This is a genomic window from Stenotrophomonas aracearum (genome assembly GCF_031834615.1).
Classification (GTDB): domain Bacteria; phylum Pseudomonadota; class Gammaproteobacteria; order Xanthomonadales; family Xanthomonadaceae; genus Stenotrophomonas; species Stenotrophomonas aracearum.
On sequence record NZ_CP115543.1, the window covers coordinates 3,577,330 to 3,633,665 of the forward strand.

At 67.4% G+C, this 56,336-nt stretch carries 50 protein-coding genes and 1 pseudogene (1 of these 51 running past the window's edge); 15 read left to right on the forward strand and 36 right to left on the reverse strand.

The features are described 5' to 3' along the window. The 7 genes from gnd to PDM28_RS16145 all read right to left on the reverse strand — a co-directional run. On the reverse strand, positions 1-892 hold the 5' portion of the coding sequence (gene gnd, locus PDM28_RS16115; protein ID WP_311182831.1) for a phosphogluconate dehydrogenase (NAD(+)-dependent, decarboxylating). 14 nt of this gene lie to the left of the window's left edge; 892 of the gene's 906 nt are visible here — the first part of the coding sequence; its start codon is at positions 890-892; the stop codon falls past the left edge of the window. 3 nt (positions 893-895) lie between these two features. Next, positions 896-2,152 (reverse strand): hypothetical protein, encoded by a 1,257-nt coding sequence (locus PDM28_RS16120; RefSeq protein WP_425507609.1) that lies wholly within the window; start codon positions 2,150-2,152, stop codon positions 896-898. Positions 2,153-2,163: 11 nt separating this feature from the next. Next, positions 2,164-2,901 (reverse strand): DUF2242 domain-containing protein, encoded by a 738-nt coding sequence (locus PDM28_RS16125; protein WP_311182832.1) that lies wholly within the window; start codon positions 2,899-2,901, stop codon positions 2,164-2,166. Between the two features lie 125 nt (positions 2,902-3,026). Continuing rightward, positions 3,027-5,204: a carboxy terminal-processing peptidase gene (locus tag PDM28_RS16130; RefSeq protein WP_102945430.1), complete on the reverse strand. Its 2,178-nt coding sequence runs from the start codon at positions 5,202-5,204 to the stop codon at positions 3,027-3,029. Positions 5,205-5,472: 268 nt separating this feature from the next. Beyond that, on the reverse strand, positions 5,473-6,483 hold the full coding sequence (gene lipA / locus PDM28_RS16135) for a lipoyl synthase (protein ID WP_311182833.1): 1,011 nt from the start codon (positions 6,481-6,483) through the stop codon (positions 5,473-5,475). Continuing rightward, complete coding sequence (lipB, locus tag PDM28_RS16140; protein ID WP_102945034.1) at positions 6,476-7,186, reverse strand: lipoyl(octanoyl) transferase LipB; 711 nt, start codon at positions 7,184-7,186, stop codon at positions 6,476-6,478. Before lipB ends, lipA begins: the two co-directional genes overlap by 8 nt. Further along, positions 7,174-7,452: a DUF493 family protein gene (locus PDM28_RS16145; protein WP_311182834.1), complete on the reverse strand. Its 279-nt coding sequence runs from the start codon at positions 7,450-7,452 to the stop codon at positions 7,174-7,176. The genes lipB and PDM28_RS16145 overlap by 13 nt, the downstream gene beginning before the upstream one ends. Before the next feature lie 190 nt (positions 7,453-7,642). On the opposite strand from PDM28_RS16145, the gene PDM28_RS16150 reads away from it, so the two are divergent. Then, entirely contained in the window at positions 7,643-8,707 is a 1,065-nt protein-coding gene (locus PDM28_RS16150; RefSeq protein WP_102945032.1) for a lipid A deacylase LpxR family protein, read from the forward strand. A gap of 94 nt (positions 8,708-8,801) precedes the next feature. Here PDM28_RS16150 and PDM28_RS16155 read toward each other — a convergent pair whose 3' ends face one another. From PDM28_RS16155 to PDM28_RS16190, 8 genes and pseudogenes are all read right to left on the reverse strand, one after another. Further along, positions 8,802-10,019 (reverse strand): D-alanyl-D-alanine carboxypeptidase family protein, encoded by a 1,218-nt coding sequence (locus tag PDM28_RS16155; RefSeq protein ID WP_102945031.1) that lies wholly within the window; start codon positions 10,017-10,019, stop codon positions 8,802-8,804. A 101-nt stretch (positions 10,020-10,120) separates the two neighbouring features. Next, positions 10,121-11,371, reverse strand: a complete 1,251-nt coding sequence (locus PDM28_RS16160; RefSeq protein WP_311182835.1) for a septal ring lytic transglycosylase RlpA family protein — start codon at positions 11,369-11,371, stop codon at positions 10,121-10,123. After that, a complete protein-coding gene (mltB, locus tag PDM28_RS16165; RefSeq protein ID WP_311182836.1) occupies positions 11,368-12,513 on the reverse strand; it encodes a lytic murein transglycosylase B in 1,146 nt (381 codons plus the stop codon). The genes PDM28_RS16160 and mltB overlap by 4 nt, the downstream gene beginning before the upstream one ends. A gap of 511 nt (positions 12,514-13,024) precedes the next feature. Continuing rightward, complete coding sequence (rodA, locus tag PDM28_RS16170; protein WP_102947248.1) at positions 13,025-14,137, reverse strand: rod shape-determining protein RodA; 1,113 nt, start codon at positions 14,135-14,137, stop codon at positions 13,025-13,027. Continuing rightward, positions 14,134-16,197, reverse strand: coding sequence for a penicillin-binding protein 2 (gene mrdA / locus PDM28_RS16175; protein WP_311182837.1), 2,064 nt, complete (start codon positions 16,195-16,197; stop codon positions 14,134-14,136). The genes rodA and mrdA overlap by 4 nt, the downstream gene beginning before the upstream one ends. Before the next feature lies 1 nt (position 16,198). Beyond that, the gene (mreD, locus tag PDM28_RS16180; protein WP_070208914.1) at positions 16,199-16,684 is read right to left on the reverse strand and encodes a rod shape-determining protein MreD; all 486 of its coding nucleotides are present in this window, start codon (positions 16,682-16,684) and stop codon (positions 16,199-16,201) included. Further along, positions 16,684-17,676, reverse strand: a pseudogene (gene mreC, locus PDM28_RS16185) (rod shape-determining protein MreC); the annotation flags it as partial. The gene mreD and the pseudogene mreC, both read right to left, overlap by 1 nt. 132 nt (positions 17,677-17,808) lie before the next feature. Continuing rightward, complete coding sequence (locus tag PDM28_RS16190) at positions 17,809-18,855, reverse strand: rod shape-determining protein (RefSeq protein ID WP_102947251.1); 1,047 nt, start codon at positions 18,853-18,855, stop codon at positions 17,809-17,811. 274 nt (positions 18,856-19,129) lie between these two features. Here PDM28_RS16190 and PDM28_RS16195 point away from each other — a divergent pair, with 274 nt between their 5' ends. Beyond that, on the forward strand, positions 19,130-20,068 hold the full coding sequence (locus PDM28_RS16195) for a carbohydrate kinase family protein (protein ID WP_311182839.1): 939 nt from the start codon (positions 19,130-19,132) through the stop codon (positions 20,066-20,068). Positions 20,069-20,211: 143 nt separating this feature from the next. Here PDM28_RS16195 and PDM28_RS16200 read toward each other — a convergent pair whose 3' ends face one another. The 3 genes from PDM28_RS16200 to ubiE form a co-directional block, all read right to left on the reverse strand. Further along, positions 20,212-20,943 carry a hypothetical protein gene (locus tag PDM28_RS16200; RefSeq protein WP_311182840.1) on the reverse strand — a complete coding sequence of 244 codons (732 nt, stop codon included), beginning with the start codon at positions 20,941-20,943 and terminating at the stop codon, positions 20,212-20,214. A gap of 91 nt (positions 20,944-21,034) precedes the next feature. Further along, positions 21,035-22,966 carry a M1 family metallopeptidase gene (locus tag PDM28_RS16205; RefSeq protein WP_311182841.1) on the reverse strand — a complete coding sequence of 644 codons (1,932 nt, stop codon included), beginning with the start codon at positions 22,964-22,966 and terminating at the stop codon, positions 21,035-21,037. Between the two features lie 63 nt (positions 22,967-23,029). Then, positions 23,030-23,791, reverse strand: coding sequence for a bifunctional demethylmenaquinone methyltransferase/2-methoxy-6-polyprenyl-1,4-benzoquinol methylase UbiE (gene ubiE, locus PDM28_RS16210; RefSeq protein WP_311182842.1), 762 nt, complete (start codon positions 23,789-23,791; stop codon positions 23,030-23,032). 71 nt (positions 23,792-23,862) lie between these two features. On the opposite strand from ubiE, the gene PDM28_RS16215 reads away from it, so the two are divergent. The 3 genes from PDM28_RS16215 (at position 23,863) to PDM28_RS16225 (ending at position 25,312) form a co-directional block, all read left to right on the forward strand. Then, the gene (locus PDM28_RS16215) at positions 23,863-24,315 is read left to right on the forward strand and encodes a nucleoside deaminase (RefSeq protein WP_070209147.1); all 453 of its coding nucleotides are present in this window, start codon (positions 23,863-23,865) and stop codon (positions 24,313-24,315) included. Positions 24,316-24,513: 198 nt separating this feature from the next. Next, entirely contained in the window at positions 24,514-24,846 is a 333-nt protein-coding gene (locus PDM28_RS16220) for a hypothetical protein (RefSeq protein ID WP_102947256.1), read from the forward strand. A gap of 70 nt (positions 24,847-24,916) precedes the next feature. Further along, the gene (locus PDM28_RS16225; RefSeq protein ID WP_311182843.1) at positions 24,917-25,312 is read left to right on the forward strand and encodes a low affinity iron permease family protein; all 396 of its coding nucleotides are present in this window, start codon (positions 24,917-24,919) and stop codon (positions 25,310-25,312) included. A gap of 2 nt (positions 25,313-25,314) precedes the next feature. Here PDM28_RS16225 and PDM28_RS16230 read toward each other — a convergent pair whose 3' ends face one another. From PDM28_RS16230 to smeD, 3 genes are read right to left on the reverse strand one after another with little or no spacing between them, the layout of a single operon-like run. Further along, entirely contained in the window at positions 25,315-26,715 is a 1,401-nt protein-coding gene (locus PDM28_RS16230; protein ID WP_311182844.1) for an efflux transporter outer membrane subunit, read from the reverse strand. Then, complete coding sequence (gene smeE, locus PDM28_RS16235; RefSeq protein ID WP_311182845.1) at positions 26,712-29,846, reverse strand: multidrug efflux RND transporter permease subunit SmeE; 3,135 nt, start codon at positions 29,844-29,846, stop codon at positions 26,712-26,714. Before smeE ends, PDM28_RS16230 begins: the two co-directional genes overlap by 4 nt. Before the next feature lie 12 nt (positions 29,847-29,858). After that, positions 29,859-31,034, reverse strand: a complete 1,176-nt coding sequence (smeD, locus tag PDM28_RS16240; protein ID WP_311182846.1) for a multidrug efflux RND transporter periplasmic adaptor subunit SmeD — start codon at positions 31,032-31,034, stop codon at positions 29,859-29,861. Positions 31,035-31,197: 163 nt separating this feature from the next. On the opposite strand from smeD, the gene PDM28_RS16245 reads away from it, so the two are divergent. Further along, positions 31,198-31,866: a TetR family transcriptional regulator gene (locus PDM28_RS16245; protein WP_311182847.1), complete on the forward strand. Its 669-nt coding sequence runs from the start codon at positions 31,198-31,200 to the stop codon at positions 31,864-31,866. Between the two features lie 186 nt (positions 31,867-32,052). On the opposite strand, the gene hslU is transcribed toward PDM28_RS16245, so the two are convergent. The 7 genes from hslU to PDM28_RS16280 form a co-directional block, all read right to left on the reverse strand. Beyond that, positions 32,053-33,429 carry an ATP-dependent protease ATPase subunit HslU gene (gene hslU, locus PDM28_RS16250; protein ID WP_070209154.1) on the reverse strand — a complete coding sequence of 459 codons (1,377 nt, stop codon included), beginning with the start codon at positions 33,427-33,429 and terminating at the stop codon, positions 32,053-32,055. A 2-nt stretch (positions 33,430-33,431) separates the two neighbouring features. Further along, positions 33,432-33,983, reverse strand: coding sequence for an ATP-dependent protease subunit HslV (hslV, locus tag PDM28_RS16255; protein ID WP_311182848.1), 552 nt, complete (start codon positions 33,981-33,983; stop codon positions 33,432-33,434). Positions 33,984-34,057: 74 nt separating this feature from the next. Next, positions 34,058-34,951: a tyrosine recombinase XerC gene (xerC, locus tag PDM28_RS16260; protein ID WP_311182849.1), complete on the reverse strand. Its 894-nt coding sequence runs from the start codon at positions 34,949-34,951 to the stop codon at positions 34,058-34,060. A 22-nt stretch (positions 34,952-34,973) separates the two neighbouring features. Continuing rightward, complete coding sequence (locus PDM28_RS16265; RefSeq protein WP_311182850.1) at positions 34,974-35,651, reverse strand: DUF484 family protein; 678 nt, start codon at positions 35,649-35,651, stop codon at positions 34,974-34,976. Next, complete coding sequence (gene dapF, locus PDM28_RS16270) at positions 35,648-36,499, reverse strand: diaminopimelate epimerase (RefSeq protein ID WP_311182851.1); 852 nt, start codon at positions 36,497-36,499, stop codon at positions 35,648-35,650. The genes PDM28_RS16265 and dapF overlap by 4 nt, the downstream gene beginning before the upstream one ends. Continuing rightward, entirely contained in the window at positions 36,492-36,743 is a 252-nt protein-coding gene (lptM, locus tag PDM28_RS16275; protein WP_311182852.1) for an LPS translocon maturation chaperone LptM, read from the reverse strand. Before lptM ends, dapF begins: the two co-directional genes overlap by 8 nt. 25 nt (positions 36,744-36,768) lie before the next feature. Further along, positions 36,769-38,850 (reverse strand): S9 family peptidase, encoded by a 2,082-nt coding sequence (locus PDM28_RS16280; protein WP_425507675.1) that lies wholly within the window; start codon positions 38,848-38,850, stop codon positions 36,769-36,771. Positions 38,851-38,963: 113 nt separating this feature from the next. Here PDM28_RS16280 and PDM28_RS16285 point away from each other — a divergent pair, with 113 nt between their 5' ends. Then, entirely contained in the window at positions 38,964-40,148 is a 1,185-nt protein-coding gene (locus PDM28_RS16285; protein ID WP_172448196.1) for a pyridoxal phosphate-dependent aminotransferase, read from the forward strand. A gap of 136 nt (positions 40,149-40,284) precedes the next feature. Here PDM28_RS16285 and PDM28_RS16290 read toward each other — a convergent pair whose 3' ends face one another. Further along, positions 40,285-42,378 carry a prolyl oligopeptidase family serine peptidase gene (locus PDM28_RS16290; protein WP_311182854.1) on the reverse strand — a complete coding sequence of 698 codons (2,094 nt, stop codon included), beginning with the start codon at positions 42,376-42,378 and terminating at the stop codon, positions 40,285-40,287. 34 nt (positions 42,379-42,412) lie between these two features. Then, a complete protein-coding gene (locus PDM28_RS16295) occupies positions 42,413-42,769 on the reverse strand; it encodes a hypothetical protein (protein ID WP_102947269.1) in 357 nt (118 codons plus the stop codon). A gap of 138 nt (positions 42,770-42,907) precedes the next feature. Between PDM28_RS16295 and PDM28_RS16300 the strand changes: the two genes are divergently transcribed. Beyond that, a complete protein-coding gene (locus PDM28_RS16300) occupies positions 42,908-43,510 on the forward strand; it encodes a lipocalin family protein (protein ID WP_102947270.1) in 603 nt (200 codons plus the stop codon). Positions 43,511-43,582: 72 nt separating this feature from the next. Here PDM28_RS16300 and PDM28_RS16305 read toward each other — a convergent pair whose 3' ends face one another. From PDM28_RS16305 to PDM28_RS16315, 3 genes are all read right to left on the reverse strand, one after another. Continuing rightward, positions 43,583-44,272, reverse strand: a complete 690-nt coding sequence (locus PDM28_RS16305; RefSeq protein ID WP_102947271.1) for a methionine ABC transporter permease — start codon at positions 44,270-44,272, stop codon at positions 43,583-43,585. After that, on the reverse strand, positions 44,269-45,276 hold the full coding sequence (locus tag PDM28_RS16310) for a methionine ABC transporter ATP-binding protein (RefSeq protein ID WP_311184717.1): 1,008 nt from the start codon (positions 45,274-45,276) through the stop codon (positions 44,269-44,271). Before PDM28_RS16310 ends, PDM28_RS16305 begins: the two co-directional genes overlap by 4 nt. 132 nt (positions 45,277-45,408) lie before the next feature. Then, positions 45,409-46,305 carry a DMT family transporter gene (locus PDM28_RS16315; RefSeq protein ID WP_102947272.1) on the reverse strand — a complete coding sequence of 299 codons (897 nt, stop codon included), beginning with the start codon at positions 46,303-46,305 and terminating at the stop codon, positions 45,409-45,411. A 78-nt stretch (positions 46,306-46,383) separates the two neighbouring features. On the opposite strand from PDM28_RS16315, the gene PDM28_RS16320 reads away from it, so the two are divergent. The 3 genes from PDM28_RS16320 to PDM28_RS16330 are packed head-to-tail and all read left to right on the forward strand — an operon-like array spanning position 46,384 to position 48,252. Beyond that, positions 46,384-46,866, forward strand: a complete 483-nt coding sequence (locus PDM28_RS16320; protein ID WP_311182855.1) for a YajQ family cyclic di-GMP-binding protein — start codon at positions 46,384-46,386, stop codon at positions 46,864-46,866. 7 nt (positions 46,867-46,873) lie between these two features. Continuing rightward, complete coding sequence (locus tag PDM28_RS16325; protein ID WP_070208013.1) at positions 46,874-47,461, forward strand: DUF1415 domain-containing protein; 588 nt, start codon at positions 46,874-46,876, stop codon at positions 47,459-47,461. Then, a complete protein-coding gene (locus PDM28_RS16330; protein WP_311182856.1) occupies positions 47,452-48,252 on the forward strand; it encodes an SDR family oxidoreductase in 801 nt (266 codons plus the stop codon). Before PDM28_RS16325 ends, PDM28_RS16330 begins: the two co-directional genes overlap by 10 nt. An 87-nt stretch (positions 48,253-48,339) precedes the next feature. On the opposite strand, the gene PDM28_RS16335 is transcribed toward PDM28_RS16330, so the two are convergent. After that, entirely contained in the window at positions 48,340-50,376 is a 2,037-nt protein-coding gene (locus PDM28_RS16335; RefSeq protein ID WP_311182857.1) for a M3 family metallopeptidase, read from the reverse strand. 91 nt (positions 50,377-50,467) lie between these two features. Beyond that, positions 50,468-51,580 carry a PLP-dependent cysteine synthase family protein gene (locus tag PDM28_RS16340; RefSeq protein ID WP_102947275.1) on the reverse strand — a complete coding sequence of 371 codons (1,113 nt, stop codon included), beginning with the start codon at positions 51,578-51,580 and terminating at the stop codon, positions 50,468-50,470. 102 nt (positions 51,581-51,682) lie between these two features. Between PDM28_RS16340 and gloA the strand changes: the two genes are divergently transcribed. The 4 genes from gloA to PDM28_RS16360 all read left to right on the forward strand — a co-directional run bounded on the left by gloA (position 51,683) and on the right by PDM28_RS16360 (position 55,560). Beyond that, complete coding sequence (gloA, locus tag PDM28_RS16345) at positions 51,683-52,210, forward strand: lactoylglutathione lyase (RefSeq protein WP_311182858.1); 528 nt, start codon at positions 51,683-51,685, stop codon at positions 52,208-52,210. A 102-nt stretch (positions 52,211-52,312) separates the two neighbouring features. Further along, positions 52,313-52,741 carry a VOC family protein gene (locus tag PDM28_RS16350; RefSeq protein ID WP_102947277.1) on the forward strand — a complete coding sequence of 143 codons (429 nt, stop codon included), beginning with the start codon at positions 52,313-52,315 and terminating at the stop codon, positions 52,739-52,741. 76 nt (positions 52,742-52,817) lie between these two features. Beyond that, a complete protein-coding gene (locus tag PDM28_RS16355) occupies positions 52,818-54,119 on the forward strand; it encodes a putative DNA modification/repair radical SAM protein (RefSeq protein ID WP_102947278.1) in 1,302 nt (433 codons plus the stop codon). A gap of 1 nt (position 54,120) precedes the next feature. After that, positions 54,121-55,560 (forward strand): UdgX family uracil-DNA binding protein, encoded by a 1,440-nt coding sequence (locus PDM28_RS16360; protein WP_311182859.1) that lies wholly within the window; start codon positions 54,121-54,123, stop codon positions 55,558-55,560. 65 nt (positions 55,561-55,625) lie between these two features. On the opposite strand, the gene PDM28_RS16365 is transcribed toward PDM28_RS16360, so the two are convergent. Then, positions 55,626-56,057, reverse strand: a complete 432-nt coding sequence (locus tag PDM28_RS16365; RefSeq protein ID WP_102947280.1) for a CBS domain-containing protein — start codon at positions 56,055-56,057, stop codon at positions 55,626-55,628. Positions 56,058-56,336 lie beyond the last annotated feature (279 nt).

Below are 56,336 nucleotides of genomic sequence, written 5' to 3' on the forward strand. Positions count from 1 at the left end.
TCGCGTGGCCGCCGAACTGGTTGCGCAAGGCGGAGAGCATGCGGTCGCTGAAGGAATTCTTTTCGCGCGAGCGCAGGCGTTCCAGCAGCGACAGGGTAATCACCGGCGCCGACACATCCAGGTCGATCGCTTCGGCCACGGTCCAGCGGCCTTCGCCGGAATCGGGCACGAACGGGGCGATGCCGTCCAGCTGCGGGTTGCGCTGCAACGCGTCGGCACTCAGGTCGAGCAGCCACGAGCGCACCACGCTGCCGTGCTGCCACGCCTTCGCAACCTCGCCCAGGTCCAGGTTGAACTCGGTCTTGCGCTGCATCAGCGCGAAGCCTTCGGCATAGGCCTGCATCATTCCGTATTCGATGCCGTTGTGGACCATCTTGCAGAAGTGCCCTGCCCCGCTCGGCCCCACGTGCGCCCAGCCGCTGTCTTCGGCCGGCGCCAGGGTGCGGAAGATCGCACCAATGCGCTGCACTGCTTCGGCGTCACCGCCGATCATCAGGCTGTAGCCTTCCTGCAGGCCCCACACGCCGCCGCTGGTGCCGCAGTCGATGTAGGTCACGTCTTCTTCCAGCAGCTGCGCGGACCGGCGCATCGAATCCTTGTAGTACGAATTGCCGCCGTCGATCACCACGTCGCCTTCGGACAGGTGCGGCGACAGCGAGGCCAACGTCTGGTCGACCACCTCACCGGCCGGCACCATCAGCCACACCACGCGCGGTACCGACATCGTCGCCAGCGCGTCGGCGACGGTCGCACTCACCTCGAAGCCGCGCTCGGCGGCGCTGGCGCGTGCGGCCTCGCCCGGGTCCACGCCGATCACGCGGTGGCCGCCGCGATGCAGCCGCTCGGCCATGTTGGCGCCCATGCGCCCCAGTCCAATCATTGCAATTTCCATGACTCACCTCTGCTCGGGTTGCGAATCTTTCGATGCTGCCGCGCACTGCTGGAGTTGGGTATCCACCCAGCGGCGGTACAGCGTGGTATGCAGGTTGTGCAGGCCCAGCTCGAACGCGAACGGCGTGCGCGGATTGCGGTCGAGCAGGCGTGCCACGTGATAGCCCACCGGACGTATACCGCGCGGGTGCACATAAATCACGAACCCCTGGTAGAACGGATCGTCCAGCAGGGCGTCCAGTTCAGCCAGCACCGGCTGCTGCCGCGCCGGCAGCGACGCACGCAGGTCCGGGTCGCGCTCGAACAGCAGCCGCTCGAAGCGCCGCGGCCCCGGCCCGGGAATCTGGCTGGCCAGCTCCCAGATGCGGCGATTGATGCGGTCGTAGTGGGCGAAGCCGCCGTGCGTGCGCAGCGCCTCGCCCGCCGCCGCGCTCACCTCCACCACCACGAAGTTCTCTGCCTGGTTGTTGATGTCATCCAGGAACTGGCGGTCGAACACGTGCTCGATGAAACCCGGCGTGCCGACGAACGCCTGGCGACCCCTGCGCGAGGTACGCACGGCCTTGCCGTCGGCGAAGAATTCCCCGGCGTGCTTGCCGAGGAGGATGCTGTCGGTGTCGTGCAGGGTCAGGAAGGTGCCGATGGAGAGCTCGGCCGGGCTGAACGCCGCATCGAAGCCGGCGTCGCCGTACAGCTCGCGCTGGGTGGCCAGCTGTGCGACCTGGCGGCCCACCCCGCACTCGCTGCGCACCCGGCCGTCGTAGAACGCCTGCAGGGCCGTGCTGTTGCGGCCGGCCGGCTGGTAGCCGCGGCCGAGGCTGCGGAAACCTTCCCAGCCCTGCGCGGCGGCGCCGCCAGGGCCGAAGCCGATCCAGCCCAGCTGCAGTCCGGAAAAGCGATAGCCCGGATTGTCCTGCAGCCGGGTGGCGGCGCGCCGGGTCGCGTTGCCCAGTTCGAAGGTGTACGCACAGACCGTCGCCGGATCGTCCAGCAGGGTGCGCAGGAAGGGCGCCCGCTGAGCGGCTGACCAGGTACGCGGCATCTCCACGCGCAGGTCTCCGGCCGCCTGCGCATCGCGCAGCGTGTCGCGGTCGCAGACCGGGCCACCGTGCACGCGCGGCGCATCGATATCGGCCTGGGCCAGCTGCCAGCCCAGGCGTTCAAGCAGAGACTGCACGCAGTCGGTCGGCGCGGCGATCGTTGCGCCAGACAGCGACAACGCCACGGCAAGCGCCAGCACCGGAAGTCGCGGACGCGCCACCCCGGCCCCGATCAGTTCAGCGGCGTGGGCGTGTCAGCGGGCGGCGTTGGAACGTCAGCAGCTTCGGCAGCGTGATCCACTGCAGGCACCGCCTCGGCCGGAGCAGGTTCCGGCAACGTCGCGGTTGGCATGGCTGCGGGCGCAGCCGCAGGGGGCAGCGGCGCCGCCGGACGTGGTTCCGGAACCGGCGTCTGCGGGGCCGGCACCGGCGGTACAGGTTCGGGGGTGCCGGCCTTGGCCGCCGGCAGGTACTGCTGCAGGCGGGCAAAGAAGCGGCGGTAGAAGTCGGCGTCCTGCACGGTGCTGCTGGCCACCTTCACCAAAGAGTCGTCATTGCTGCCGAACGGCAGCGACACCGAGCCCAGCGCGCCGACGCCGACACTGGCCGAGGTCGGGCTCTTCTTCAACGCATAGCGGTCCTGCACCGCGCTGATGAACACCAGCGCCTCGTCGCCGCGCGCCGCGCAGGAAATGCGCAGCACCAGCTGCTCGTGCGCGTCGTCGCGCGGCTGGAAGTTCTTGTTGCCTTCCACCGCATCGGCATCGGCGCGGGCGATCGCGTAGCCCTGGCTGAGCAGGGTGCGCCGCGCCGCCTCGCAGGCCTGGGCCGGGGTACCCGGCACGGTGCGCGAATAGGTATCGCCCGAGTCGAAGGATTCGCGCAACAGCGTGCTGTCGGCCGCCTTGCCGCCGCAGGCGGACAGGGTCAGGGCCAGCAAACCGGCCGGGAGAGCATGGGACAGCCGCATGGGCGCTCCTGCAGGAGGGTCAGCCTCGAAGCATAGGCCCAGCAGCGTATGCGCGGGGTCTAAACGCGAAAGGCCGGCGTCTCCGCCGGCCTCTCGTTTCAGGGGGATTCACCCGATTCCGGCGATCAGTCCGCCCAGCGGCCGGCCGCGGTCGACTGCGGCAGCACCTGGGCCGACAGCGGACGGTCCTCGGCCAGCAGGTTCACCGCGTCGGCCAGGATCGCCGCCGACTCACGCAGCAGCGGATCCGGACGCTTCTCGGCGGCCTTCTCGCGCGCGGCGTCCTTCACGATGTCGCGCTCGTTGCCGGTCAGGCCATCGTCGTTGCTGTCGTCGGCCAGCGGGTCCAGGTCCAGGCCGAGTTCCTTGCGGGTGGCCTGACGCTGCTTGCGCTGGGTTTCCTGGCGCTCACGCTCGGCACGGCGCTCGCCTTCATTGAGCGAGATGTACTTCTTGGCGGCCTCGGTGCGGAACTGCTCCACGTCCTCGTTCCACCACTGGAATTCCTTGTCGGTGGCGATGCGCGCGGCGTGGCGGGTTTCCAGCTTGGGCAGCAGCGGACCGAAGTTGCCGTACTGGGTATGCGGCACGGCGGCGATGCGGGTCCACGGCAGCGCATTGTCGTAGGTGCTTTCGCCGTACTCGCTGGCGTCGACGCTGGCCGGGAAGGCCAGGTCGGGCACCACGCCCTTGTGCTGGGTGCTGCTGCCGCTGACGCGGAAGAACTGCGCGATGGTCAGCTTGACCTGGCCGAAGCGCTGCGCCTCACCGCTCGGCCAGCGGTCCAGGTCGACGATGTTCTGCACGGTGCCCTTGCCGAAGGTGGTTTCACCAATGACCAGGCCGCGGCCGTAGTCCTGGATCGCACCGGCAAAGATTTCCGAGGCCGACGCCGAGCCGCGGTTGATCAGCACCGCCAGCGGGCCGTCCCAAGCCACCGCTTCGCTGCGGTCGTTGTTGACCGTGACCCGGCCACCGGACTCGCGCACCTGCACCACCGGGCCCTGCTCGATGAACAGGCCGGTGAGCTCGATGGCTTCGTCCAGCGAACCGCCGCCGTTGTTGCGCAGGTCCAGCACCACGCCGTCCAGCTTGTCGTTCTTGAAGCCAGCCAGCAGCTTGGCCACGTCGCGGGTGGCCGACGCATAGTCGGTCGCGTTGCGGCGGCGGCCTTCGAAATCCTGGTAGAAGGTCGGCAGCTTGATCACGCCTACGCGGCGCTCAGGCTCACCGTCCTTGGCCGGAATGGTCAGGGTTTCGCCCTTGGCGGCCTGCTCGGCCAGGCGCACCTTCTGCCGGGTCAGCACCAGCATGTGCGGCTTGCCGTCCACGCCTTCCTCGGCCGGAATGAATTCCAGCCGCACCTGGGTGTCCTTCTTGCCGCGGATCTTGGCCACCACGTCGTCGATGCGCCAGCCGATCACGTCTTCGACCGGACCCGACTTGCCTTGGCCGACGCCGACGATGCGGTCGCCCGGCTTCAGCGTGCCGTTCACCGCGGCCGGACCACCGGCGATGATCTCGCGGATCACCACCATGTCATCCTGGCGCTGCAGCTGCGCACCGATGCCTTCCAGCGACAGCGACATCGCCTGGTTGAAATTCTCCGCCGTGCGCGGGGTGAAGTAATCGGTATGCGGATCGACCGCGCTGGTATAGGCGTTGAGGAAGAACTGGAACACGTCCTCGCCCTTCAGCTCGTTGACCGACTTCTCCAGCTGCGCATAGCGCTTGTCGAGCGTCTTGCGGATATCGGCCGGCTGCTTGCCGGCCAGCTTCAGCCGCAGCCAGTCGTTCTTCACCGACTTGCGCCACAGGTCATCCAGCTCGGCGCTGCTCGCCGCCCACGGCACGTCCTTGCGGTCGTACTCGAAGCGCTCGTCGCTGCTGAAGTCGAAATCCTGCTTGAGCAGCTTGCGCGCATAGCCGACCCGCTCGCCCACGCGCTGCTTGTACACCGCAAACACCTGGAACGCCGGCTCCAGCTCACCGCCGCGGATCGCCGAGGAAATGTTGGCCTCGAACGGCGCGAACTTCGTTATATCCGCCTGGGTGAAGAACTGCTTGCTGCCGTCCAGCGACTCCAGGTAGCGCTTGAACACGTCCTTGGAGGTCGCCGCGTCCAGCGCGCGCGGCCGGTACGCATAGCGGCTGTCCGAAAGCAGGCCGTAGACCAGCTTGGAGGTCGTCACCTGGTCGGCGGTCGCCGCCGACGGCAGGGCCGGCGAATCGGCATAGGCAGACAGTGCCAGGGGGGCGCTCAGCGCCAGGGCCATCAGGAATGCGGGGGCTTTGAATTTCATCGACTTGCTCATGGCACCTTGCCAGGGGAGAGACTGCGTGCGGATCTGACCACACGACAGTGCCGAAAGTTGCGGGGTTTGTCATCCACGGCGCCGGAACGCGCATTTCCAGCCTAAACCGGGCGCTGTATGAAGTCGTGAATCCAGTGGATATCCATTGAAACCGGGGGTTTCCAGCGAAACCCCACCGGTGCCTGAACCCGTTGCGGGTCGGCGGGCATTCAGCCCCGTGCACGCTGCGCGGCCGGCCAACGGCCGGCACGGGGGGTCAGGCGACCCCTGCGCCCTTGGCCTGTACGTCGGCGTGGTACGAAGAGCGCACCATCGGGCCGGAGGCCACGTGGCTGAAGCCCAGCGCGTAGCCGTAGTCTTCCAGCGCCTTGTACTCGTCCGGGGTCCAGTAACGCAGCACCGGATGGTGGTGCGCGGTCGGCTGCAGGTACTGGCCGATCGTGATCATGTCCACGTCGTGCGCGCGCAGGTCGCGCATGGTCGCCCGCACCTGGTCCATGTCCTCGCCCAAGCCGAGCATGATCCCCGACTTGGTCGCGATCGACGGGTGCTGCGCCTTGAAGTTCTTCAGCAGGGTCAGCGACCACTGGTAATCCGCGCCCGGCCGCACGTTGCGGTACAGGTCCGGCACGGTTTCGATGTTGTGGTTGAACACGTCCGGCGGGTTGGTCGCCAGGATGTCCAGCGCCCGCTCCATGCGGCCCTTGCCACGGAAGTCCGGGGTCAGCACCTCGATCCGGGTGTTGGGGGACTTCGCGCGGATGGCACCGATGCAGTCGGCGAAATGCTGCGCACCGCCGTCGCGCAGATCATCGCGATCAACGCTGGTCACCACCACGTACTTCAGGCCCATGTCCGCCACGGTCTGCGCCAGGCTGGCCGGCTCGGCCGCGTCCGGCGGCTTCGGCCGGCCATGCGCCACGTCGCAGAACGAACAGCGCCGCGTGCAGACCTCGCCCAGGATCATGAACGTGGCCGTGCCGTGGCTGAAGCACTCGTGGATGTTCGGGCAGCTGGCCTCTTCGCAGACCGTCACCAGGCGGTTCTCGCGCAGCTTGGCCTTCAGGGTCTGCACCGCATTGCCCGACGGGATCCGGACCCGGATCCACGACGGCTTGCGCAGCACCGGCGCGTCGGCGAACTGCACCGGCGAGCGGCCGATCTTGTCACCGCCCAGCTGTTTGACCCCCGCCTGCAACGGCGCGGCGGACGGCGTGTCGCCCTGCACGACCTGCAGGGGAATGATGCGAGCGGTGGTTTCAGTCATGGTCAGTCAGATCGGGCAGGTCCGCGGCAGGCTGGAGGTCCAGGCCGAACTGGCGGGCCAGGTGGCCCAGCAGTACCGGCGTGACGGCCGCCATGCCAGACGGTCCCCCCAAGTCTACCACCGAGGTGACCTGCAGCCCTTGATAGCCGCAGGGATTGATGCGGTGGAACGGTTCCAGGTCCATCGCCACGTTGAAGGCCAGGCCGTGGAAGGTGCAGCCCCGGCGGACCCGGATGCCCAGCGCGGCCACCTTGGCCCCGCCCACGTACACCCCGGGCGCGCCGTCCAGCCGTTCAGCCCCGATATTCCATTCGTCCAGCGTATCGATGATCGCCTGCTCGATCCGGCACACGTAATCGCGCACCCCGATCCCGAGCCGGCGCAGCTGCAGCAGCGGGTAGACCACGATCTGGCCCGGCCCGTGGTAGGTCACCTGGCCGCCGCGGTCCACGTGCAGCACCGGAATGTCGCCCGGCGCCAGCACGTGCTCGTCCTTGCCGGCCTGGCCCAGGGTGAACACCGGGTCGTGCTCGACCACCCACAGCTCGTCGGGGGTGTCGTCGGTGCGCGCGTCGGTGAAACGCTGCATCGCATGCCAGACCGGCGCGTAGGGCTGGCGGCCCAGGTCGCGCACGATGGCCGGCCGGGCTACGCGCTGCCCGGGGGCCGCGGCGTCCAGCGCACACGCGCTTACAGGGTCCACTTCACTTCCGGGTGGTTGCGCAGCGCCTCATGGGCGGCGTCGAGCTGCTCACGGGTTTCGGCCTTGAAGACCAGCTTCACCGAGACATACTTGCCGTTCGACGAGGTCTTCCAGTTGATGCGCTCCTTGAGCACCTCAATGCCGGCAGCCTGCAGCAGCAGCGGAAGTTCATGCTCCAGACCGATGTTCGCCGCGCCCATCGCGCTGAGCTCGAACTGACCGGGGAACTGGAAGCCGTGTTCGGGGTTGTCAGACTTGATTTCCATGGCGGGATTATGGGGATGGAAACGACGGAACCCAAGCCCTGCGGGAACGTGCGCACAGTGGCACCCAACGTTGCGTGAAGATCGGCGTTCATCAACAAAACGATCCAGTGCATGCGCGGCGTTGAGATGGCCTCACACCCTGACTACGCTGCACCCGCTTAAAAGTGGATAAACCATCAGCGGGACTCCCATGCAGTTCAAGCCCTTTGCGTTGCCGGCCGCACTCGCCGGTGCCCTTGCCTTTGCCGTGCCCACCGTACAGGCGGCCGAGCAGTGCGGTCCCGATGCGATGAGCGAGCATCCCCCGCAGATCAACTTCCGCGTAGACAACGACCTGTTCGGCGGCGCCGACCAGGACCAGGGCTACACCAACGGTGCCCAGATCACCCTGGTCTCGCCGAACCTGGTCGACTACACCGACGATCCCTGCCTGCCGCGCCTTGCCCGCTGGGTCAACCGCCACCTCGAACGCCTGGCCCCCGGCGAATTCGAGCAGCAGAACATGATCTTCAGCTTCGCCCAGCAGATCTACACGCCCAAAGACTTCACCCGCCGCGACGTGATCGAGGACGACCGTCCCTACGCCGGCGTGCTGGTTGGCAGCTTCGGCTACAACGCCCGCCGCGGCGACCGCCTGCAGACCACCCAGCTCACCCTTGGCGTGGTCGGGCCGTGGGCGCTGGGCAAGGAAGTGCAGGATGCCGTGCACGACGCGCTCGGCGATGAGAAGTTCCAGGGCTGGGACAACCAGCTGCACAACGAGCCGGTGGTGATGCTGACCCACGAGCGCATGCGCCGCTGGCCGGCCGACGCCACCGACAACCTCAGCGGCTGGGGCTGGGATGCGATCAGCCACTACGGCGGTGCGGTCGGCAACCTGGCCACCCACCTCAACGCCGGCGGCGAAGTACGCTTCGGCTGGAAGCTGCCCGACGATTTCGGCAGCACCCCGCTGCGCCCGGCCGGCGAAAACACCGCGCCCACCCGCGGCGGCAAGCCCAGCGGCTGGTCGTTCCATGTGTTCGCCACCACCGACGCAGCCTGGGTGATCCGTGACATCACCCTGGACGGCAACACCTTCCGCAACAGCCACAGCGTGGACAAGCGCAACGTGGTCGGCCAGGCCGGCTACGGCCTGGCGGTGATGTACAACCGCTGGAAGTTCGCCCTCGCCCGCTACCACAGCACCCGCGAGTTCGACCTGCAGGACCAGTCGCCGATCTATGGGTCATTTACGATCAGCAGATCGCTGTAGCGATCTGCTGTAGGTACCGGCCGCTGGCCGGTACACCGAAAAGAAAAAGACCGGCCATGGCCGGTCTTTTTTTGCTTTTCACGGCCGGGCCGGATTATTCCGATTCCCACCACATCCAGAAGCTGTCCCACAGGCGCTTGAAGAAGCCGGCCTCTTCCACCGCGGCCACGGCCACCAGCGGGGCCTGGGCCACCACCTTGCCATCCAGGGTCACTTTCAGCGTGCCAACTTCCTGGCCCGCAGTGAACGGCGCTTCCAGGGTCTTGGGCACGTCGATGCTCGGCTTCAGGTCGTTGTAGCGACCGCGCGGCACGCTCACCAGCAGCGGCTGGGCCACGCCCAGCTGCAGCTTGTCGGCCGTGCCCTTCCACACCTTGTGCTCGGCCACGGCCTTGCCCGGCTCATACATGCGGTGCGTTTCGAAGAAACGGAAGCCCCAGTTGAGCAGCGCCAGGCTGTCATCGGCGCGCTGCTTTTCAGAGCTGCCGCCCAGCACCACCGCGATCAGGCGCTGGTCGCCGCGCTGCGCCGAACTCATCAGGCAGTAACCGGCTTCCGAGGTGTGACCGGTCTTGATGCCGTCCACGCTCTGGTCGCGCCACAGCAGCAGGTTGCGGTTGGGCTGGGTGATGCTGCCCACGGTGAATTCCTTCACCTTGTTGTAGGCGTAGGTTTCCGGGTAATCGCGCACGAACGCGCGGCCCAGCAGCGCCAGATCGTAGGCGGTGGTGTGGTGGCCTTCGGCGCTCAGGCCGTGCGCGTTGACGAAGTGCGAGTCCTTCATGCCGATCTTGGCGGCGTAGCTGTTCATCAGCGAAGCGAATGCCTCTTCGCTGCCGGCCACGTGTTCGGCCAGGGCGATCGCCGCGTCGTTGCCCGACTGGATCGCCATGCCCTTTTCCATGTCTTCCAGGCGCGCGGTCTGGTTGACCGGGAAGCCGCTGTAGCTGCCGTCGGTGCCTGCGCCGCCTTCGCGCCAGGCGCGCTCGCTCATCATCACCTGGTCGTCGGTGCGGACCTTGCCGTTCTTCACTTCGGCGGCGACCACGTACGAGGTCATCACCTTGGTGATGCTGGCCGGTGCCAGCTGTTCATTGATGTTTTCGCCCGCCAGCACCTGGCCGGTGGCGTAGTCCATCAGGATCCAGGCCTTGGCCACGCTGGGCTTGGGCGCCGGCGGGGTAGCCACGGTGGCCGGGGCGGCGGCGGCAGGAGCAGGTGCCGGGGCCGGCGTGGGCAGGGGGGTCTGGGCGGAGACCATGCCCACGAACAGGGTCGTGGCCATGGCAGCAGCGGCAAAGCGGAATTTCATCGGACAGCAAGCTCCAGGAAGGCGCCAAGGGGATTACAGGGGAGGGCCATTGTAGGGCCATGGGGTGGCCGCACGCGCAGGCGCGCACGGCGCGGCCGCATTCACTCTTTTACGATCTGGGGCGACCCGAATCCCAGACCGGCAATGCGGCCGGCAAGTTCCGAGGCGCTGGCCGTGTCGGCGGCGGGGACGCGCAGGCGCCACAGGGTGCGGCCCCCGCTGACGATGTCGCTGATGCTGGCGCCGACGATCCCGGCCGAGGACAGCTGGCCCAGCGCGCGGGTGGCGTTTTCACGGCTGGCGAAGCTGGCCACCTGCAGCAGCACGTAGCCGACCTGTTCCTGCAGCGACGCACCTGGCGTCGGCGCAGGCGCCGGGCGTACGACCGTGGGCGCCGGGCGCGCCGCCGCCACGACGGGTGCGACCGGCGGCAGGGTGCTCACGGTGACCGGGCCGGTCTCCAGCGAGGCGGCCTGGGTGGCCGCAGGCTGGGCGCTGCCGGCGGTGCGCGGCGACGGCGGCGGCAATGCGCCGACCAGCCGGTCCATGTCGCTGGCCCGCTTGGCCGGCGCTGCGGGCGCCGGCACCGGCGCAGCGGCCGCGGCGGCAATCGCGCGGCGCTCGCGGCGCGAAGGCTTGTCGGCCAGCAGGTTGTCGTCGCCCGGCTGCAGCGCGCGCACCTCCACGTTGCCGGTGCCGCGCTGGGTGATGCCCAGCCGCACCGCGGCGGCATAACTGAGGTCGACCACCCGGCCGTCATGGAACGGCCCACGGTCGTTGACCCGCACGATCACCGACTCGCCGTTGTCCAGGTTGGTGACCCGCGCGAAACTCGGCAGCGGCAGGGTCTTGTGCGCGGCGGTGAAGGCGTACATGTCGTACACCTCGCGGTTGGAGGTGAGGCGGCCGTGGAATTTGGCGCCGTAATACGACGCGGTGCCCTTCTCCGCGTAGCCGCGGGTGCTGTCCATGACCTGGTACTGCTTGCCCAGTACCGCATACGGCGTCTTGTTGCCGACCGGCGAGCGCGGCAGGTCCACCACCTCCGGCTCGGGAATGCAGGCGACGTTGGGAATGTAGCTGGGGGTGCTGTCGTTCACGCCGGGCTTGTACAGCCCGCCGGCGCGGTAGTTGCCGCGCGTGCTGGGATCCTCGGTGGCCGCCTTGTACGGCGAGCCTTCCGGGCAATGGGCCGGACGGCTGCCCTTGCCCGCGCCCTGCACCAGCGTGCCGCTGGATTTGCCGCCGCCGACGCTGGCGGCCGGCGGCTTCTTCGGTGCACTGCTGCAGGCGGCCAGGGCCAGGATCAGCAGGCTGGGGACCCCCCATCTGCAGCGTGCGAATGCGTTCATGCCGGCGGCAGCTCCTGTCCTGCGATGGCCTGGGACAACTGGTACACGGCCATCGCGTACATTTTGGAAAGGTTGTAGCGGGTGATCGCGTAGTAGTTCTGGAAGCCCAGCCAGTACTGCCTGCCGGTGCTGCCCTCCAACGTGATCGGCGTGGCGGTCAGCCCGGTGGCGACCGGCACGCTGGGCTGGTAGCCGCGCTGGGCCAGTTCGGACAGGGTCCAGCTCGGGGTCCAGTCGGTGGGGTCGAACGGTTCGCGGCCGGCGGCCAGCGTGGCCGGCACCGCGACCGGACCGCCGCGTACCCAGCCGCCCTTCTTGACGAAGTAGTTGGCGATCGAGGAGAACACGTCATCAAAGCTGTTGAACAGGTCGCGGCGGCCATCGCCGTTGCCGTCCACGGCGAAATCCAGGTAGCTGGAGGGCATGAACTGGCCCATGCCCATGGCGCCGGCATAACTGCCCTTGATCGCCAGGATGTCCAGCTTCTCATCGCGGGTGAGCGCGAACAGGCGCGCCAGTTCGTCGCGGAAATACAGTTCGCGGCGCACCTCGCGTTCCAGCTTGGCCGGGTCGCCGCTGCGCGGGTAATTGAAGGCCAGCGTGTACAGCGCATCGAGCACGCGGTAGCTGCCGGTGTTGCCGCCGTAGCTGGTTTCCACGCCGATGATCGCCACGATCACCTCGGCCGGCACGCCGGTGCGCTGCTGCACGCGCATCAGTTCGTCGCGGTGCTGGGCCAGGAATTTCTTCCCGCCGTCGATCCGCGCCTGGCTGATGAACATCGGCCGGTACTCGTTCCACGGCTTGACCCGCTCGGCCGGGCGCGACATCGCCGCGATGATCGGGTCGCGCACCTGCGCCTGGGCCAGCGTGGCTTCGATCTGGGCGGCGGGAATGCCGTAACGCGCAGCGGTGTCGCGCACGAAGTTCGCGCGGGCGATTTCAAACGGAACCGGCGTCAGATCGACCGGCGGCGCGGTGGCCGCGGCACCTTCCGGCGCCGCTTCGGCAGGCCCCTTGTGGGCCACGCCCGGTTTGTTGGGCGCACCCGACGCCTGCGGCGGCGGTGACGGGGACTGCGGCTGGGTCGCGCAGGCGACCAGACCGAGCGTGAGCATGCAAGCCAAAGTGCGTCGAATCATCGCCGCAGGTTAGCAGGTCAAAGATGAAATAAAACCCCTAACACCATGAATCCCAACGATTTGCGTAGACAATCGCACATTCGTTAAGACGGTGTGTAAATGCAGCGATAAGGTCAAGCCGGTCGCGCCCCCATCCCCATGAGCGCGACCGGCCTTACCGACCTGGTCGATACCAGCGCGACGCGCTACTCCCCAGCGCAACGTCGCACCCCCTGTACCCGTTAGGTCAACTACGTCCCGCAGCGCCTGGCGCGTCGCTTGGCACGACGCGCAGCTGCTTGCGGGCCGCCATTGTGCAGGGCGTTTACGACATGTCCATTGATCGTGATCAAGCGCATTCATAACTGTGCGCGCCATCGCACTTTTCCGTCGGGTTGTTGACGCCTTCTACATCCGGGCTGCCGGATTCGGCATATTCGCAACGATCCAATGGCCGGATTGCGCAAAACCTTGCGCTTAAGCGGCCACTGTTTTGACTAGACATAACGGCGCGACGGAAAGTCGCCGCCGTTCAGCTGTAGCCGCCGTGCACCGGATTGTGGGCGCGCGCGGCCATCACCAGCCCGAACCCGGCCAGCAGCGAGACCGCCGAGGTGCCGCCGTAGCTGATCAGCGGCATCGGCACGCCCACCACCGGCAGCAGGCCCGAGATCATGCCGCCGTTGACCAGCACGTAGACGAAGAACGCCAGGCCGGTGGCCCCGGCCAGCAGGCGCGAATAGGAGTCGCGCGACTGCGAGGCGATCCACAGGCAGCGCCCGATCACCACCAGGTACAGCGCCAGCACGGTGGCCACGCCGATCCAGCCGAACTCCTCGCTCAGCACGGAGAACGCGAAGTCGGTGGTCTGCTCCGGAATGAAGTTCAGGTGCGACTGCGAGCCCTGCCCCCAGCCCTTGCCATCCAGCCCCCCGGAGCCGATCGCGATCTTGGACTGGATGATGTTCCAGCCGGCCCCGAGCGCGTCGCTTTCCGGGTCCAGGAACATCATGATGCGGTCCTTCTGGTACGGCCGCAGCAGCCAGATCCAGGCCACCGGCGCCGCCGCGGCCACGCCGCCGACCGCCACGCCGACCCACCACCACGGCAGGCCCGCGAGCAGCAGCACGAAGGCGCCGCTGGCCGCGATCAGCACGCCGGTTCCGAAGTCCGGCTGCAGCATCACCAGGCCGGTCGGCACGCCGATGATCGCTGCGCTCACCAGCACGGTGTTGAAACGCGGCGGCAGCGGCATGCGGTGCAGGTACCAGGCCACCATCATTGGCAGGCTGACCTTGAGCAGCTCGGCCGGCTGCAGGTAGAACAGTTTCAGGTCCAGCCACTGGCGGCCGTACTTGCCGGTGCCGAGCACGAACACCGCCAGCAGCGGGATCATCGAGATAGCATAGATCAGCGGCGTCGCCGAACGGATGCGCAGGATCGGCACCCGCGAAATCATCCACAGCGCGGCCAGGCCGACCGCAAAACGCGCGGCCTGCGCAAACACCAGGCCGTCGCCGCCGGCACTCTTGAGCACCGACAGGCCGATCAGCATCAGCGCGCCCAGCGCCAGGCACAGCACCCAGTCCAGGGTGCTGCAGAAGCGGACGGCCATGTCGGTCGCCCAGCGCAGGAAGACCTTCATCGGGTGCGCTCCGGTGGTGTCGGGGGGGCGGCCGCGGGGGCCAGCGGCGCGCCGGGCACCGGCGCTGGCGCGGGCACCGGCTCGGGCACGCCGACCACGACCGGCAACAACTCCAGCGCGGCAGCGGCGGCATCGCCGGCGTCGCGCGCGGCACTGTCGCCTTCGAAGCCGGTGACGCCGATGGCGGTGGTGCCACGGGCGCTGTCCAGCGGCTCCATGCCCTCGGGCATCTTGCCCAGCAGCCAGGCGTCGAACAGCTTGCGTGCGATCGGGGCCGCCGCCGAGCCGCCGTAACCGCCGCCTTCGACCGCGATGGCCAGCGCGATCACCGGGTTCTCGGCCGGGGCAAAGCCCACGAACAGCGAACGGTGGCGCAGGTGCATCGGCAGGCTCTTGGGATTCACCGCCGCCGTGCCGCGGCGGCTGATCACCTGCGCGGTGCCGGTCTTGCCGGCAATGGTGTACGGCGCACCGGCCGCGGCGCGCGCACCGCTGCCGCCGGGGCGCATGGTGCCCATCATGCCTTCGCGCACCGCCTGCAGGTTGCCCGGGCTGGGGCTGACCGGCTTGCTGTCGCCAGGCGGGGTGGCCACCCAGTCGGCGTCGAATCCTTCGCGCTGCTGCATCACCAGGTGCGGGGTGCGCAGCTGGCCATCGGCGATGCCCCCCACGCCATGCACCAGCTGCAACGGGGTGACCTTCCAGTCGCCCTGGCCGATGCTGACGTTGACGGTGTCGCCGGGATACCAGCGTTCCTTGCGCGACTTGGCCTTGTTCTGCGGCGACGGCAGGATGCCGCCGATTTCGCCGGTGAGATCGATCCCGGTGGGCTGGCCGAAGCCGTAGTAGCCCATGTAGTGGTCGAACTTCTCGATCCCCATGTCCAGGGCGAGCTTGTAGTAATAGGTGTTGACCGACTGCGTGATTGACTTGCGCAGGTCGGTCCAGCCGTGGCCGCCACGATTGGCGTCGCCCCAGCCGCGCGAGGTGCCCGGCAGGTAGAACATGCCGGTGGACAGGATCTTGTCTTCGGGGCGGCGGGTGCCGCTGTCCAGGCCGGCCAGGCCGATCAGCGGCTTGATCGTCGAACCGGGGGCCACGCCACCGAGCACCAGGCGGTTGAACTGCGGCCGCGACGGGTTGTCGTTGAGCGCCTTGAAGTCGGCGTGGGAGATGCCGTTGACGAACAGGTTGGGGTCGTACGACGGCAGGCTGACCATGGCCAGGATCTCGCCGGTGCGCGGGTCCATCGCCACGGCCGAGCCTTCGAACTCGCCGAAGGCAGCCACCATGGCGCGCTGCAGGTCGGCGTCGATGGACAGGCGCAGGTCGCTGCCGGACTGCGCGGCGACCCGGCCGATGGTGCGGATGGCGCGGCCCTGCACGTTGGTTTCGACCTGCTCGTAGCCGACCTTGCCGCGCAGTTCCTGCTCGTAATAGCGCTCCAGCCCGGACTTGCCGATGTGGGTCAGCGCGGCATTGCCCTCGCCCAGCATCTCCAGGTCCTTGTCGTCGACCCGGCCGACGTAGCCGATGATGTGCGCGAACAGGTCGCCGTACGGGTAGCGTCGGGTCAGGTAAGGCTCGAGTTCGACGCCCGGGTAGCGCCAGCGGTCGACCGCGAAGCGCGCCATTTCGTCATCGGTGACGCGCAGCTTGAGGGTCACCGGCAGGAAGCTGCGGCGCGCCTTGCGCGACTTGTTGAAGGTCTCGATGTCTTCCGGGGTGAGGGTCAGGATCTTCGCCAGCCCGGCCAGGGTGGCGTCCATGTCCTTGACCTTGTCCGGGGTGATGTCCAGGCGGAACGCGGGCACGTTCTCGGCCAGCAGGCGCCCGTTGCGGTCGTAGATCATGCCGCGCCCGGGCACGACCGGTCGCGGCTTGATCCGGTTGGCTTCCGAACGCGTGGCGTAGATGTCGTGGTCCAGCACCTGGAGCTTGAAGTACCAGCCGCCCAGGCCCAACAGGCAGACCAGCACGCCGAGGAAGCCCAGCGCGGCGCGCCGCCGGAACTGCTCGGCTTCGGCGTGGGGGTTCTTGGCCTGGCGGCGCACGTACATGTCAGCGCCCGCGACGTCCGAAGCGCACCGCGTCGAGCAGCACGAACACCAGCGGCCACAGGCCCATGCCCAGCAGCGGCGCCCACCAGTACGACCACGGCAGGGTCGGTTCGCCCACCGCGATGTGGACCACGGCGCTGACGATGCGGTCGTTGAACAGCAGGCCGCCAATCGCCAGCACCTGCTGCGACATCGGGAAGAAGCGGATCCGCGCGCGGAAGCGCTGCAGGATGAAGGTGAGCATCACCAGCCGCAGCGCCTGTTCGCCGAGCACGCCGCCGTACAGCAGGTCGGCGATCACGCCGCAGCTGAAGGCCACGCCGAGGCCGACCCGGTCGGGGGCTTCGATCACCCAGTAGGCCAGCACCAGCGCCAGCCAGTAGGGGCGCAGGGGTTGCAGCAGTTCGGGCAGCGGCAGCAGGCCGAGCAGCAGGGCGAGCACGATGCTGACCGGGAGCACCCAGGGTTTGTCGCGCAGGCGGCTCATGGGGTGGGCCCCGTTGCGGCGGGTTGGGGTGTGGGTTGGGCTGGCTGCGGTGCGGTTTCCGTGGGCCGGGCAGAGCCCGGCGCTACCGTCGGTGCCGCTGCTGCGGGGGGACCGCCTGCGGCTTCGGAGAGTTGAAGGTTGGGTGGCACTCGGATTGCGGCGCCTGGCCTCAGCAAGAGCACGTCGCGGCCGCGGTCGAGCTGGGCTGCGGGCTTGAGTTCGCCTACCAGGAAGGCGTGGGTGTCGTCGGGGCGCAGGGCGGTGATCTTTCCGACCGGGAAGCCGGCCGGGAAGCGGCCGCCGAGGCCGGAGGTGACGATCTCGTCGCCGACTTCCACCCCGGCGCTGAGCGGGATGTCGCGCAGCTCGAGGGTGTCGCCGCGCCCGTATACGATCAGGCGCACGCCGTTGCGCGCCACGGTGACCGGTACCGCATGGTCCGGGTCGGTCAGCAGCAGCACGGTGGCGGAGCTGCCGGTGGTGGCGATCACCTGCCCCATCAGGCCGCCGGCGTCGATCACTGCCTGGCCCAGGTGCACGCCGTCGCGGCTGCCGGCGGCCAGCACCAGGCGCTGTTTGACCGGGTCCAGGTCGATGTCCAGGATCGGCGCCAGCTGCACGTCCAGCCCGCTGCGTTCGGCCACGTTGAGCAGTTCGCGCAGCTGGGCATTGTCCAGCGCGGCGGTCTGCAGGCGGGTCAGGCGCGCGTTGGCGATCAGCAGCTGGTTGCGCAGCTGCCGGTTTTCGTCGACCAGCTGGCCATGGCTGGCGGCGTTGTCCTTGACCTGGGTGCCGAGCCGGCCCGGCAGGCCGGCCAGCGCCCACACCGGCTGCACCAGCACGTTGGCCTGGGCGCGCGCACGCGCCAGCCAGCCGGCCTGGTCGTCGAGCACGATCAGGGTGATGGCCAGGGCCAGGTAGGCGAGCAGCCGCAGTGGGCTGCTGGCATCTCCCTGGCGGGAGGCTACGGGAGGACCGGCGTAAGGCGGCACGAGCGGTTTCGACTGATCAGGGTGGGAAGGGAGCGGATGCGACAACGCCCCGGCGCTGCGATGCCCGGCGTGCCAGGCACGCAGTGGGCATCACGCCGCAGGGGCGCGTCCACGACACAGGACCGGAACGGATTACTCCGGCGCAAAGAACTCGTTGCCGTGCATGTCCACCAGCTCCAGCGCACGACCGCCACCGCGGGCCACGCAGGTCAGCGGGTCGTCGGCCACCTGCACGTGCAGGCCGGTTTCCTCGGAGATCAGGCGGTCCAGGTCGCGCAGCAGCGCGCCACCACCGGTGAGCACGATGCCGCGCTCGGCGACGTCGGCGCACAGTTCCGGCGGGGTCTGCTCCAGCGCCAGCTTGACCGCGCTGACGATGCCCGACAGCGGCTCGTGCAGCGCTTCCAGCACTTCGTTGGAGTTGATCTTGATCATCTTCGGCACGCCCTCGGCGAGGTTGCGGCCGGAGATTTCCATCTCGATGACCTCGGCCTGCGGGTAGGCGCAGCCCAGCTCGACCTTGATCCGCTCGGCGGTGGCTTCACCGATCAGCATGCCGTGGTTGCGGCGCACGTAGTTGGTGATCGACTCGTCGAAACGGTCGCCACCGATGCGCACCGAGGCCGAATAGACGATGCCGTTCAGCGAGATCACCGCCACTTCGGTGGTGCCGCCGCCGATGTCGATGACCATCGAGCCACGGGCTTCGGTGACCGGCATGCCGGCGCCGATCGCGGCGGCCATCGGTTCTTCGATCAGGAACACGTCGCGGGCACCGGCCTCCTCGGCCGATTCCTTGATCGCGCGGCGCTCGACCTGGGTCGAACCGGCCGGCACGCAGACCAGCACGCGCGGGCTCGGGCGCAGCACGCGCGACTTGTGCACCTTCTTGATGAAATGCTTGAGCATCGCCTCCGTGTAGGTGAAATCGGCGATGACGCCGTCCTTCATCGGGCGGATGGTGGTGATGTGGCCCGGGGTACGGCCCAGCATCTGCTTGGCTTCGGCGCCGACCGCGGCGACCGAACGGGTACCACCGATGGCACGGTCCTGGCGCACGGCCACGACCGACGGTTCGTTCAGCACGATCCCCTGCCCGCGCACGTAGATGAGGGTATTGGCCGTGCCCAGGTCGATGGACAGGTCATTGGAGAACATGCCACGCAGTTTCTTGAACATCTGGGAGTTGATCCTGAGGGGTGCCGCGCCCAATGCGGAATGGCGAAAAATTGGGCAGAATTCGAGGCCGACAAGCCTAGCAATCCCCCTGTGCGCGAGCAAGGAGAAATCTGCCCCAAAGCCAGCCTCGGCGGCCATTCAGGCGGATCCGGACAGCCGGGGTTCTGGCCCTGCGGCGCCGCACCCGTTAACCTTTGCGCCATTGGGCGCCTCTGGGCGCCGTTTCGTTGCCCGCCTGCCGGGCCTCAAACCCCATTCGCATAGGCCTTAATCGATGTCCGCTCTGATCTGTGGTTCTCTTGCCTTCGACACCATCATGGTGTTCCCGGACCAGTTCAAGAATCACATCCTGCCGGACAAGGTGCACATCCTGAACGTCTCGTTCCTGGTGCCGCGCATGCGCCGCGAGTTCGGTGGCTGCGCCGGCAACATCGCCTACAACCTGCACCTGCTGGGCGGCGAGCCGATCCCGATGGGCACCGTGGGCTCGGATTTCGGCCCGTACCGCGAGTATTTCCAGGGCCTGGGCATCGACCTGAGCCGGATCAAGGTGATCGACGAGCTGTTCACCCCGCAGGCGTTCATCACCACCGACCACGACAACAACCAGATCACCGCCTTCCACCCGGGCGCGATGATGCGGTCGTACGAGAACCACGTGAAGGACGTGCCGGGCGTGACCCTGGGCCTGGTCGGCCCGGACGGCCGTGAAGGCATGATCCAGAACTCGCAGGAGTTCTTCGACGCCGGCGTGCCGTTCATCTTCGACCCGGGCCAGGCGATGCCGCTGTTCAACGGCCCGGAGCTGCGCACCTTCATCGAGCAGGCCGACTACGTGGTGGTCAACGACTACGAGTCGAACCTGCTGCAGGAGCGCACCGGCTGGGACGAAAAGGAGATCGTGAGCCGGGTCAAGGCCTACATCACCACCCGTGGCCCGAAGGGCGCGGTCATCCATACCCCGGAAAAGACCTATGACATTCCGCCGGCGCACGAGCGCCGCGTGGTCGACCCGACCGGTTGCGGCGACGCGTTCCGCGCCGGCCTGATCTACGGCATCGAGAAGGGCTACGACTGGCTGACCATCGGCCGCATGGGCAACCTGATGGGCGCGCTGAAGGTGGAGCACCCCGGCACCCAGAACCAGCGTTTCACGTTCGACGAATTCAACGAGCAATTCAAACAGCAGTTCGGTTACGCCCTTACGGCGTAACCGAGCCTACTGTTTCAATTGCTCGCCCAACATTCGCCATGCGAATGTTGGGCCCCGAGGCATGTCTCCTATCCCCGCGCCTGTCGGCGCGCCCCCTTAACAGAAGGGGGCTGTTTCACCAGAGGGGTGGTCGGGACCTTCGATCAATTCCACCAATTGGGCATTTTGCTGGCGTCCACGCCGCCGGTTTCGAAGACGGCGGTGCGGGTGCCGCCGGCCTTGACCGGGAATTCGATGCTGATGGATTTCGCCTTGCGGGCGAGCTTCCAGAGCGCTTTCTGATCGGTGATGAACATGGCGATGGCCTCGTCGGTCTTCGGGCGCCAGGCGGCCATGTTGATCGGTTTGCCGTCATCCACCGTGACCTTGACCGTGCACTGCGGGCAGCGGAAATCGCCGGCCTGCAGCACCAGGTAGGCGTGGCGCTTCCACTCCGGGTGGTCGCGGAAAATCAGCTGCACCGGCTTGGGACCGCTGCCGTCCACGTCCACGCGCTCCTTGCTGTAGATCGAGGCCGAGACCTGGTTGCCCTTGTTGCCCACCGGCATCTGGTTGTACTGCCACAGGCCCTGCATGCGGCGTAGTTCGCGCGCGGTGTCGGCCTTGGCCTTCACTTCGGCGTAGCCCGGCTCGATCCGCGCGGCCACGTCGGTGTCCTTGTACTGGTCCAGCAACGAACCGCCGTGGATGCGCGCCTTTTCCCAGTCCTGCGCGGCCACGGCCATGTCGTACTGCTTGGCCACGCCTTCGGCCTTCTGCTCCTTCTGCGCCCGGGCGGCGGCATCGGCCGCTTCCTGCGCCCTGCGCTCTTCCTCGGGGTTGCTGCACGCGGCCAGGGCGAACGCGCAGGCGGCGGCGAGGATCAATCGTTTCATCGGCAGGTCCGGTTGCAGGGAGTGTTCCGAGTTTACAAAGAAAAACGGCGAGGTTTCCCCCGCCGTTCTCGTTCAACGCAGTGCCCGGCGGTTACTTGCCGGCGCTTGCCTTGTCCAGCATGTCCTGCACCGATGCGGTGGTGATCGGGTGGTAGCTGGGCTTGGCCTTTTCGAATGCCGCCTTGGCGAAGGCCAGGCCTTCCGGGGTCTTCACCAGTTCGGCGTAGATCGGCAGGATCAGCTTGCGACGGCCCACGCGCTCGATGAACGCACCGGCCGCCTCATTGGCTTCGGCATAGCCGCTGCGGATCGCCAGCGGGTACCAGCGCATGGCGATCTCGCCATTGGCGGTGCCGGTGAAGTGGTAGGCACGGTCCAGCGCGGCCAGCTTCTCCACCGGCAGGGTCTTGCCCAGGCCGTCGATGAAGTGGACCCATTCCTGGGTACCCCATTCGCTGGTGATCTGCGCATTCGGCAGCTTGTCGCTGCCCTGCCAGGCGATGCGTGCGGTGTCGACGATGGAGAAGTTGCGCGAACGTGCCTTGGTGGCGAACGCCGGAATGCCCGGCTCGTCCAGCCACGCCTTCAGCTCGGCATCGGTGACCGCGCCGGGCTTCTTGGACAGCAGGTTCTTCTTCAGGTACTCGACGAACTGGTCGGTGTTGGCGCTCTGGAAGGCATGGTCATCGAACCAGCCCCGCAGGAACGGGTCGAACACTTCGCGGCCGAAACGCTGCTCCAGGAACTGCAGGAACCACGAGCCCTTGACGTAGGCCACGTTGCTCAGCGCTTCGTCCGGGTCGCGCTCGGTCAGCGGCGGCAGGGCCAGCGCCTGGTCGGCCGGGCTCATGTCCTTCACTTCGGCCAGCAGGTCGTTCTGGTCGATCTCGCGCTCCATCTCGGCCATTTCCTGGCCATACAGCGCTTCGGTGATGCGACCCTGGACGTAGGTGGTGAAGCCTTCGTTGAGCCAGATGTCCTTCCAGCTCGAGTTGGTCACCAGGTTGCCCGACCAGCTGTGCGCCAGCTCATGGGCCACCAGCGAGACCAGCGACTTGTCGCCCACGATCACGGTCGGGGTGGCGAAGGTCAGGCGCGGGTTTTCCATGCCGCCGAACGGGAACGACGGCGGCAGCACCAGCATGTCGTAGCGGCCCCAGCGGTATTCGCCGTACAGCTTCTCGGCCGCACCGATCATCTTCTCGGTGTCTTCGAATTCCTTGGCTGCCTTGCCGACCATGGTCGGTTCGGCCCAGACGCCCGAGCGACCGGAGATCGGCTCGAATACCAGGTCGCCGGCGGCGATCGCCAGCAGGTAGGACGGGATCGGCTGCGGCATCTTGAAGGTGTAATCACCGTCACGCGCGGCCTTGGGATCGTTGTCGGCGCTCATCAGCACCATCACGTCCGGGCGCGAGGTCACGTGCGCGCTGTAGGTGAAGCGCACGCTCGGCGTGTCCTGCAGCGGCACCCACGAACGCGCGTGGATGGCCTGGGACTGGCTGAACATGAAGGGCAGCTGCTTGCCCTCGGTCATCGACGGCTCCAGCCACTGCAGGCCCGAGGCGGTCGGCGCGGTGTGGTAGGTCACCAGCACCTTGCCCGGCTGTTCCGGGGCTTCGATGGTCAGCTTGCTGCCGAACACCTTGTCGGCCGGTGCCAGCACGAACTGCAGCGGCGCGGTCTTGCCATCGGCGCCGACGGCTTCGACCTTCTCGATGGTCAGCTCGCGGGTGTCCAGCACCAGCTGTTTGGCGGCCTTGTCCTTCCAGTCCAGCGTGTAGGTGGCGGTGCCACCAATTTGCTTGGCGTCGAAGTCCAGCTTCAGGTCCAGCGCCAGGTCCTGGATGACGACCTTGTCCGGCTCGGCGTAGGAACTTTCATCGTGGCTGCGGTTGGCGGCTTTCACGGCGTTGGCAGCGCTCGGCTGGGCGGCGGGGGCCGCGGTCGGGGCGGCGGGCTCTTTGGAGCAGCCGGCGGCAAGCGCGACGGCCAGGGGAATCAGCAGGAACGGAGATCGCATTGAATCAGGACCGATCAGGGGTGAAACCGCCAGTTTACCCCCTCCCGGATCCTGAATACGGCCTCAGATCTTGTACCCGGAATGGATCGACACGATCCCGCCGGTCAGGTTCTTGTAATGGCAGCGCGCGAACCCGGCCTCGCCCATCATGGTCTTCAGCGCTTCCTGCGGCGGATGCTTGCGGATGCTCTCGGCCAGGTACTGGTAGCTGTCTGCGTCGCGCGCGAACAGCTGGCCCAGCTTCGGCAGGATCTTGAACGAGTGGAAGTCGTAGATCGGCTTGAACCAGTCCGCGGTGACCTCGGAGAACTCCAGCACGCGCGCCTGCCCGCCCACCTTCAGCACGCGGTACATCTCGCGCAGCGCCGCGTCCTTGTCGGTGACGTTGCGCAGGCCGAAGGCAATCGTGACCAGGTCGAAGCTGGCGTCCGGGAACGGCAGCGCCTCGGCGTTGCACTGCACGAAATCCAGCCCGGCGACCAGCCCACGGTTGGTCAGGCGGTCGCGGCCCACGGTCAGCATGCCGGCGTTGATGTCGCCGACCACCACCTCGCCCTCGTCGCCCACGCGCTCCTTGAGCAGCACCGCGATGTCGCCGGTACCGCCGGCCAGGTCGAGCACGCTGTCGCCCGGCTTCACCTGCGCGGTGGCCACGTAGTAGCGCTTCCACGCCCGGTGGATGCCCAGGCTCATCAGGTCGTTCATCAGGTCGTAATTGCGCGCGACCGAGGTGAACACTTCGCCCACCAGCTTCTGCTTGTCCGAGGCGGCTACGTCACGGAAGCCGAAATGGGTGGTGCCAGTCTTGTAGGGGGATTCGCTCATGCCGCCGATTATCGCACCGCCGGCCGGCCTGCGGCACCTTATGATGCCCCCTTCACTTCAACGGACTGCCCATGATCAGCACCCCCGACTACGCTGCCCTGCTCGAAACCGCCATTGCCGAAGCCCGCCAGGGCCTGGCCGAGGGCGGCATCCCGATCGGCGCGGCGCTGTACCACAACGACGGGCGCCTGCTCGGCTGCGGCCACAACCGCCGCGTCCAGGAAGGCGACCCGTCCGTGCATGGTGAGACCGACGCCTTCCGCAAGGCCGGCCGCCAGCGCCGCTACCAGGACACCATCATGGTCACTACGCTGGCGCCGTGCTGGTACTGCAGCGGGCTGGTCCGCCAGTTCAACATCGGCACCGTGGTGGTGGGCGAGTCGGTCACCTTCCAGGGCGGCATCGACTGGCTGCGCGAAGCCGGCGTGCAGGTGATCGACATGCAGAACCAGGAATGCATCGACCTGCTCGGCGGGTTCATCTCGGCCCACCCCGAGGTCTGGAACGAAGACATCGGCGAGTAACCGGCACCGCGCATCGTGCGCCGCGGCGCACGATGCAGGTCGTTGGCGACACCCTTGGCGAGGGTTGGCGTGCCGCGGTCATGAATACTTCAGCTGCGCAGGCGCGATCCGCACGCCCGCTGCACATCGCCGTGACACCCCATGCACTGCGCGTTACGCATCATCAGGGTGCCTTCTCTCCCTGTGAATCGCGCAACCATGTCCTCCGTGCCGCTGTCCATTCCAGACGTGATCAACGTCGAGGCCGAAATCGCCTATTGGCGCAAGCAACATGCGGACGGCAACATGAAGTTGCCCTCGTTCGGGCATTACGTTCCGTGGATCAAGTTCGCCTGCGATTCGCTGATCTCGCACCCGCGCGCCGGCGACCGGGAACGCGACGAAGCCTTCCAGGCGCACTTCGCCTACCAGATCATGCCGCGGCTGACCGAGGCCGAAGCGCGCGAGTTCGTCGAACAGGTCTGGGAAAACGTGTACCTGCGCAGCCAGCACGACCAGAACGCCCGTCCGCGCCTCAGCGCCGGCGCCTGAGCGGGTACTGCACGGCGCCTACACGCCGCGCCGCTCCATCATGGCGCAACGCAGCTTCGATCCGGTGCCCATGAAACTTCGCAGCGTCTTCAACCTGGTCGCCAAGAAGGCGTCCTATGCGGCGGGGACGCCGTGGACCTTCCTGGGTGCAGTGACCATCGTGGTGATCTGGGCCCTGAGCGGGCCCGTATTCAAGTTCAACGACACCTGGCAGCTGGTGATCAATACCGGCACCACCATCATCACCTTCCTGATGGTGTTCCTGATCCAGCACAGCCAGAACGCGGACACCGCAGCGATCCAGATCAAGCTGGATGAGCTGATCAGGGTGACGGCCGAGGCCAACAACGAGCTGCTGGACCTCGAAGAAATGGACGAGGAGCGGTTGGAGGAAATCCGCCGCACCTATGAAGAGATGGCGCGAAAGGCCAACCAGACCTTGCAGAAGCGGCGCGAGGGCGGTTGAAGTCAGCGCGCGGCTACATCCCCGCGCTCGTACCAACCGCCCCCCAGCACCTTGTACAACGCGACCTGGTTGGACAGCTGGTTCAACTGCGTACTGACCAGCGACTGGCGTGCGCTATACGCGGTGCGCCGCGCATCCAGCAGGGTCAGGAAGCTGTCCAGTCCCGCGTCATAGCGCGCCTGCGACAACTGCCGTGCCTGCTCGGCGGCTGCCACCAGCGCCTGCTGTGAGCTCAGCTGCGCGTCCAGGCTGTCATTCAGCGCCAGCGCGTCCGCCGCTTCGCGGAAGCCGGACTGGATCGCCTTCTCATACTGGGCCAGGGCGATGTCCCGGTTGGCGTTGGCCACGCCGAGCCCCGCGCGCAGCTTGCCGCCCTGGAAGATCGGCAGGTTGAGCGTCGGCATGAAGCTCCAGACGCGGGTGCCCGAATCGAACAGGCCCGACAGTTCCGACGACGCCGAACCGACACTGCCGGTCAGGCTGATCGAGGGGAAGAACGCTGCGCGCGCCGCACCGATGTTGGCGTTGGCCGCCAGCAGGGTGTGCTCGGCGGCCATCACGTCCGGCCGGCGCAGCAACACCTCGCCCGGCACGCCGCCCGGAATCGCGCGCACGGCGGCGACCTCGGTGGATTCGCCGTCCGGCAGCAGTGCGGCGTCGACGGGTCCACCGGCCAACAGCACCAGTGCGTTGCGGTCCTGGGCGACCTGGCCCTGGAAGCGGGCCACGTCGGTGCGCGCGGTTTCCACCAAGGTGCGGGTCTGGCTGAGTTCCAGCGCCGACACGCTGCCCAGCTGGTGGCGCGCTTCGCTCAGGCGCAGGGAATCCTCATAGGTCGCCAGTGTCGCCTCGGCAATCTTCAGCTGTTCGCTGTCCGCGCCCAGGGTCAGCCAGGCGTTGGCCACTTCGGCCACCAGCGCAAGCTGCGCGTTGCGGCGGTTGGCCGCTTCGGAGAAGTACTGCTGCAGGGCTGCCTGGCTCAGGTTGCGCACGCGTCCGAACAGGTCCAGTTCGAACTCGACCACACCCAGGTTGGCGCTGAACTGCTCGGTGACCGGCGCATCGCCGCCGGTGCGGGTCATCTGCCCCTGCACGCCCACGGCCGGCACGCGGTCGGCGCGCTGGATGCGGTACTGCGCACGCGCCTTGTCCACGTTGAGCACGGCCACGCGCAGGTCGCGGTTGTTGTCCAGCGACTGCGCGATCAGCGACTGCAGGCGCGGGTCGACGAAGAAGTCGCGCCAGCCGATGTCGGCCACCTCGCCCGCCACCGCGGTGGCGGTAGTCGCCGGCCACTGCGCCGGGATCGCCGGCGCGACCTCGGTGCTGCGCGGTTCAAGGGTGGCGCAGCCGGAGAGCGACAGGACGGCGGCGATGGACAGGATCAAAGATGTATTTTTCATGATGCTTTCCGGGAATCGGTGCGCCGGTTGAAGAGCTTCTGCACCACTACGAAGAACAACGGAATGAAGAACAGGCCCAGCACCGTGCCGACGATCATGCCGCCGAGTACGCCGGTGCCGATCGCACGCTGCGCGCCGGAACCGGCACCGGAGGCGATCGCCAGCGGCAGCACGCCCAGGCCGAACGCCAGCGAGGTCATGATGATCGGACGCAGGCGGTCGCGGACCGCATGCATCGTGGCTTCCAGCACACCCGCGCCCTTCTCGAGGTTCTCCTTGGCGAACTCCACGATCAGGATCGCGTTCTTGCTGGTCAGGCCCACCGTGGTCAGCATCGCCACCTGGAAGTAGATGTCGCGTTCCATGCCACGCATGCTGTTGGCCAGCACCGCACCGAGGATGCCCAGCGGCGCCACCAGCAGCACCGAGGTCGGCACGCTCCAGCTTTCATACAGGGCGGCCAGGCACAGGAACACGATCAGCAGCGACAGCGTGTACAGCAGCGGCGTCTGCGAACCGGCCTGGCGTTCCTGGTAGGACAGCGCGGTCCATTCGATCTCGAAGCCCGGCGGCAGGTCCTTGGCGATCCGTTCGATCTCGGCCATGGCATCGCCCGAGGCGACACCGGGGGCCGGTTCGCCCTGGATCTCCATCGCCGACACGCCGTTGTAGCGTTCCAGACGCGGCGAACCGTAATCCCAGCGCTTGGTTGCGAAGGCACTGAACGGCACCATTTCACCGGCCGTGTTCTTCACCGACCACAGGTTGAAGTCGTCCGGGTTCATGCGGAACTCTGCGTCGGACTGCACGTATACGCGCTTGACCCGGCCACGGTCGATGAAGTCATCGATGTAGCTGCTGCCCCACGCCGCGGCCAGGGTGCTGTTGACCGAACTGATCGACAGGCCCAGTGCGTTGGCCTTCTCCACGTCCACGTCGATGCGCAGCTGCGGCGTGTCTTCCTGGCCGTTCGGTCGCACGTTGGCCAGCAGCTTGCTCTGCCCTGCCCCGCCCAGCAGCTGGTTGCGCGCGTTGAGCAACGCTTCATGGCCCTGGCCGCTGTTGTCCTTCAGGAAGAAGGTGTAGCCCGAGCCGATGCCCAGTTCCGGCATCGCCGGCGGCGGGAAGGCAAAGATGAAGGCGTCCTTGATTCCACCCAGCGCACCCATCGCGCGCCCGGTGATGGGACCGACGCCCTGGTCGGCATCGCGCTCCTTCCAGTCCTTGAGCTTGATGAAGGACATGCCCGCGTTCTGGCCCATGCCGGCGAAGCTGAAGCCCTGCACCGAGAACACCGATTCGACCGCCTCGGTTTCGTTCTTCAGGAAGTGGTCTTCCAGCTTGTACATCGCCTCCAGGGTACGTTCCTGGGTAGCACCGACCGGGGTCTGCACCAGCGCCATCAGGATGCCCTGGTCTTCATTGGGCAGGAACGAACTGGGCAGGCGCGCGAACAGCAGGCCCATCACCACCACCAGGGCGGCGAACACGGCCATGAAGCGCCACGGCCGCGCCAGGATGCCCTTGACCCCGCGCTGGTAGCTTTCGCTGGAGCGGTCGAAGCCGCGGTTGAAGGCGTTGAAGAAACGACCCGACCAGCCCTTGTGCGCGACGTGGTGCTCGCCCTTCTTCAGCGGCTTGAGCATGGTGGCGCACAGCGCCGGGGTCAGCACGATGGCGACCAGCACCGACAACGCCATTGCAGACACAATGGTGGCCGAGAACTGCCGGTAGATCACGCCGGTGGAGCCGCTCATGAAGGCCATCGGCACGAACACCGCCGACAGCACCAGGCCGATGCCCACCAGCGCGCCGGTGATCTGGCCCATCGACTTGCGGGTCGCTTCCAGTGGCGACAGCCCCTCTTCGGACATGATGCGTTCGACGTTCTCCACCACCACGATGGCGTCGTCGACCAGCAGGCCAATCGCCAGCACCATCGCGAACATGGTCAGCATGTTGATCGAGAAGCCCAGCGCGGCCAGGATGCCGAAGGTGCCCAGCAGCACCACCGGCACCGCGATGGTGGGAATCAGGGTGGCGCGGAAGTTCTGCAGGAACAGGTACATCACCACGAACACCAGGATGATCGCTTCGATCAGGGTCTTGATCACGCCCTTGATCGAGACCTGCACGAACGGGGTGGTGTCGTACGGCACCACCGATTCCAGCCCGGCCGGGAAGTTGGCCTTCAGGTCGTCCAGCGCGGCGCGCACGCCGTTGGCGGTATCCAGCGCGTTTGCGCCGGTGGCCAGGGTGATGGCGATACCGGTGGACGGCTTGCCGTTGTAGCGGGTGACGAAGTCGTAGCTTTCCGCGCCCAGCTCGACGCGGGCGACATCGCCCAGGCGCAGCTCGCTGCCGTCGGTGCCGCCGCGGACCAGGATGTTGCGGAACTGTTCCGGGGTCTGCAGGCGGTCCTGCGCGTTGATGGTGGCGTTGAGCTGCTGGCCCTTGACCGACGGCGCACCGCCGAGCTGGCCGATGGCGACCTGCGCGTTCTGCGCGGTGATCGCGGCGGTCACCTCATCCACCGACAGCTTGTAGGTGTGCAGCTTGTTGGGATCCAGCCAGATGCGCATGGCGTACTTGCCACCGAACACCTGGATGTTGCCGACGCCCGGCACGCGGCTGAGCGGGTCGACGACATTGGAGCCGACGTAGTCGGAGATGTCGTTGGCGTCCATGCTGCCGTCGTTGGAGACGAAGCCGATCACCTGCAGGAAGCCGCTGCTGGACTTGGCGACGTTGATGCCCTGGCGCTGCACTTCCTGCGGCAGCAGCGGCATGGCCAGCTGCAGCTTGTTCTGCACCTGGACCTGGGCGATGTCCGGGTCGGTGCCGCTTTCGAACGTCAGGGTGATGGTGGCCTGGCCGTTGGCCGAGCTGTTGGACGAGAAGTAGATCAGGCCATCGATGCCCTTCATGTTCTGCTCGATGATCTGGGTCACCGAGTCTTCGACCACCTTGGCCGAGGCGCCCGGGTAGGTGGCGCTGATCTCGACGGCGGGCGGCGCCACTTCCGGGTACATCGACACCGGCAGCTTGAGCACCGCCAGTGCACCGGCGAGCATGATGATGATCGCAATCACCCACGCGAAGATGGGGCGATCAATGAAATAACGAGCCATGGGGTGCGTTCCTTACTGCTTGTCGGCTGCGGCGGCCGGCGCTGCCGGTGCAGCGGGCGCGGCGCCCATCTCGGTGGCCTGCACGGGCATGCCCGGCTGGATCTTCTGCAGGCCTTCGACGATGACCTTGTCGCCGGCCTTCAGGCCGTCTTCGACCAGCCACGTGCTGCCCAGCGCGCGGCTGACCTTGACCGGGCGCACTTCGACCTTGTTGTCCTTGCCGACCACCATGGCGCTGGTGTCGCCCTTGGCGTCGCGGGCGATGCCCTGCATCGGCACCAGCAGGGCGCTTTCGCGCACGCCGCTGCCGACCTGGGCGCGCACGTACATGCCGGGCATCAGCACCTGGTCGGGGTTGGCGACCTTGACCCGCAGCGCGTAGCTGCCGGTGGTGGGGTCGACGCTGACTTCGGAGAATTCCAGGCTGCCCTTGTGCTCGAAGGGGGTGCCGTCGTCGAGCAGGATGGTCACCGGCAGGCTCTGGTTGTCCTGCAGGCGGCCGCTGGCCAGTTCGCGGCGCAGCTGCAGCAGTTCGCTGGCGGACTGGGTCAGGTCGACGTAGATCGGGTCGAGCTGCTGCACGGTGGCCAGGGCCTCGGCCTGGCCGGCGCTGACCAGCGCGCCCTGGGTGACCGAGGACTTGCCGATGCGGCCGCTGATCGGGGCGGTGATGCGGGCAAAGCCGAGGGTGACATTGGCGGCGTCGAGCGCGGCCTTGGCGGCACCGACGTCGGCTTCGGCCTGCTTCTGCGCGGCGACGGCGTTTTCGAGATCCTGCTGGCTGACCGCGTCGACCTTGGCCAGTTCCGTGATGCGCTTGGCGCTCAGGCGTGCGGCATTGGCGGTGGCTTCGGCGCGCGCGAGCTGGGCACGGGCACTGTTGGCCTGCGCGCGGTAGCTGGCGTCGTCGACCTGGTACAGCGGCTGGCCGGCGGTGACCAGGCCGCCTTCGGTAAACAGGCGCTTGGCGACGATACCACTGACCTGCGGGCGTACTTCGGCGACCAGGAAGGCGTTGGTGCGGCCGGGCAGTTCGCGGGTCAGGCCGACCTGTTCGGCCTTGAGGGTGGCGACGGTAACCTGGCCGGGACCGCCCTGCTGGCCTTCCTGCTCACCGCCGCCGCAGGCGGACAGGGTCAGGGCGATCGCCAGGGACAGGGCGAGGAAGCGATACGGGGTTGGAGACATGGTGGGGGCTCGCGGCAAACAGAAAGAGGGCTGGGAAAACCGCTCTCGTAGCTACGCGCGGTCCTCACCGAGGATCAGTGGGGCGTAAATATACATACATGCATGTTTGTTTGTAAACGGGTACAATTCAGGCCGGTTTCATCCAGCACGTGCACAGAGCGCAATGGCCAGAAAAACCAAAGAAGCGGCCCAGGCGACGCGCGAGGGGATCCTCGACGCGGCCCAGGTCTGTTTCCACGAATTCGGGGTGGCCGGGACCAGCCTGGCGATGATCGGCGAGCGCGCGGGCTATACCCGGGGCGCGGTGTACTGGCACTTCAAGAACAAGTCGGAGGTGCTCACGGCGATGATCGACCGCGAGCGCATCCCGTTCATCGAGCGCCTGCGGCGTACGGCGTCATCCAAGCGCACGACGCCGGTGCGCGACCTGCGTTCGGCGCTGCTGGTGTCGTTCCAGGAGATTTCCGAGGACGAGCGCCTGCGCAACATGCTGGAGATCATGCTGCGCAATGACCTGTCGGTGGAAAGCCAGGCGATGCAGGAGATGCAGCGCGAGATGTCGCGCGAGGAGCTGGCGATCATCGGCGCGGCAATGCAGCGCGCGCGCGAACTGGGCCAGTTGCGCGAGGGCGTGGACGTGGAGACGGTGGCGCGCATCATCAGCACGAGCCTGACCGGGGTGCTGTACAGCGCGATGCTGGAGCCGGAGCTGTTCGAGCTGCAGCGTGATGGCAGGCAGACGCTGGACGCGATCTTTGGTGCGTTCGTGGTGCCCGGGGTGTTCGAACCGGGCTCGCCGCCCGAGGCGTTGCCGACGGACGACGAGGCGTAGAGCAAAACCAGCGCTTTTGTTGATCCTGGCAGGGGCGGCCGTCGGGCAGCCCCGCTCCGAGACACGCCGTGAACCCGTCCATGGGGGCTGCTAGAAAACATCCATGTTTTCTAGCGTCTCTCCGGGGGCTACCCGCCGGCCACCCCGATAGATTGTCGTGGGGCGGATGGAGCAGGCACGCGCCGGTTACAGGATGTAACGGCTCAGGTCCGGGTCCTTCACCAGCTCACCCAGGTGCTTGTCCACGTAGGCCTTGTCGATGGCGATGGTTTCGCCGTCGCGGTCCGGGGCTTCGTAGCTGAGCGAGTCCAGCAGGCGCTCGAGCACGGTGTGCAGGCGGCGGGCGCCGATGTTTTCCTGGCGTTCGTTGACCTGGAAGGCGATCTCGGCCAGGCGGTCGACGGCGTCTGCGGTGAAGGTGACGGCCACGCCTTCGGTCTGCAGCAGGGCTTCGTACTGCTTGGTCAGCGCGGCCTTGGGCTCGGTCAGGATGCGTACGAAGTCGTCCTTGCTCAGCGCGCCCAGTTCCACGCGGATCGGGAAACGGCCCTGCAGTTCGGGGATCAGGTCGCTGGGCTTGGCCAGGTGGAACGCGCCGGACGCAATGAACAGGATGTGGTCGGTCTTGATCGTGCCGTACTTGGTCGAGACGTTGGAACCTTCCACCAGTGGCAGCAGGTCGCGCTGCACGCCTTCGCGCGAGACGTCGCCACCGCCGACGTTGTCGCCGCGCTTGGCGACCTTGTCGATCTCGTCGATGAACACGATGCCGTGCTGTTCGCAGGCTTCGATCGCGGCGGTGCGGATGTCGTCTTCGTTGACCAGCTTGCCGGCTTCTTCCTCCACCAGCAGCGGGCGCGCGGCCTTGATGGTCAGGGTACGCTTCTGCGCCTTGGCGCCGCCGCCCAGGTTGGCGAACATCGACTTCAGCTGCTGGCCCATTTCTTCCATGCCCGGCGGGGTCATGATGTCCAGGCTGACGTTGGCCGAGATGTCGAGTTCGATCTCGCGCTCGTCCAGCTCGCCGTTGCGCAGCATGCGGCGGAACTTGATGCGGGTTTCATTGTCCTGCGCGGAAGGTTCGTTGCGCGCGGCTTCGGGATCGAAACCGATGCCGCCGGCACGGCGCGGCAGCAGCGCGTCCAGGATGCGGTCTTCGGCGCGTTCTTCGGCCTGGGTGCGCACGCGCACCTTGGCCTGTTCGCGGTAGAGCTTGACGGCGGTGTCGGCCAGGTCGCGGATGATCTGTTCGACGTCCTTGCCGACGTAACCCACTTCGGTGAAACGGGTGGCTTCGACCTTGACGAACGGGGCATTGGCCAGGGTGGCCAGGCGACGCGCGATCTCGGTCTTGCCGACGCCGGTCGGGCCGATCATCAGGATGTTCTTGGGCATGACTTCATTGCGCAGCTCCGGCACCAGCTGCATGCGGCGCCAGCGGTTGCGCAGCGCGATGGCCACCGCGCGCTTGGCATCGTGCTGGCCGACGATATGCCGGTCCAGTTCCTGCACGATCTCGCGCGGGGTCATGGTGGCGGAGGACACTTCGATCTTGTGGGGCATGTTCAGAGCTCCTCGACCACGACGTTGCGGTTGGTGTAGATGCAGATGTCGCCGGCGATGTTGATCGCTTCGCTGGCAATGGTGCGTGCGTCCAGTTCGGTGTGCGCCATCAAGGCGCGTGCGGCGGACAGCGCATACGAGCCGCCGGAACCGATCGCGATGATGCCGTCTTCCGGCTCGATCACGTCGCCAGTGCCGCTGATGATCAGCGAGGTTTCCTTGTCGGCCACGGCCAGCAGCGCTTCGAGCTTGCCGAGGCGGCGCTCGGTGCGCCAATCCTTGGCCAGCTCCACGGCAGCGCGGGTCAGCTGGCCATGCTTTTCGAGCTTGGCTTCGAACAGTTCGAACAGGGTGAAGGCGTCAGCCGCTGCGCCGGCGAAACCGGCCAGCACCTGGCCGTCACGTCCCAGCCGACGCACCTTGCGCGCGTTGCCCTTCATCACGATGTGGCCCAGCGTGACCTGGCCGTCGCCGGCGATCGCCACGTGCTCGCCGCGACGCACGCAGACGATGGTGGTGGCATGAAATACGGTGGGGTTCTGACTGGGATCCATGGTGCCTCCGGTAGCTGTTCGAGGGACATGGGGCCGCCCGCCGCTGCCATCAAGCCTGCGCGTGAAGCTGCCGTTCAGCCGCCCTCGCCCGGATCCTTGCGCCGCTTGGCGCGGGGATGCGCGGCGTCATACACCTTGGCCAGGTGCTGGAAGTCCAGGTGGGTGTAGATCTGGGTGGTGGCGATGTCGGCGTGGCCGAGCAGTTCCTGCACGCCGCGCAGGTCGCCGGAGGACTCCAGGATGTGACTGGCGAAACTGTGCCGCAACATGTGCGGGTGCACGTGCTTGAACAGTCCCTGGCGCTGGGCCAGCTGGCGGATCCGGATCTGCACCGCGCGCTGGGTGATCGGCCCGCCCTTGCGCCCGGGAAACACCGGTTGCGCCTCGCTGGCACCGCTCTCGTCGCGCCAGCCCAGCAGCGCGTCGCGCGCATGCGAACCGAACGGCACGCGGCGCTGGCGGTTGCCCTTGCCGAGCACGTTGACCAGGCCGGTGGCGAAATCCAGGTCACGCCAGATCAACGCGCACAGCTCGCTCAGGCGCAGGCCGGAAGAATAGAACAGCTCCAGCAGCGCGCGGTCGCGCAGGCCCAGCGGTGCATCGGTGGGCAGTTCGACCAGGCGTACCGCTTCGTCCGCATCGAGCACCTGCGGCAATTTGCGTGGCGCCTTCGGCGCCTTCAGGCCGGCGGCTGGGCTGGCCGCGATGCGTTGATGCTTGAGCAGCCACGCATAGAAGCTGCGGCAGGCCGACAACCGTCGCTGCAGCGACTTCGGCGCCAGTCCGCGGCGGTGTTCGTCGGCGATGAACCGACGCAGCTGCGGGCCGTCCAGGGCTTCGGCGCTCGCATCCTGCTGGGTCGCCCAGCTGCCGAGCGCGTCCAGGTCGCGCCGGTAGGCGTCCAGCGTGTGCGCCGACGCACGGCGCTCCACCTGCAGGTAGCCGAGGAAGTCCTGGACAGCGTTCATGCAGTCGCTCGCCGGCAGGGGCTCAGGCCGGGTCGAACCGCTTGAGCGCCACGGCCAGTGCTTCGCCCATCATGCGCAGGAACAGCGTGCCCATGCCCGGGTAGAAGCGGTTGCCGTCGTGGCTGCCGACCGCGATCAGGCCCACGCCGGGCAGCGGCAGCAAGGCGCTGGACTGCACTTCGTCGACCCGCCCGCCGTACAGCACGGTGTTCTTTTCCGGCTGCAGGCGGCCACAGATCGGCTCGCCGTCCTTCAGGCAGTCGCGGAACGAGGCCAGCAGCGGGCTGCCTTCCTCGATCACCTGCAGCCACGGCGCCTGTTCCAGCCCCGGCACCGGGTGCAGCACCACCAGGCGGACCAGGTCGCCGGCGAAATCCTCTTCCAGCGACGCGGCCATCGCGCGCAGGGTGTCGGCCGCATTGCCCTGCTTCATCAGCGCCAGGGTGAGCTGGTGGGTGCGCACGGCCAGGCGTTCGTTGACCTGCGCGTTGGCGGCCAGGTCGGCCAGCCGCCGCGACAGTTCGCGGTTCTTGTCGCGCAGCACTTCCAGCTGGTAGCTGGCCAGCGACGCGGTGGGGCCGTCATCGCGCGGCACCACCAGGGTCAGCGCCAGGTCCGGGAACTGTTTCAGGAACGCCGGGTGGCGGCGCAACCAGGCGGCGACTTCATGCGCCCCGATCTTCTCGACGGTCTCGCTCATGCGTTCCACTCCCCTTCGAAGACGAATGCAGCCGGGCCGGACATCACCACTTCGGCGTCGTCGCTGGGCCAGCGCAGGCGCAGGTCGCCGCCCGGCAGCGACATCGTGGCGTCGCGCTGCAGGCGGCCGCGCTGCATCATCACCACGGCGGCGGCGCAGGCACCGCTGCCGCAGGCCAGGGTTTCGCCGACGCCGCGCTCGAACACGCGCAGGCGTGCCTGCTGCGGGTCGATGACCTGCACGAAACCGACATTGACCGACTGCGGAAAGCTCGCGTGCTGCTGCAGAAGCGGGCCCAGCCGCTCCACCGGTGCCGCGTCGACCAGGCCGACTTCGATCACCGCATGCGGATTGCCCATGGACACCGCGCCAAAGCGGACGGCGTCGCCCTGCAACGGCAGCACGTACTCCGGGCGCGCGCGGGCAAAGCCCAGCAGCGGCACCTGCTCCGGTTCGAAGCGCGGCACGCCCATCGCCACGGCGTACTGGTCGCTGCCGATGCGCTCGATGGCGTGCGTGGCCAGCGGGCTGTCGATGTTGAAACGTTCGCCCTGCGCGGCGCCGTCGCGGACCAGCCAAGCGGCCACGCAGCGCGCGCCGTTGCCGCACTGCTCGGACTGGGAACCGTCCGAGTTCCAGATCCGGTAGGCCGCAACCGAGCCGTCGGCGCGCGGCGGTTCGATGGTCAGGATCTGGTCGCAGCCGACGCCGGTGTGGCGGTCGGCCAGCCGGGCGGCCAGCGCCGGGGTCGGTGCGGGGGTGCCGTCACGCAGGTCGAGCACGACAAAATCATTGCCGGCGCCGTGCATCTTGCTGAAGCGCAGCGCGGGAGCAGCGGCCTTACTCATTCCCGTCGTCGTCGGTGTCGGTGCCGAGCTGCGGGTCGACCGGATCGGGCACCACCTGCGGGTCGTTGGTGGCGTCGGTGGCGTCGGTGGCCTCGGTGGCGTCGGCATCAGCGGCCGGTTCGACCACCTGCTCTTCCACCGGCACCGGCTTCTGCGGCATCACCAGCGGGCCCTTGTTGCCACAGGCCGAGAGGGACAGCAGCGCCAGCGCTGCCAACGGAATCAGGATGCGATTAGTGCTCATTGTTCGAGTATAGGGGCTAGTGGCGTTACGGGGTGGTGTCCACGCCCAGCTGCTCAAGCACGAACGCGTAGGACTCGGCCAGTTCGCGATAGCGCTGGAAGCGGCCCGACTTGCCGCCGTGGCCGGCCTCCATGTTCGTGCGGAACACGATCGGCGCCGTGCCGGTGTTGTCATCGCGCAGGCGTGCCACCCACTTGGCCGGCTCCCAGTACTGCACCTGCGAGTCCCACAGGCCGGTACCGACGAACAGCGACGGGTAGGCCTGGCGGGTGACGTTGTCGTACGGCGAGTAGCGCAGCATGTAGTCGTAGTACTCGCGCTGCTCCGGGTTGCCCCACTCGTCGTACTCGTTGGTGGTCAGCGGGATGGTCGGGTCGAGCATGGTGGTGACCACGTCGACGAACGGCACCTGCGCCACCATCACCCGGTAGTCCTGCGGGGCCTGGTTGGCCACCGCCCCCATCAGCAGGCCGCCGGCGCTGCCGCCGGAGGCGGCCACGCGGTCCTTGGCCGCATAGCCCTGGCGGACCAGCTCGCGGGTGACATCGACGAAGTCGTTGAAGGTGTTCTGCTTGTTCAGCAGCTTGCCGTCGTCATACCAGGCGCGGCCCATTTCCTCGCCGCCACGGATGTGCGCGATGGCATAGACCACGCCACGGTCGAGCAGGCTGACCACGGTCTGGTTGAAGCCCGGGTCCATCGACATGCCGTAGCTGCCATAGGCGTACTGGTACAGCGCGGCGCTGCCGTCCTTCCTGAATCCATTGCGGTAGACCAGCGACACCGGCACCCTGGCGCCGTCGCGCGCGGTCACCCAGACCCGCTCGGTGGTGTACTGCGAGGGGTCATAGCCGATCACCGGCTGCTGCTTGAGCTGGCGACGCTCGCCGGTGACGGTGTTGAGCTCGAAGGTGGTGGCCGGCGTGGTCAGCGAGGTATAGGCATAACGCAGCCACGGCGTGTCCGCTTCCGGGTTGGCGGCCAGGCCCATCGAGTAGGCCGGTTCGTCGGCCTTGACGTAGTCCTGGCGGCCATCGGCGAACAGGAGGCGCACGCGTTCCAGCGCGTTGGACCGTTCGGCAATCGCAGTGAAACCATCGAACAGCTCGAAGCCTTCGACCAGCACGCTGTCGTCGTGCGCGACCCAGTCCTTCCACTGGCTGCGTGCGGTGGCGTCGGTCGGCGCGGTGACGATCTTGAAGTTTTTCGCGCCGGCGTCGTTGGTACGGATCACCCAGCGCCCGTCGAAGTGGTCGGCGTCGTACTCGACGTCGCGCGCACGCGGGGCCAGCACGGTGAACGCCTGCGGGTTGGCGGCCGGTGCGTAGCGGCTTTCCGAGCTCACCGTGCTGTGCAGGTCGATGGTGATGAAGCGGTCGTCGCGGGTGCGGCCAACGCCCATGTAGAAGCTGTCGTCCTTCTCTTCGTAGACCAGCACGTCGCTGCTGACCGGGGTCCCCAGCACGTGCTTCTTTACCCGCACCGTGAGCAGCGTTTCCGGGTCGTTCTCCACGTAGAACAGGGTGCGGTTGTCGTCGGCCCAGACCACGTTCGCCGAGACGTTCTCGATACGGTCGGGCAGCACCTCGCCGGTGCGCAGGTCCTTGAAGCGGATGACGTACTGGCGACGACCCACCCCGTCCTCGGCCCAGGCCAGAAGGTGGTTGTCCTGGCTGACCTCGGCATCGTCGACGCTGAAATAGCCCTTGCCGGCGGCCATCTGGTTGATATCGAGCAGGATCTCTTCCGGCGCCTCCATGCTGCCCTTGCGGCGCGCCTGGATCGGATAATCCTTGCCGGTCTCGAAGCGGGTGTAATACCAGTAGCCGCGCTCACGCGCCGGCACGCTGGCGTCGTCCTGCTTGATCCGGCCAACGATCTCCTTGTACAGCGTGTCCTGCAGCGGCTTCAGCGGCGCCATCACCTGGTCGGTATAGGCGTTTTCCGCATTCAGGTAGGCCAGCATCGCCGGCGCTTCACGCTTGTCGTCGCGCAGCCAGTAATAGTCATCGTTGCGGGTGGCGCCAAACGGCGTGGTCACCATGTGCGGATGCTTCTCGGCGTCGGGTGGGGTCAGCGCGGGGGCGGCATGCACGGAAGCGGTCATCAGGCTGGCAACCAGGAAAGAGACGGTGGGATTCACGAAATAAGGCTCCTTGCCCGCGAATGCAATGGTGGTGGCGCAGTCTAGCCCGTGGGCGCTCCCCTATCATGGGGCGCATGAGCACCCCCACCCCCACGGCCGGCTACAGCCGCCGCAGCCAGGACATCGCCCCCTTCCACGTGATGTCCCTGCTGGCCCGCGCACAGGCGCTGGAGCAGCAGGGCTTCGACGTGATCCACCTGGAGATCGGCGAACCGGACTTCACCACCGCCGACCCGATCGTGCGCGCCGGCCAGGCCGCGCTGGCCGCCGGGCACACCCGCTACACCGCGGCGCGTGGCCTGCCGGCGCTGCGCGCGGCCATCGCCGGGTACTACGGCACGCGCTACAACCTGGACCTGGACCCCGAGCGGATCCTGGTCACCCCGGGCGGCTCGGGCGCGCTGCTGCTGGCCAGCAGCCTGCTGGTCGACCCGGACCGCCACTGGCTGCTGGCCGACCCCGGCTACCCGTGCAACCGGCATTTCCTGCGGCTGGTGGAAGGCGCCGCGCAGCTGGTCCCGGTCGGTCCGCAGACCGCCTACCAGCTGACCCCGTCGCTGGTGGACGCGCACTGGAATGCGGCCAGCGTGGGCGCGCTGGTGGCCTCGCCGGCCAATCCGACCGGCACGGTCCTGCCCGCGGATGCGCTGTCGGCGTTGTCGCAGTCACTGAAGGTACGTGGCGGGCACCTGGTGGTGGACGAGATCTACCACGGCCTGACCTACGGGATGGACGCGCCCAGCGTGCTGCAGGTGGACGACGACGCCTTCGTGTTGAACAGCTTCTCCAAGTACTTCGGCATGACCGGCTGGCGCCTGGGCTGGCTGGTGGCGCCGCCGCAGGCGGTGCCCGAGCTGGAGAAGCTGGCGCAGAACCTGTACATCAGCGCCTCCAGCATTGCCCAGCACGCGGCGCTGGCCTGCTTCGAGCCGGACACCCTGGCCATCTTCGAGCAGCGCCGGCATGCCTTCCAGGCCCGCCGCGACTACCTGCTGCCGGCCCTGCGCGAACTGGGCTTCCGGATCGAGGTCGAGCCTGAAGGGGCGTTCTACCTGTACTGCGACGTGAGCGGCTTTACCGACGACGCGCAGGCGTTCTGCGCGCACTTCCTGGAAACCGAGCACGTGGCGTTTACCCCCGGGCTGGATTTCGGCCACTACCGCGCCAACCAGCACGTGCGCCTGGCCTACACCCAGGAGATACCACGGCTGCAGGAGGCGGTGGCACGGATCCGGCGCGGGCTGGAAACCTGGCGGTAAAAAAAACGCCGCGCAGTGCTGCGCGGCGTTGAAAAAGGGTGGAGCCAACCAGACGCCCCACCACCCGGAAATGTCCACCGACCAGCGGTCGGTGGCTACCCAAGGGTAGGTGCCGACCGTTGGTCGGCACATCTTCTTATTTCAAGCGTTCCCACAGGAACGCATAGGCCAGCGCCGACATGTGCGCGGCCTGCGCATTGTTGGCCGCGCCGCCGTGCCCGCCTTCGATGTTCTCGTAGTAGGTCACGTCCTTGCCTGCTTCGATCATCTTCGCCGCCATCTTGCGCGCGTGGCCCGGGTGGACGCGGTCGTCGCGGGTCGAGGTGGTGAACAGCACCGGCGGGTAGGTCTTGGCCGGGTCGAACAGATGGTACGGCGAGAAGGTCTGAATGTACTCCCAGTCGGCGGTGTCCGGGTTGCCGTATTCGGCCATCCAGGAGGCCCCGGCCAGCAGGTGGCTGTAGCGCTTCATGTCCAGCAGCGGCACCTGCACCACCACGGCCCCGAACAGCTCCGGGTACTGGGTGAGCATGTTGCCGGTGAGCAGGCCACCGTTGCTGCCGCCCTGCACGCCCAGGTGCTTCGGCGAGGTGATCTTGCGGCTGACCAGGTCGCGCGCGACCGCGGCCATGTCTTCATAGGCCTTGTGGCGGTTCTGCTTCAGCGCCGCCTGGTGCCAGCGCGGACCGTACTCGCCACCGCCGCGGATGTTCGCGACCACGTACACGCCGCCCTTCTCCAGCCAGGCGCGGCCCATGCCGCCAGAATAGGACGGGGTCAGCGAAATCTCGAAGCCGCCATACCCGTACAGCAGGGTCGGGTTGGAGCCGTCCAGCTTCATGTCCTTGGCGTGCACCACGAAGTACGGCACGCGGGTGCCGTCCTTGCTGGTGGCGAAGTGCTGCTCGATCACCTTGCCTTCGGCATCGAAGAACGCCGGCATGGTCTTGAGCACTTCCGGCTGCTTGCCGATCTCGGCCAGGGCCAGCGTGGTCGGGGTCAGGTAGTCGGTCACGGTCATCCACACCGCGTCGCTGTCGTCAGCGTCGACTGCGCCGACCGCGACGGTACCGAACGACGGTGCGCCCACGAAATCGCTCTTCTCCCAGCCCTTCGCGGTCGGGGTCAGCACCTGCAGGCGGCTCTTGACGTCGTCGAGCACGTTCAGGACCAGGTGGTTCTTCGTCCAGCTCGAACCCGCCAGCGAGGTGGTTTCGGTCGGCGCGAACAGCACCTCGAAATCGCGCTTGCCGCCCAGGTAATCATCCAGCTTGGTGACCAGCAGCGAACCGGCGGCGTAGGTCTTGCCACCCACCGTCCACGGATCGCGCAGTTCCAGGGTCAACCATTGCTTGCGCAGGCCCTTTTCCGCCGAGTTCGGCGCGTCGATCTTGGTCAGCGTGCCGTCATCGGCGCGCAGGTAGAGCTCGTTGTTGTAGAAGGCCAGCGTGCGGCTGACCAGGTTGCGCTCGTAGCCGGGGGTGTCGTCGTGCATGGCCGCGATGTACATGTCATCGGGCTTGCCTTCGTAGACCACGCTGGCGGCCGACAGCGGCGTGCCGCGCTTCCACAGCTTGGCCACGCGCGGGTAGCCGGAGGTGGTCATGCTGTCCTTGCCGAAATCGGTGTAGACGAACACGGTGTCGCGGTCGATCCAGCCCAGGCCGCCCTTGGATTCGGGGCGGAAGAAGCCGTCCTTGATCCAGGTCTTGTTGGCAAGGTCGAACTCGCGGGTGACGTCCGCGTCGGCACCGCCGCGCGACAGCGCGATCAGGCAGCGCGAATAATCCGGACGCAGGCAGTCGGCGCCGTGCCAGACCCAGTTCTCGCCTTCGGCCTTGTTCAGCGCGTCCAGGTCGAGCACGGTTTCCCACGTCGGCGAGGCCTTGCGGTACTCGTCCAGCGTGGTGCGGCGCCACACGCCGCGCTCGTGCTGCTTGTCCTTCCAGAAGTTGTAGTAGTAGTCGCCGATCTTCTGCACGCCGGGAATCTTGGCGTCCGAATCGAGCACCTCGCGGATGCTGGCTTCCATCTGCTTGAAGGCCGGGGTCTGGGCCAGGCGACCTTCGGACTTGGCATTCTGCTGCTTGACCCAGTCCAGGGACTTGTCACCGGTGACATCTTCAAGCCACGCGTAGGGATCGGCGGGGGTCTCAGCAGCCATGGCGGTTCCGGCCATTCCAGCGGAGAACAAGCCTGCCATCAGGCAGGCGGAAGCGAGTCGGGACATTGCGGCTCCAGGCGGTCATATCCCCCCGACGCTATCACACGGCCTGCCCGGCTCCCCCCTGTCGAAGGTCAGGGCGCGCCCGGCGCGGCTGCACGCGGACCCGGCGGCGCGCCTGCGGCCCGCGCCGACGCTGGGCCTGCCGGTTCCGCACGGCAGCCGGCAGGCGGAAACGGTACAGGCTCCACCAAGCCAGCAGCGGCATGCCGACCAGCCACATCGGCAGCCAGCCCAGCCATTCGCTGTGGCCGCGCGCGGCAGGCCAGACCAGCACCAGCGCGACGCCGGCAAGGGCCACCTGGCGGACCCAGCGAAGGACATCAGGATGTGGCGCTTCCGACAGGGCCGCGCGGGACTGTGAAGGCCGGGAACGACGCGAAGACGACAGGGGCATGACACGACTCCGTGCGAAAGTGATGCGCTACCTTGCCCTGCGCCCATCTCACAGGCTGCGACCTTCATCGGTTGCACCATTGACGTTCTTCGTCGTCCCACCCACCATGCCCCTGCAGCCACTGGAGCCTTCCATCGCATGTCCCTGAACCGCCCGCTTCGCGTTGTCCTGCTGCTGTCGACGCTGTCGCTGTTGTCCGCCTGTGCATTCGGCGACAGCAAGTCCACGCCTGCGCCGTCGGTCAGCACCGGGGCCAGCGCCCCAATCGACCTGCAGCGGTTCATGGGCACCTGGTATGTGATCGGCCGCGTGCCGAACCCGGTGGAGCGCGGCCACGTGGCCAGCGTCAACCAGTACAGCCTGCGCGGCGACCAGAAGGTCTCCATCACCTATTCCTTCCGCGACGGCTTCTCCGAGCCGCTGCAGCAGATCACGGTGCGCGCCTCGGTGGACGAGGACAGCGGCAACCACAACTGGCGCACCTGGTTCTACAAAGTGGTGCCCACCCACACCCGCGTACTGGAAGTCGCCCCGGACTATTCGTGGGCGATGCTGGGCTACCCGGGCCGCGAGATGGCCTGGATCTTCGCGCGCAAGCCGGACATGGACAAGGACCTGTACAAGGAGCTGGCCACCCGCCTGCGCGACGAGTACGGCGTCAACACCGACAAGCTCAAGCGCGTGCCGCAGCACCGCGAGCAGGTGGATCGGCTGGGGTATGAGGTTCCTAACGTACGGTGATGCTGAGGAGCAGCCACGCAGGGCGTGGCTCTACCCCGGAGATTGGCCGACCTTTCGCGTCGGCCTCCCACATCATTTCCGCGAATACCGCCCCACCAGCCAGTCGCCCAGCATCTGCAGCAGCTGCACGAGTACGAGCAGCAGCACCACGGTGACCAGGGCCACGTCGGTGTGGGAGCGCTGGTAGCCGTCGCGGAAGGCCAGGTCGCCCAGGCCGCCGGAGCCGATCGCGCCACCCATGGCGGTGAAGCCGATCAGCGCAATCACGGTTACCGTGGCGCCGGCGATCAGGCCGGGCCGCGCTTCGGGCAGCAGCACCCGGCTGACCAGCTGCCAGGTGGTGGCGCCCATCGCCTGGCTGGCTTCGATCACGCCGCGGTCCACTTCACGCAGCGCGGTTTCCACCAGGCGCGCGTAGAACGGGGCCGCGCCGATCACCAGCGGCACGATCGCGCCACGCACGCCCAGCGACGTGCCCATCATCCACAGCGTGATCGGAATCAGCACGATCATCAGGATGATGAAGGGCACTGAGCGCAGCAGGTTGACCAGCAGCGCCAACCCGCCATACAGCACCGGCTTGCGGTGCAGCTGTGGCGAACCGGTCAGGAACAGCAGCACGCCCAGTGGCAGGCCGATGGCCAGGGTCAACGGCAGCGAGCCGGCCAGCATCAACAGGGTGTCGATGGTGGCCTGGCCGATGTCGGCCCACTTGGCAGCGTCGAGATGGCGGAAGAAACCGCCTGCGGTAGCCAGGATCATCGGCGCAGCTCCTCCAGGTGGACGCCGGCGGCGACAAAGCCGGCCTGCGCGGCCTGCACGTCGCCGCCCACCAGCGACACCGTCAGCTGGCCATACGGGGTGTCCTTGATGCGGTCGATGCGTCCGGACAGGATGTTGTAGTCCACGCCGGTCTCGCGGGCGATGCGCCCCAGCACCGGCTCATAGGTGTCGGTACCGAGGAAGGTCAGCCGCACGATGCGTCCGGCCACGGCCTCGAAGTCCTTGTGCAGCTCGCCTTCGTCGACCTGTTCGGACTCGTTGACGAAGCGGCGCGTGGTCGGGTGCTGGGGGTGCAGGAAGACCTCGGTGACCGGGCCGGTTTCCACCAGGTGGCCGGCGTCGAGCACGGCCACGCGGTCGCAGACGCGACGGATCACGTCCATTTCGTGGGTGATCAGCACGATGGTCAGGCCCAGTTCGCGGTTGATCCGGCCCAGCAGCTTCAACACCGACGCGGTGGTCTGCGGGTCCAGCGCGCTGGTGGCTTCGTCGCAGAGCAGGATCTGCGGGCGCGTGGCCAGCGCGCGGGCAATGCCCACGCGCTGCTTCTGGCCGCCGGACAGCTGCGCCGGGTATTTGTTGGCATGCGCCTCCAGGCCCACCGTGTGCAGCAGCTCGGTGACCCGCGCATCGATCTCCGCGCGCGGGGTGCCGGCCAGCTCCAGCGGGAAGGCTACGTTGGCCGCCACCGTACGCGAGGACAGCAGGTTGAAGTGCTGGAAGATCATGCCGATCTTCCGGCGCAGCGCGCGCAGGCCGTCGCTGTCCAGCGCGGTGACGTCCTCGCCGTTGATCAGCAGGCGCCCGCCGGTCGGTTCCTCAAGCCGGTTGATCAACCGGATCAGGGTCGATTTGCCCGCACCGGAGTGGCCGATGATGCCGAACACTTCGCCGGCCTCGATGGTCAGGTCCAGCGGCTGCAGCGCGGCGATCGCGCGGCCGCCGACGGCATAGGATTTGTGCAGGCGCTGGAACTTGATCACTTCGCGGTCAACCGGGGCATCGACGGGAGGGGGCGTGCAGCCTACCAGCGCGGGACGGCCCTGGCCCGTGCGGCGGAAGCGAATCATATTCCGTTTGTTTATAAGGCGGCGTCATCGCCCGCCCGGCGGGCCTCAGGGGTGGTCCAGCGGCTGCGGCGGGGTCACTTTCCTGACCCGCTCGCGGTGCAGCAGGTACAGGCCCGAGGCGACGATGATCCCGGCGCCCAGCCAGGTCCAGTTGTCGGGCAGCACGCCCCAGAACAGCAGGTCCCAGCCGATCACCCAGACCAGCCCGGTGTATTCCAGGGGCGCGATCAGCGAGGCCTCGCCCAGCTGGAAGGCGCGGGTCAGGGCGACCTGCCCCCCGGCCCCGGCCAGCCCCATGCCGGCGATCAGCCCGGCGTGGCCGAGCTGCAGCGGCTGCCAGTCCGGGATGGCCAGCAACCCGGCGCCCAGCGCCAGGATCACCAGGAACCACACCACCATCGACTGTGGGGTGTCGGTGCGGGTCAGCATGCTGACCGTGATGGCGGCAATGGCGTAGGCGGTGGCGGCCAGCAGCACCATCAGGCCGGGAATGGAAATGAACCCACCCACCCCGGGGCGCAGCACCACCAGCACCCCGACCAGGCCGATGCCGATCGCGATCCAGCGGCGCGGGCCCACTTTTTCGCCCAGCAGTGGCACCGACAGCGCCGCGATCAGCAGCGGGGCCACGAAATAGATGGTGTAGGCGGTCGACAGCGGCAGGCTGCGCAGCGCAAACACGAAGCAGCCGATCATCGCCATGCCAAGCAGGCCGCGCAGCAGGTGCAGGCCCCAGCGCACCGGAACCAGCGAGCGCGGGCCGGCGGTGGCCAGTACCCAGACCAGCACGAACGGCAGCGAAGCGGCGCCGCGCAGGAAGGTGACCTGCAGGGTCGGGTAACTGGAGGACAGCTGCTTCATGCCCGCATCCATCAGCGAGAAGCAGGCCACGGCCAGCAGCATCCAGGCGACGGCGCGGGTGGGGGAGCGTTCGGTGGTCATGCCCCATTATCGCCGCCCGTGCCGGGACGTGCATGCGCGGTTGGTTAGAATGGGGGCTTCACCTGCAGGAGATTCCCCATGCCCTCGTTTGACGTCGTTTCCGAAGTCGACATCCACGAACTGACCAATGCGGTCGACCAGGCCAACCGCGAGCTGTCCACCCGCTTCGACTTCAAGGGCGTGGACGCGAAGTTCGCGCTGGAAGACAGCGTGATCAAGCAGACGGCCCCGAGCGAGTTCCAGCTCGAGCAGATGACGGTGATCCTGCGCCAGCGCCTGACCGCCCGCAAGATCGACGCCAGCTGCCTGGAGTTCGGCGACATCCTCACCAACCTGGGCGGCGCGCGCCAGGACGTCAAGGTGAAGCAGGGCATCGAGCAGAAAGAGGCCAAGAAGATCGCGGCGAAGATCAAGGAGGCCAAGCTCAAGGTCGAAAGCCAGATCAACGGCGACAAGCTGCGCGTGACCGGCAAGAAGCGCGACGACCTGCAGGATGCGATTGCCCTGCTGAAGAAGGAAAAGTTCGACATCCCGCTGCAGTTCGACAACTTCCGCGATTGATCCCGGCATGAACGACACCCCCGCCTTCGACGGCACCGACGCCCCCGACCCGATCGCCGACACCCGCAAGTGGCTGGAGCAGATCGTGATCGGGCTGAACCTGTGCCCGTTCGCCAAGGCGGTGTACGTGAAGGACCAGGTGCGCTTCGTGCTGAGCGACGCGACCACGCCCGAGGCGCTGGTCGAGCAGCTGGCCGAAGAACTGCTGCTGCTGCGCGACACGCCGGCCGAGCAGATCGACACCACGCTGATCATCCATCCGGACGTGCTGACCGATTTCCTGGACTACAACGACTTCCTCGACAACGCCGACGCGGCGATCGAGACGCTGGACCTGCAGGGCATCCTGCAGGTGGCCAGCTTCCACCCGCAGTACCAGTTCGCCGGTGCCGCGCCGGATGATGTGAGCAACTACACCAACCGGTCGCCCTACCCCACCCTGCACCTGCTGCGCGAAGACAGCGTGGAACGCGCGGTGGCCGCGTTCCCGGACCCGGACGTGATCGTCGAGCGCAACATCGAAACCCTGGACAAGCTGGGCATCGAAGGCTGGACCCGCCTGCTCGGCCGCAAGGACACCCCACCATGCCACTGACCCCGCCCATCACCGACTGGCCGGCGCAACCGCTGCGCGACCGCGTGGTGATCGTCACCGGTGGCGCACAGGGCGTAGGCCGCGGCATCGCGCAGGCGGTGCTGGGCGCCGGTGGCAGCGTGATGATTGCCGACCTGGATGCCGACGCTGGCCGTGCCTGCCTGAAGGAGTGGGCGTTGCCCGAGCGCGCCGCGTTCCAGCGCGCGGACGTGGCCAGCGAACGCAGCGTACAGGCACTGATGAAGGCTACGCAGAAGCGGTTTGGCCGCATCGACGGGCTGGTCAACAACGCCGGCATCGCCAGCGCACATGGCACGCCGTTGGCGCAGATGACGCTGGCCGAATGGCAGCGCCGCCTGTCCAGCCTGCACGGCGCATTCCTGTGCAGCAAGCACGCGCTGCCTGCGCTGCAGGCGCAGGGCGGTGCGATCATCAACATCGCCTCCACCCGCGCGTGGCAGTCCGAAGCGGACAGCGAGGCCTATGCCGCCGCGAAGGGCGGGCTGGTGGCGTTCACCCATGCGCTGGCAATCAGCGCCGGCCCGCAGGTGCGGGTCAACAGCATCAGCCCGGGCTGGATCACCACCGACGCCTGGCAGGCCCCGGCGCGCCGACGCACCCCGAAACTGTCGAGGCGCGACCATGCGCAGCATGCGGTGGGCCGCGTCGGCCAGCCCGAGGACATCGGCGCGCTGGCGGTATTCCTGCTTTCGGACGCGGCGGGCTTCATCACCGGCCAGGACCACATCGTGGACGGCGGCATGACGCGCACCATGATCTACGCCCCGTAACGATGGTCCCGAGCGCGTAGTGCCGGCCGCCGGCCGGCTCCACGCAAACCCGGCAGCACGAGGAGCCGGCCAGCGGCCGGCACTACCTCAGCCGTTCATTCCGTTGTGCCGAAGCAGCGCGTCCACGCTCGGCGCGCGCCCCCGGAACGCGGCGAAGTTCTCCGCCGCGCTGCGGCTGCCACCGCGCGACAGCACCTCGTCGCGGAAGCGCTTTCCGGTTTCGGCAACCTTACCCGGCGCTTCTTCAAACGCCGCGTACGCATCCGCGCTCAACACCTCCGCCCACTTGTAGCTGTAATAACCCGCCGCGTAGCCACCGGCGAAAATATGGCTGAACTGGTGCGGGAAGCGATTCCACTCCGGCGGCCGGTTGACCGCCACCTCGTCGCGCACGCGCTCCAGCAGTTGCAGCACGCTGTCCTGCGCGGGATCGAAGCTGCTGTGCAGCTGCATGTCGAACAGGGCGAACTCCAGCTGGCGCACGGTGAACATGCCGCTCTGGAAATTGCGCGCGGCCAGCATCCGGTCGAACAGCGCACGCGGCAGCGGCTCGCCACTGTCCACGTGTGCGGTCATCTGCTGCACGCGGTCCCACTCCCAGCAGAAGTTCTCCATGAACTGGCTGGGCAGCTCCACCGCGTCCCATTCCACGCCATTGATGCCGGCCACGCCCAGCTCGCCGATACGGGTCAGCAACTGGTGCAGGCCGTGCCCCATTTCGTGGAACAGGGTGGTCACTTCGTCGTGGCTGAAGGTCGACGCCTTGCCGTCCGCGCCTTTGCCGAAGTTGCATACCAGGTACACCAGCGGCGTCTGCACGCCCTGCGCGGTATCGCGGCGGTTGCGGCAATCGTCCATCCACGCCCCACCGCGCTTGCCTTCGCGCGCGTACAGGTCCAGGTAGAACTGACCGACCAGCGCGCCCTGCGCGTCGACCACGCGGAAGAAGCGCACGTCCGGGTGCCACACCGGCGCCTGGTCCGGTTCCACGCGCAGGCCGTACAGGCCATGGATGACGTCGAACAGCCCGGCGAGCACCTTCGGCTCGGTGAAGTACTGCTTCACTTCCTGCTCGGAATAGCTGTAACGCGCCTGCTTCAGCTTCTCGGCAGCGAACGACAGGTCCCAGGCCTCCAGCGCCGGCAGTCCCAGTTCGTCGCGCGCGAACGCTTCCAGTTCTGCACGGTCGCGCTGCGCGTAGGGTTTGGCGCGTGCGGCGAGGTCGCGCAGGAAGCCCAGCACCTGCGGCGCGTCGTCGGCCATCTTGGTGGCGATGGAATACTCGGCATAGCTGCTGAAGCCCAGCAGCGCCGCCAGTTCCGCGCGCAGTGCGAGGATGCGGTCGATATGCGCGCTGTTGTCGAGCGTGGCGTCGCCGAACTCCGAGGCGCGCAGCGCGTTGGCGCGGTATAGCGCCTCGCGAAGCGGACGGTGTTCGGCGTAGGTCTGCACCGGCAGGTAGCAGGGCATCTGCAGGGTCAGCTTCCAGCCGGCCAGGCCATCCTTTTCAGCCGCAACGCGCGCCGCGGCGACCACATCCTCCGGCACCCCGGCCAGCTCGGCACGGTCCTCCACGTGCAAAGACCACGCATCGGTAGCGTCGAGCACGTTCTGCGAGAACGTGGCCGACAGCGCGGACAGCTCCTCACGGATCGCGCTGTAGCGGGCCTTGCCGGCCTCATCCAGCTCGGCGCCGCCAAGGCGGAAATCGCGCAGGGCGTTGTCCAGCACCTTGCGCCGCGCCGGGTCGTACTGCGCCGCCTCCGGGGCTGCCGCCAACGCGCGGTACTGCTCGAACAGCGCCAGGTTCTGGCCAAGCGCGCTGCCGAACCGGGTCACCTTGGGCAGGTTGCTGTTGTAGGCCTCGCGCAGCGCCGGGGTGTTGACCACCGCCTGCAGGTGGCCGACCTGGCCCCAGGCGCGCCACAGGCGTTCGGTGGCATCGTCCAGCGGGTCCACGAAGGTGGCCCAGGTCACCGGCTGTACCGTTTCTGCCGCCTTCACCGCCGCTTCGGCTTGCGCCAGCAGCGTATCGATGGCCGGACCGACGTGTTCGGGCTGGATCGCATCGAAACGGGGCAGGCCGGAAAAATCGAGCAGGGGGTTGGCGGTGGTCACGGGCATCTCCAGGCAACGGGGCCGCAGGCGCGGCATACCCTCCACGATATGGCACTGCACCGTGCCCGTCACAAGGCCTCCCGGCCGCGGGTTCGATTCAGTACAGGGTTTCCAGCGCTGCGTCCGGCAGCGCCGGCAGGCCCTGCCCGGCCACGGCGGCGGCGATCACCGCATCGGCCTGTTCCACGTCGATGCCCTGGCGCGGGTACCAGTCCGGGTTGTAGTAGCTGTGCGCATAGCGCTCGCCGCTGTCGCACAGGATGGTCACGATCGACCCGCTGCGGCCCGCCGCGCGCATGCGTTCGGCCACGTGCAGCACGCCGATGAAGTTGGTGCCGGTGGAGCCGCCCACGCGGCGCCCCAGCTGCCGGCTGACATGCCGCATCGCGGCCAGGCTCAGCGCGTCGGGCACCTTGACCATGGCATCCACGCAGGTCGGAATGAAGCTCGATTCCACCCGCGGCCGGCCGATGCCTTCCACCCGCGAGCCGCCACTGCAGGTGAGCTCGCGCCACGGCTCGCCGGACAGCGCCGCGCGATACCCGTCGAAGAACACCGACACCTCCGGGTCCGCGCACAGGATGCGGGTGTCGTGGCGGCGGTAGCTCACGTAGCGGCCGAGCGTGGCGGCGGTGCCGCCGGTGCCCGGGCTGCACACGATCCATTCCGGTACCGGGTGCGGCTCTTCAGCCATCTGCTTGAAGATGGACTCGGCGATGTTGTTGTTGGCACGCCAGTCGGTGGCCCGTTCGGCGTAGGTGAACTGGTCCATGAAGTGGCCGCCGGTTTCCCGCGCCAGCCGCTCCGATTCGCAGTTCAGGTCGCAGGCACGCTCGACCAGATGACAGCGGCCCCCATGGAATTCGATCGCGGCGATCTTTTCCGGCGAGGTGGTGGCCGGCATCACTGCGATGAACGGCAGCCCCAGCAGGCGCGCGAAGTAGGCTTCGGAGACAGCCGTGGACCCGCTGGAGGCCTCGATCACCGGACACCCTTCGCGCAGCCAGCCATTGGTCAGCGCGTACAGGAACAGCGAGCGCGCCAGCCGGTGCTTGAGGCTGCCGGTGGGGTGGCTGGACTCGTCCTTGAAGTACAGCTCGATGCCGGGATGTCCCGGCAGGTCCATCGGAATCAGGTGGGTGTCGGCCGAACGGTTGAAATCGGCTTCGATCTTGCGGATGGCAGCGGCCACCCATTCACGCTGAGACATGTCGACGACGGGCCAGGAAGATGCAGCATTCTACGTCGCCTTGCCGCCGCCCCGCTAAACTGAACGGCCAGCCGCAGTGCGCGGCCCTCCACAGGATCCCCCATGACCCTTGCCTCCCTGCAGTCCCAGCCCGGCGTGGCTGCCCAGCCGCCGGCGGAAACCACCGGTTTCGTGTTCAACCACACCATGCTGCGGGTCAAGGACGCCGCTGCATCGCTGGACTTCTACACCCGCGTGCTCGGCTTCCGCCTGCTCGACCAGCGCGATTTCCCTGAAGCCCAGTTCAGCCTCTACTTCCTGGCGCTGCTGCCGGCAGGCACCGCGGTTCCCGAAGGCGACGACGCCCGCCGCACCTGGATGGCCGGCATTCCCGGCGTGCTGGAACTGACGCACAACCACGGCACCGAGATCCAGGATGGCGCCGTGTACCACGACGGCAACAGCGACCCGCGCGGCTTCGGCCATATCTGCGTGTCGGTTCCGGACATCCATGCGGCGTGCAAGCGCTTCGATGAACTGAAGGTGCCGTACCAGAAGCGGCTGGAAGATGGCCGCATGAAGCACCTGGCCTTCATCAAGGACCCGGACGGCTATTGGGTGGAGATCATCTCCAACACGCCGCTGGCCTGATACCGGTAGCAGTGCGCCCGCCACGGCGGGCACACCCGACGCCCACGGTGTGGCAACCCCACTGGTGCTATACCTGCCTTTCCCTCGAACGAAGGATCCGGCATGGAAACCATGGAACTGCACCGCGGCCGCCTGATCGACCACCTGCAATTGATCGTGCGCGACCTGCCCGCCAGCCGCCGCTTCTACCAGGCGGTGTTCGACACCATCGGCATTCCGATTGCGGGTGAAGGCGATACGTACTTCTGGGCCGACGAGCTGTTCATCTCCACCGCTGACAGCGACGCGGCCGCCGGCGAGCTGACCGGCCGCCATCACCTGGCCTTCCAGGCGCGCGACCGCGCGACGGTCGACGCTTTCCACAAGGCGGCACTGGCGGCCGGCGGCAAGGACAATGGCGCGCCCGGCGAACGCCCCTACCACCCGGGCTACTACGCCGCGTTCGCGATCGACCCGGACGGCAACAACATCGAAGTGGTGTACCACGGGCCCGCCACCTACAGTGCGGACTCGGTGAAGGTGTCGTTCTGACCGCTCCAGGCTGAAGCCTTCAGCTTGTTTCTGACCAGTCTCACCACGTGAGATTGGTCTTTCCTACCGTTTCCGCATGGAAACCATCCGCAAGCTGGCCGTGCTGGCCGACGCCGCCAAGTACGACGCCTCCTGCGCTTCCAGCGGCGCCGGCAAGCGCGACTCTCGGGCCAGCGGCGGGATCGGCAGTACCGACGGACCCGGTATCTGCCACAGCTACACCCCGGACGGGCGCTGCGTGTCGCTGCTGAAGATCCTGCTGACCAACTTCTGCATCTATGACTGCGCCTACTGCGTGAACCGGGTCTCCAGCAACGTGCAACGCGCGCGTTTCAGCGTGGCCGAGGTGGTGGCGCTGACCATGGATTTCTACAAGCGCAACTACATCGAAGGCTTGTTCCTTTCCAGCGGCATCATCCGCAATGCCGACTACACCATGGAGCAGATGGTGGAAGTGGCGCGCCAGCTGCGCGAGGAGCACCGCTTCGGCGGCTACATCCACCTGAAGACCATTCCCGAGGCCTCGCCGGAACTCCTGGCCGCGGCCGGCCGATATGCGGATCGACTGTCGATCAACATCGAACTGCCTACCGAAGACGGGTTGTCCAGCTTCGCGCCAGAGAAGTCGCTGCCGTCGATCCGCGGTGCGATGGGCGAGCTGCGTTGGCGCATCGAGGAGGCCAAGGAAGCCAGGGCCGCTGCGGCGACGACGGCCGTCACGCCGGTCACCCCGGCCCCAGCCAAGCCAGGCAAGCGCCGCGCCCGCGCGCCGAAATTTGCGCCGGCCGGCCAGAGCACGCAGATGATCGTCGGTGCGGATGGCGCCAGCGACCAGCAGATCCTCACCTCTGCCGACAATTTGTACGGCAACTACCGCATGCGCCGGGTGTACTACTCGGCCTTCAGCCCGATTCCCGATGCCAGCAGCATCCTGCCGCTGCAGGCGCCACCGCTTGCGCGCGAGCATCGCCTGTACCAGGCCGACTGGCTGCTGCGCTTCTACGGCTACGGCGTGGACGAGATCACCGACACCACCCAGGGCGGCATGCTCGACCTGGACATCGACCCGAAGATGGCCTGGGCGATCCGGCACCCCGAAAGCTTCCCGGTGGACCTCAACCGGGATTCGAAGGAAATGCTGCTGCGCGTGCCCGGCCTGGGCGTGCGCAACGTGAAGCGGGTGCTGATGGCACGCCGCCACGTGCGCCTGCGCGTGGCCGACGTGGCTCGCCTGCGCGCGCCGATGAGCAAGCTGCTGCCGTTCGTGCAGCTGGCCGACCACCACCCGCGCCGCGCGCTGGACGACCCCGCGGCACTACGTGCGAGGCTGGCCCCGCCGCCGCGCCAGGGCTCCCTGTTCGATGCGGTGGCCGGCTGAGATGTCGCGCTGGAGTGTGCGGGTGGATCCGCCGTGGTCCCTGACCGCGTGGCGCGATGCGGCGCGGCTGGCATTGCAGCGTCAGGTGATGCCCGAGCAGCTGGATTGGCTGCACGGCGAAGGCAGCGGTCTGCTGGATGCCCCTGCGCTGCATCACGCGCCTGCGGAGGCCACTGCTACGCCGGCCGCAGCAGTGCCGAAAGCCTTCGTCGAGCTGGCCGCTACCTGCCTGTGCCATCGCGACCCGCACCGCATGTCGCTGCTGTACCGCATGCTGTGGCGCATGACCCACGGCGAACGCGGGCTGCTCGGCAATCCTACCGACCCGGACGTGCTGCGCGCGATGGCATTGGCCCAGGCAGTGCGCCGCGACACCCACAAGATGAAAGCCTTCGTGCGCTTCCGCGAAGTTCCCGGGCAACAGGATGCGTTCATTGCCTGGTTCGAGCCGGAGCACCACATCGTGGATCGGGTGGCGCCGTTCTTCGAGCGCCGATTCATCGGCATGCGCTGGGCGATCCTTACGCCCTATCGAAGTGTGCGTTGGGATGGCCAGGCGTTGGCGTTCGGCCCGGGTGGCAAACAGGCCGATGCACCCGTGGAAGACGCACGCGAAGAACTGTGGCGCACCTACTACGCCAACATATTCAATCCGGCGCGGTTGAACACGCGGATGATGCAGCAGGAAATGCCTGCGAAGTACTGGAAACACCTGCCCGAAGCGAGCCTGCTGCCCACGCTGGTGCGCGACGCGGGCGACCGCGTGCAGGAGATGCATGACCGCGAAGCACAGGCACCGCAGCGGCGCATTCCCGAACGCAGCATTCCCATGCGTGGCCCTGCCACGGCCCGTGGGGATTCGTTGGACGGCCTGCGCGACGCCGCCGCCAACTGCCGGCGCTGCCCGCTCTGGGAGCCCGCCACGCAGACCGTGTTCGGCGAAGGACCGCCAGACGCACAGATCATGCTGGTAGGCGAACAGCCGGGCGACAGCGAGGACCTGAGCGGTCACCCCTTCGTGGGCCCGGCCGGCCAGCTGTTGAACCAGGCGCTGCAGGAACTGGGCATCGACCGCAGCACGCTGTACCTGACCAACGCGGTGAAGCACTTCCGGTTTGAGCGGCGCGGCAAGAAGCGCATCCACTCCAAACCGCAGGTCACCCACATCAACGCCTGCCGCCCGTGGCTGATGGCGGAAATCGAGCAGGTCAACCCCAAGGTGATCGTGTGCCTGGGCGCCAGCGCCGCACGCGCGGTGTTCGGCAGCGGTTTCAACCTCACCCGCGATCGTGGCCGCTGGCACACGCTGGAGGATGGCACGCGTGGCTTCGCGACCGTGCATCCATCCTGGGTGCTACGGCAGGACCCTGAAAAACGCGACGCAGGCTACCAGCTGTTCCGCGAAGACCTGCGCCGGCTGAAAGAACCGCCCACCTCGTAGAGCGGGGCTCTGCCCCGCTGCACGGATGGTCGGCAGCGGGGCAGACCCGCTCTACCGCGCATCAATCAATGCGCGGCCATGTAGATGTCCTGCAACACCGCTTTCTCCAGTTCCAGCTCGCTGAGCAGGTTCTTGACGATGTCGCCCAGGCTCAGGATGCCGACCAGGCGGCTGCCGTCGGTCACCATCAGATGACGGTGGCGCGAGTAGGTCATCAGCGCCATCGCCTGCTTCAGCGACGCGTCCGGCGAAATACCTTCAAGGCCGGCCGAGGGCAATGTGGAGATCACTCGGCGACCGGCCTGCGGGCCGTCGTCGGCCAGGCTGCGCACGATGTCCTTCTCGGAAATGATCCGGACCGGCACGTCGTCCCGGGTCACCACCAGAGCGGCGATGCGGTGCGCGCTCATCTTGTGGGCGGCGGCGCCGATCGTGTCTTCAACGTCGATGGTGACTACAGCGTCTTTCTTGGAGTGCAGAAGCTCGCGAACGTTCATTCTTATTCCTGTTACAGACTGGTTAAAGCCACACGCCTTGCGTGGTGGGACCGATTGACGCAGCCAAGGGCTACAACCCGAGAATGGCATTACGACTAGAACCGACGCTGAATGTCGCTGTCGCCCACGACTAAAGTTTTGCCGACGCCAGAAACGGCAAAGCAGGATAGGGGCCGGGCAACGTCGGGCTTCCGGGTTCTTAACAAAACCGGGCGTTCCTCCGACCGAAATCCGACGAACCGCCCCCCAAGCTTGCCGCCGGTTTACTTTCATCGGCAT

What these genes read in the sequence shown, in the direction of transcription:
- gloA (WP_311182858.1), top strand. Translation starts at nt 51,683, where the DNA reads ATGACCCTTGCCTCCCTGCAGTCCCAGCCCGGCGTGGCTGCCCAGCCG.
- PDM28_RS16355 (WP_102947278.1), top strand. Translation starts at nt 52,818, where the DNA reads ATGGAAACCATCCGCAAGCTGGCCGTGCTGGCCGACGCCGCCAAGTAC.
- PDM28_RS16245 (WP_311182847.1), top strand. Translation starts at nt 31,198, where the DNA reads ATGGCCAGAAAAACCAAAGAAGCGGCCCAGGCGACGCGCGAGGGGATC.
- hslV (WP_311182848.1), bottom strand. Translation starts at nt 33,983, where the DNA reads ATGGATCCCAGTCAGAACCCCACCGTATTTCATGCCACCACCATCGTC.
- PDM28_RS16360 (WP_311182859.1), top strand. Translation starts at nt 54,121, where the DNA reads ATGTCGCGCTGGAGTGTGCGGGTGGATCCGCCGTGGTCCCTGACCGCG.
- PDM28_RS16320 (WP_311182855.1), top strand. Translation starts at nt 46,384, where the DNA reads ATGCCCTCGTTTGACGTCGTTTCCGAAGTCGACATCCACGAACTGACC.
- PDM28_RS16300 (WP_102947270.1), top strand. Translation starts at nt 42,908, where the DNA reads ATGTCCCTGAACCGCCCGCTTCGCGTTGTCCTGCTGCTGTCGACGCTG.
- ubiE (WP_311182842.1), bottom strand. Translation starts at nt 23,791, where the DNA reads ATGAGCGAATCCCCCTACAAGACTGGCACCACCCATTTCGGCTTCCGT.
- PDM28_RS16205 (WP_311182841.1), bottom strand. Translation starts at nt 22,966, where the DNA reads ATGCGATCTCCGTTCCTGCTGATTCCCCTGGCCGTCGCGCTTGCCGCC.
- PDM28_RS16325 (WP_070208013.1), top strand. Translation starts at nt 46,874, where the DNA reads ATGAACGACACCCCCGCCTTCGACGGCACCGACGCCCCCGACCCGATC.
- PDM28_RS16155 (WP_102945031.1), bottom strand. Translation starts at nt 10,019, where the DNA reads ATGAAATTCCGCTTTGCCGCTGCTGCCATGGCCACGACCCTGTTCGTG.
- PDM28_RS16200 (WP_311182840.1), bottom strand. Translation starts at nt 20,943, where the DNA reads ATGAAACGATTGATCCTCGCCGCCGCCTGCGCGTTCGCCCTGGCCGCG.
- lipA (WP_311182833.1), bottom strand. Translation starts at nt 6,483, where the DNA reads ATGACTGAAACCACCGCTCGCATCATTCCCCTGCAGGTCGTGCAGGGC.
- hslU (WP_070209154.1), bottom strand. Translation starts at nt 33,429, where the DNA reads ATGCCCCACAAGATCGAAGTGTCCTCCGCCACCATGACCCCGCGCGAG.
- PDM28_RS16305 (WP_102947271.1), bottom strand. Translation starts at nt 44,272, where the DNA reads ATGATCCTGGCTACCGCAGGCGGTTTCTTCCGCCATCTCGACGCTGCC.
- PDM28_RS16340 (WP_102947275.1), bottom strand. Translation starts at nt 51,580, where the DNA reads ATGTCTCAGCGTGAATGGGTGGCCGCTGCCATCCGCAAGATCGAAGCC.
- PDM28_RS16220 (WP_102947256.1), top strand. Translation starts at nt 24,514, where the DNA reads ATGTCCTCCGTGCCGCTGTCCATTCCAGACGTGATCAACGTCGAGGCC.
- mreD (WP_070208914.1), bottom strand. Translation starts at nt 16,684, where the DNA reads ATGAGCCGCCTGCGCGACAAACCCTGGGTGCTCCCGGTCAGCATCGTG.
- PDM28_RS16365 (WP_102947280.1), bottom strand. Translation starts at nt 56,057, where the DNA reads ATGAACGTTCGCGAGCTTCTGCACTCCAAGAAAGACGCTGTAGTCACC.
- rodA (WP_102947248.1), bottom strand. Translation starts at nt 14,137, where the DNA reads ATGAAGGTCTTCCTGCGCTGGGCGACCGACATGGCCGTCCGCTTCTGC.
- PDM28_RS16130 (WP_102945430.1), bottom strand. Translation starts at nt 5,204, where the DNA reads ATGAAATTCAAAGCCCCCGCATTCCTGATGGCCCTGGCGCTGAGCGCC.
- PDM28_RS16145 (WP_311182834.1), bottom strand. Translation starts at nt 7,452, where the DNA reads ATGGAAATCAAGTCTGACAACCCCGAACACGGCTTCCAGTTCCCCGGT.
- PDM28_RS16125 (WP_311182832.1), bottom strand. Translation starts at nt 2,901, where the DNA reads ATGCGGCTGTCCCATGCTCTCCCGGCCGGTTTGCTGGCCCTGACCCTG.
- PDM28_RS16290 (WP_311182854.1), bottom strand. Translation starts at nt 42,378, where the DNA reads ATGTCCCGACTCGCTTCCGCCTGCCTGATGGCAGGCTTGTTCTCCGCT.
- xerC (WP_311182849.1), bottom strand. Translation starts at nt 34,951, where the DNA reads ATGAACGCTGTCCAGGACTTCCTCGGCTACCTGCAGGTGGAGCGCCGT.
- PDM28_RS16230 (WP_311182844.1), bottom strand. Translation starts at nt 26,715, where the DNA reads ATGAAAAATACATCTTTGATCCTGTCCATCGCCGCCGTCCTGTCGCTC.
- mltB (WP_311182836.1), bottom strand. Translation starts at nt 12,513, where the DNA reads ATGATTCGACGCACTTTGGCTTGCATGCTCACGCTCGGTCTGGTCGCC.
- PDM28_RS16280 (WP_425507675.1), bottom strand. Translation starts at nt 38,850, where the DNA reads ATGACCGCTTCCGTGCATGCCGCCCCCGCGCTGACCCCACCCGACGCC.
- dapF (WP_311182851.1), bottom strand. Translation starts at nt 36,499, where the DNA reads ATGAGTAAGGCCGCTGCTCCCGCGCTGCGCTTCAGCAAGATGCACGGC.
- PDM28_RS16195 (WP_311182839.1), top strand. Translation starts at nt 19,130, where the DNA reads ATGTCCGCTCTGATCTGTGGTTCTCTTGCCTTCGACACCATCATGGTG.
- PDM28_RS16225 (WP_311182843.1), top strand. Translation starts at nt 24,917, where the DNA reads ATGAAACTTCGCAGCGTCTTCAACCTGGTCGCCAAGAAGGCGTCCTAT.
- PDM28_RS16160 (WP_311182835.1), bottom strand. Translation starts at nt 11,371, where the DNA reads ATGAACGCATTCGCACGCTGCAGATGGGGGGTCCCCAGCCTGCTGATC.
- PDM28_RS16330 (WP_311182856.1), top strand. Translation starts at nt 47,452, where the DNA reads ATGCCACTGACCCCGCCCATCACCGACTGGCCGGCGCAACCGCTGCGC.
- PDM28_RS16315 (WP_102947272.1), bottom strand. Translation starts at nt 46,305, where the DNA reads ATGACCACCGAACGCTCCCCCACCCGCGCCGTCGCCTGGATGCTGCTG.
- PDM28_RS16350 (WP_102947277.1), top strand. Translation starts at nt 52,313, where the DNA reads ATGGAAACCATGGAACTGCACCGCGGCCGCCTGATCGACCACCTGCAA.
- mrdA (WP_311182837.1), bottom strand. Translation starts at nt 16,197, where the DNA reads ATGTACGTGCGCCGCCAGGCCAAGAACCCCCACGCCGAAGCCGAGCAG.
- PDM28_RS16150 (WP_102945032.1), top strand. Translation starts at nt 7,643, where the DNA reads ATGCAGTTCAAGCCCTTTGCGTTGCCGGCCGCACTCGCCGGTGCCCTT.
- PDM28_RS16265 (WP_311182850.1), bottom strand. Translation starts at nt 35,651, where the DNA reads ATGAGCGAGACCGTCGAGAAGATCGGGGCGCATGAAGTCGCCGCCTGG.
- smeD (WP_311182846.1), bottom strand. Translation starts at nt 31,034, where the DNA reads ATGTCTCCAACCCCGTATCGCTTCCTCGCCCTGTCCCTGGCGATCGCC.
- smeE (WP_311182845.1), bottom strand. Translation starts at nt 29,846, where the DNA reads ATGGCTCGTTATTTCATTGATCGCCCCATCTTCGCGTGGGTGATTGCG.
- PDM28_RS16295 (WP_102947269.1), bottom strand. Translation starts at nt 42,769, where the DNA reads ATGCCCCTGTCGTCTTCGCGTCGTTCCCGGCCTTCACAGTCCCGCGCG.
- PDM28_RS16285 (WP_172448196.1), top strand. Translation starts at nt 38,964, where the DNA reads ATGAGCACCCCCACCCCCACGGCCGGCTACAGCCGCCGCAGCCAGGAC.
- PDM28_RS16215 (WP_070209147.1), top strand. Translation starts at nt 23,863, where the DNA reads ATGATCAGCACCCCCGACTACGCTGCCCTGCTCGAAACCGCCATTGCC.
- lptM (WP_311182852.1), bottom strand. Translation starts at nt 36,743, where the DNA reads ATGAGCACTAATCGCATCCTGATTCCGTTGGCAGCGCTGGCGCTGCTG.
- PDM28_RS16190 (WP_102947251.1), bottom strand. Translation starts at nt 18,855, where the DNA reads ATGTTCAAGAAACTGCGTGGCATGTTCTCCAATGACCTGTCCATCGAC.
- PDM28_RS16335 (WP_311182857.1), bottom strand. Translation starts at nt 50,376, where the DNA reads ATGCCCGTGACCACCGCCAACCCCCTGCTCGATTTTTCCGGCCTGCCC.